The 56,332-nt window shown below is 72.7% G+C and carries 53 protein-coding genes and 1 tRNA gene (2 of these 54 only partly in view); 39 read left to right on the top strand and 15 right to left on the bottom strand.

Features of this window, described 5'->3' with window-relative positions:
* A protein-coding gene (locus ABZT03_RS12840; protein WP_356037565.1) for a pyridoxal phosphate-dependent aminotransferase crosses the window boundary here: on the bottom strand, positions 1 to 371 show its start. 820 nt of this gene lie to the left of the window's left edge; 371 of the gene's 1,191 nt are visible here — the first part of the coding sequence; it begins with the start codon at positions 369 to 371; the stop codon falls past the left edge of the window.
* 129 nt (positions 372 to 500) lie between these two features.
* Between ABZT03_RS12840 and ABZT03_RS12835 the strand changes: the two genes are divergently transcribed.
* The 8 genes from ABZT03_RS12835 to ABZT03_RS12800 all read left to right on the top strand — a co-directional run bounded on the left by ABZT03_RS12835 (position 501) and on the right by ABZT03_RS12800 (position 8,645).
* The gene (locus ABZT03_RS12835; protein WP_356037563.1) at positions 501 to 779 is read left to right on the top strand and encodes a hypothetical protein; all 279 of its coding nucleotides are present in this window, start codon (positions 501 to 503) and stop codon (positions 777 to 779) included.
* Positions 780 to 1,181: 402 nt separating this feature from the next.
* Positions 1,182 to 1,736 (top strand): DUF2617 family protein, encoded by a 555-nt coding sequence (locus tag ABZT03_RS12830; RefSeq protein WP_356037561.1) that lies wholly within the window; start codon positions 1,182 to 1,184, stop codon positions 1,734 to 1,736.
* Positions 1,737 to 1,836: 100 nt separating this feature from the next.
* On the top strand, positions 1,837 to 3,474 hold the full coding sequence (locus ABZT03_RS12825; RefSeq protein WP_356037558.1) for a polyamine aminopropyltransferase: 1,638 nt from the start codon (positions 1,837 to 1,839) through the stop codon (positions 3,472 to 3,474).
* A gap of 173 nt (positions 3,475 to 3,647) precedes the next feature.
* Entirely contained in the window at positions 3,648 to 4,472 is an 825-nt protein-coding gene (locus ABZT03_RS12820) for an SRPBCC domain-containing protein (RefSeq protein WP_356037555.1), read from the top strand.
* An 88-nt stretch (positions 4,473 to 4,560) separates the two neighbouring features.
* Complete coding sequence (locus ABZT03_RS12815; protein WP_356037552.1) at positions 4,561 to 5,352, top strand: aldose 1-epimerase; 792 nt, start codon at positions 4,561 to 4,563, stop codon at positions 5,350 to 5,352.
* Between the two features lie 10 nt (positions 5,353 to 5,362).
* The gene (gene pyrE, locus ABZT03_RS12810) at positions 5,363 to 5,911 is read left to right on the top strand and encodes an orotate phosphoribosyltransferase (protein ID WP_356037549.1); all 549 of its coding nucleotides are present in this window, start codon (positions 5,363 to 5,365) and stop codon (positions 5,909 to 5,911) included.
* A 165-nt stretch (positions 5,912 to 6,076) separates the two neighbouring features.
* Positions 6,077 to 7,108, top strand: coding sequence for a class II fructose-bisphosphate aldolase (gene fbaA, locus ABZT03_RS12805; protein ID WP_356037546.1), 1,032 nt, complete (start codon positions 6,077 to 6,079; stop codon positions 7,106 to 7,108).
* A gap of 70 nt (positions 7,109 to 7,178) precedes the next feature.
* Positions 7,179 to 8,645, top strand: coding sequence for an MFS transporter (locus ABZT03_RS12800; protein WP_356037543.1), 1,467 nt, complete (start codon positions 7,179 to 7,181; stop codon positions 8,643 to 8,645).
* Between the two features lie 96 nt (positions 8,646 to 8,741).
* On the opposite strand, the gene ABZT03_RS12795 is transcribed toward ABZT03_RS12800, so the two are convergent.
* Both ABZT03_RS12795 and ABZT03_RS12790 read right to left on the bottom strand, forming a co-directional pair.
* A complete protein-coding gene (locus ABZT03_RS12795) occupies positions 8,742 to 9,161 on the bottom strand; it encodes a DUF3151 domain-containing protein (protein ID WP_356037540.1) in 420 nt (139 codons plus the stop codon).
* A gap of 307 nt (positions 9,162 to 9,468) precedes the next feature.
* Entirely contained in the window at positions 9,469 to 10,551 is a 1,083-nt protein-coding gene (locus ABZT03_RS12790) for a M23 family metallopeptidase (RefSeq protein ID WP_356037537.1), read from the bottom strand.
* A gap of 487 nt (positions 10,552 to 11,038) precedes the next feature.
* On the opposite strand from ABZT03_RS12790, the gene ABZT03_RS12785 reads away from it, so the two are divergent.
* From ABZT03_RS12785 to ABZT03_RS12740, 10 genes are all read left to right on the top strand, one after another.
* A complete protein-coding gene (locus ABZT03_RS12785; protein WP_356037534.1) occupies positions 11,039 to 11,884 on the top strand; it encodes a tryptophan 2,3-dioxygenase family protein in 846 nt (281 codons plus the stop codon).
* Entirely contained in the window at positions 11,877 to 13,079 is a 1,203-nt protein-coding gene (gene kynU, locus ABZT03_RS12780) for a kynureninase (RefSeq protein WP_356037531.1), read from the top strand. Before ABZT03_RS12785 ends, kynU begins: the two co-directional genes overlap by 8 nt.
* A 157-nt stretch (positions 13,080 to 13,236) precedes the next feature.
* Positions 13,237 to 14,121 carry an alpha/beta hydrolase gene (locus ABZT03_RS12775; protein WP_356037529.1) on the top strand — a complete coding sequence of 295 codons (885 nt, stop codon included), beginning with the start codon at positions 13,237 to 13,239 and terminating at the stop codon, positions 14,119 to 14,121.
* Between the two features lie 152 nt (positions 14,122 to 14,273).
* Positions 14,274 to 15,413 carry an alpha/beta hydrolase gene (locus tag ABZT03_RS12770; protein WP_356037527.1) on the top strand — a complete coding sequence of 380 codons (1,140 nt, stop codon included), beginning with the start codon at positions 14,274 to 14,276 and terminating at the stop codon, positions 15,411 to 15,413.
* A 121-nt stretch (positions 15,414 to 15,534) separates the two neighbouring features.
* Positions 15,535 to 16,761, top strand: a complete 1,227-nt coding sequence (locus tag ABZT03_RS12765; protein ID WP_356037621.1) for an acyltransferase — start codon at positions 15,535 to 15,537, stop codon at positions 16,759 to 16,761.
* A 174-nt stretch (positions 16,762 to 16,935) separates the two neighbouring features.
* A complete protein-coding gene (locus tag ABZT03_RS12760; protein WP_356037524.1) occupies positions 16,936 to 18,408 on the top strand; it encodes a sensor histidine kinase in 1,473 nt (490 codons plus the stop codon).
* Positions 18,405 to 19,079 carry a response regulator transcription factor gene (locus ABZT03_RS12755; protein WP_356037520.1) on the top strand — a complete coding sequence of 225 codons (675 nt, stop codon included), beginning with the start codon at positions 18,405 to 18,407 and terminating at the stop codon, positions 19,077 to 19,079. The genes ABZT03_RS12760 and ABZT03_RS12755 overlap by 4 nt, the downstream gene beginning before the upstream one ends.
* A 129-nt stretch (positions 19,080 to 19,208) precedes the next feature.
* Positions 19,209 to 20,528, top strand: a complete 1,320-nt coding sequence (locus tag ABZT03_RS12750) for a histidine kinase (RefSeq protein ID WP_356037619.1) — start codon at positions 19,209 to 19,211, stop codon at positions 20,526 to 20,528.
* A complete protein-coding gene (locus ABZT03_RS12745) occupies positions 20,525 to 21,190 on the top strand; it encodes a response regulator transcription factor (RefSeq protein WP_356037517.1) in 666 nt (221 codons plus the stop codon). Before ABZT03_RS12750 ends, ABZT03_RS12745 begins: the two co-directional genes overlap by 4 nt.
* A gap of 48 nt (positions 21,191 to 21,238) precedes the next feature.
* The gene (locus ABZT03_RS12740; RefSeq protein ID WP_356037514.1) at positions 21,239 to 22,456 is read left to right on the top strand and encodes a cytochrome P450; all 1,218 of its coding nucleotides are present in this window, start codon (positions 21,239 to 21,241) and stop codon (positions 22,454 to 22,456) included.
* Between the two features lie 368 nt (positions 22,457 to 22,824).
* On the opposite strand, the gene ABZT03_RS12735 is transcribed toward ABZT03_RS12740, so the two are convergent.
* Positions 22,825 to 23,706 (bottom strand): diacylglycerol kinase family protein, encoded by an 882-nt coding sequence (locus tag ABZT03_RS12735; RefSeq protein WP_356037510.1) that lies wholly within the window; start codon positions 23,704 to 23,706, stop codon positions 22,825 to 22,827.
* A 187-nt stretch (positions 23,707 to 23,893) separates the two neighbouring features.
* Here ABZT03_RS12735 and ABZT03_RS12730 point away from each other — a divergent pair, with 187 nt between their 5' ends.
* From ABZT03_RS12730 to ABZT03_RS12720, 3 genes are all read left to right on the top strand, one after another.
* Positions 23,894 to 25,177, top strand: coding sequence for an adenylosuccinate synthase (locus ABZT03_RS12730; RefSeq protein ID WP_356037507.1), 1,284 nt, complete (start codon positions 23,894 to 23,896; stop codon positions 25,175 to 25,177).
* A 175-nt stretch (positions 25,178 to 25,352) separates the two neighbouring features.
* On the top strand, positions 25,353 to 27,170 hold the full coding sequence (locus ABZT03_RS12725; protein ID WP_356037504.1) for a 5'-nucleotidase C-terminal domain-containing protein: 1,818 nt from the start codon (positions 25,353 to 25,355) through the stop codon (positions 27,168 to 27,170).
* Between the two features lie 132 nt (positions 27,171 to 27,302).
* Complete coding sequence (locus tag ABZT03_RS12720) at positions 27,303 to 27,593, top strand: hypothetical protein (RefSeq protein WP_356037502.1); 291 nt, start codon at positions 27,303 to 27,305, stop codon at positions 27,591 to 27,593.
* A gap of 3 nt (positions 27,594 to 27,596) precedes the next feature.
* Here the strand turns inward: ABZT03_RS12720 and ABZT03_RS12715 are convergent, their stop codons facing one another.
* The 3 genes from ABZT03_RS12715 to ABZT03_RS12705 all read right to left on the bottom strand — a co-directional run bounded on the left by ABZT03_RS12715 (position 27,597) and on the right by ABZT03_RS12705 (position 30,527).
* A complete protein-coding gene (locus tag ABZT03_RS12715) occupies positions 27,597 to 28,247 on the bottom strand; it encodes a hypothetical protein (RefSeq protein WP_356037499.1) in 651 nt (216 codons plus the stop codon).
* 119 nt (positions 28,248 to 28,366) lie between these two features.
* A complete protein-coding gene (locus ABZT03_RS12710; RefSeq protein WP_356037496.1) occupies positions 28,367 to 29,068 on the bottom strand; it encodes a GntR family transcriptional regulator in 702 nt (233 codons plus the stop codon).
* A 103-nt stretch (positions 29,069 to 29,171) separates the two neighbouring features.
* A complete protein-coding gene (locus ABZT03_RS12705; RefSeq protein ID WP_356037493.1) occupies positions 29,172 to 30,527 on the bottom strand; it encodes an aspartate aminotransferase family protein in 1,356 nt (451 codons plus the stop codon).
* Between the two features lie 255 nt (positions 30,528 to 30,782).
* Here ABZT03_RS12705 and ABZT03_RS12700 point away from each other — a divergent pair, with 255 nt between their 5' ends.
* From ABZT03_RS12700 to ABZT03_RS12685, 4 genes are all read left to right on the top strand, one after another.
* Positions 30,783 to 31,406 carry a DJ-1/PfpI family protein gene (locus ABZT03_RS12700; RefSeq protein ID WP_356037490.1) on the top strand — a complete coding sequence of 208 codons (624 nt, stop codon included), beginning with the start codon at positions 30,783 to 30,785 and terminating at the stop codon, positions 31,404 to 31,406.
* Positions 31,403 to 31,882 (top strand): helix-turn-helix domain-containing protein, encoded by a 480-nt coding sequence (locus tag ABZT03_RS12695; RefSeq protein WP_356037488.1) that lies wholly within the window; start codon positions 31,403 to 31,405, stop codon positions 31,880 to 31,882. The genes ABZT03_RS12700 and ABZT03_RS12695 overlap by 4 nt, the downstream gene beginning before the upstream one ends.
* 79 nt (positions 31,883 to 31,961) lie before the next feature.
* Entirely contained in the window at positions 31,962 to 33,971 is a 2,010-nt protein-coding gene (locus ABZT03_RS12690; RefSeq protein WP_356037484.1) for a protein kinase, read from the top strand.
* A 127-nt stretch (positions 33,972 to 34,098) separates the two neighbouring features.
* On the top strand, positions 34,099 to 35,634 hold the full coding sequence (locus tag ABZT03_RS12685) for a substrate-binding domain-containing protein (RefSeq protein WP_356037481.1): 1,536 nt from the start codon (positions 34,099 to 34,101) through the stop codon (positions 35,632 to 35,634).
* A gap of 440 nt (positions 35,635 to 36,074) precedes the next feature.
* Here ABZT03_RS12685 and ABZT03_RS12680 read toward each other — a convergent pair whose 3' ends face one another.
* The gene (locus tag ABZT03_RS12680; protein ID WP_356037478.1) at positions 36,075 to 36,824 is read right to left on the bottom strand and encodes an SLATT domain-containing protein; all 750 of its coding nucleotides are present in this window, start codon (positions 36,822 to 36,824) and stop codon (positions 36,075 to 36,077) included.
* Positions 36,825 to 37,196: 372 nt separating this feature from the next.
* Between ABZT03_RS12680 and ABZT03_RS12675 the strand changes: the two genes are divergently transcribed.
* The 7 genes from ABZT03_RS12675 to ABZT03_RS12645 all read left to right on the top strand — a co-directional run bounded on the left by ABZT03_RS12675 (position 37,197) and on the right by ABZT03_RS12645 (position 43,789).
* Positions 37,197 to 37,538, top strand: a complete 342-nt coding sequence (locus ABZT03_RS12675; RefSeq protein ID WP_356037613.1) for a YbaB/EbfC family nucleoid-associated protein — start codon at positions 37,197 to 37,199, stop codon at positions 37,536 to 37,538.
* Positions 37,539 to 37,599: 61 nt separating this feature from the next.
* Positions 37,600 to 38,199, top strand: a complete 600-nt coding sequence (recR, locus tag ABZT03_RS12670; protein WP_356037476.1) for a recombination mediator RecR — start codon at positions 37,600 to 37,602, stop codon at positions 38,197 to 38,199.
* A complete protein-coding gene (locus ABZT03_RS12665) occupies positions 38,192 to 38,860 on the top strand; it encodes a DUF5063 domain-containing protein (protein ID WP_356037474.1) in 669 nt (222 codons plus the stop codon). The genes recR and ABZT03_RS12665 overlap by 8 nt, the downstream gene beginning before the upstream one ends.
* Before the next feature lie 257 nt (positions 38,861 to 39,117).
* Positions 39,118 to 40,392: an aspartate kinase gene (locus ABZT03_RS12660; protein WP_356037471.1), complete on the top strand. Its 1,275-nt coding sequence runs from the start codon at positions 39,118 to 39,120 to the stop codon at positions 40,390 to 40,392.
* Positions 40,392 to 41,462 carry an aspartate-semialdehyde dehydrogenase gene (locus ABZT03_RS12655; protein ID WP_356037469.1) on the top strand — a complete coding sequence of 357 codons (1,071 nt, stop codon included), beginning with the start codon at positions 40,392 to 40,394 and terminating at the stop codon, positions 41,460 to 41,462. Before ABZT03_RS12660 ends, ABZT03_RS12655 begins: the two co-directional genes overlap by 1 nt.
* Before the next feature lie 573 nt (positions 41,463 to 42,035).
* Positions 42,036 to 42,632, top strand: a complete 597-nt coding sequence (locus ABZT03_RS12650) for a SigE family RNA polymerase sigma factor (protein ID WP_356037466.1) — start codon at positions 42,036 to 42,038, stop codon at positions 42,630 to 42,632.
* Positions 42,629 to 43,789: a hypothetical protein gene (locus ABZT03_RS12645; protein WP_356037463.1), complete on the top strand. Its 1,161-nt coding sequence runs from the start codon at positions 42,629 to 42,631 to the stop codon at positions 43,787 to 43,789. Before ABZT03_RS12650 ends, ABZT03_RS12645 begins: the two co-directional genes overlap by 4 nt.
* A gap of 81 nt (positions 43,790 to 43,870) precedes the next feature.
* Here the strand turns inward: ABZT03_RS12645 and ABZT03_RS12640 are convergent, their stop codons facing one another.
* Entirely contained in the window at positions 43,871 to 44,680 is an 810-nt protein-coding gene (locus ABZT03_RS12640; protein WP_356037461.1) for an SURF1 family protein, read from the bottom strand.
* 154 nt (positions 44,681 to 44,834) lie between these two features.
* Between ABZT03_RS12640 and ABZT03_RS12635 the strand changes: the two genes are divergently transcribed.
* Complete coding sequence (locus tag ABZT03_RS12635) at positions 44,835 to 46,709, top strand: prolyl oligopeptidase family serine peptidase (RefSeq protein ID WP_356037458.1); 1,875 nt, start codon at positions 44,835 to 44,837, stop codon at positions 46,707 to 46,709.
* Positions 46,710 to 46,799: 90 nt separating this feature from the next.
* Here the strand turns inward: ABZT03_RS12635 and ABZT03_RS12630 are convergent, their stop codons facing one another.
* Complete coding sequence (locus ABZT03_RS12630; protein WP_356037455.1) at positions 46,800 to 48,920, bottom strand: NAD-binding protein; 2,121 nt, start codon at positions 48,918 to 48,920, stop codon at positions 46,800 to 46,802.
* A 396-nt stretch (positions 48,921 to 49,316) separates the two neighbouring features.
* Between ABZT03_RS12630 and ABZT03_RS12625 the strand changes: the two genes are divergently transcribed.
* On the top strand, positions 49,317 to 50,300 hold the full coding sequence (locus ABZT03_RS12625; protein WP_356037611.1) for a permease: 984 nt from the start codon (positions 49,317 to 49,319) through the stop codon (positions 50,298 to 50,300).
* Complete coding sequence (locus ABZT03_RS12620) at positions 50,297 to 51,124, top strand: TIGR03943 family protein (protein WP_356037453.1); 828 nt, start codon at positions 50,297 to 50,299, stop codon at positions 51,122 to 51,124. The genes ABZT03_RS12625 and ABZT03_RS12620 overlap by 4 nt, the downstream gene beginning before the upstream one ends.
* On the opposite strand, the gene ABZT03_RS12615 is transcribed toward ABZT03_RS12620, so the two are convergent.
* The gene (locus tag ABZT03_RS12615; RefSeq protein WP_356037450.1) at positions 51,100 to 51,417 is read right to left on the bottom strand and encodes a hypothetical protein; all 318 of its coding nucleotides are present in this window, start codon (positions 51,415 to 51,417) and stop codon (positions 51,100 to 51,102) included. The genes ABZT03_RS12620 and ABZT03_RS12615 overlap by 25 nt on opposite strands.
* A gap of 104 nt (positions 51,418 to 51,521) precedes the next feature.
* Here ABZT03_RS12615 and ABZT03_RS12610 point away from each other — a divergent pair, with 104 nt between their 5' ends.
* From ABZT03_RS12610 to ABZT03_RS12595, 4 genes are all read left to right on the top strand, one after another.
* The gene (locus tag ABZT03_RS12610) at positions 51,522 to 51,971 is read left to right on the top strand and encodes a hypothetical protein (protein ID WP_356037448.1); all 450 of its coding nucleotides are present in this window, start codon (positions 51,522 to 51,524) and stop codon (positions 51,969 to 51,971) included.
* Positions 51,972 to 52,163: 192 nt separating this feature from the next.
* Positions 52,164 to 52,604, top strand: coding sequence for an RHS repeat domain-containing protein (locus tag ABZT03_RS12605; RefSeq protein ID WP_356037445.1), 441 nt, complete (start codon positions 52,164 to 52,166; stop codon positions 52,602 to 52,604).
* Positions 52,499 to 52,879, top strand: coding sequence for a DNA/RNA non-specific endonuclease (locus tag ABZT03_RS12600; RefSeq protein WP_356037442.1), 381 nt, complete (start codon positions 52,499 to 52,501; stop codon positions 52,877 to 52,879). The genes ABZT03_RS12605 and ABZT03_RS12600 overlap by 106 nt, the downstream gene beginning before the upstream one ends.
* A gap of 460 nt (positions 52,880 to 53,339) precedes the next feature.
* The gene (locus tag ABZT03_RS12595; RefSeq protein WP_356037440.1) at positions 53,340 to 53,930 is read left to right on the top strand and encodes a hypothetical protein; all 591 of its coding nucleotides are present in this window, start codon (positions 53,340 to 53,342) and stop codon (positions 53,928 to 53,930) included.
* A gap of 147 nt (positions 53,931 to 54,077) precedes the next feature.
* Here ABZT03_RS12595 and ABZT03_RS12590 read toward each other — a convergent pair whose 3' ends face one another.
* The 4 genes from ABZT03_RS12590 to ABZT03_RS12575 form a co-directional block, all read right to left on the bottom strand.
* Positions 54,078 to 54,311 (bottom strand): helix-turn-helix transcriptional regulator, encoded by a 234-nt coding sequence (locus ABZT03_RS12590; protein ID WP_356037437.1) that lies wholly within the window; start codon positions 54,309 to 54,311, stop codon positions 54,078 to 54,080.
* Positions 54,312 to 54,554: 243 nt separating this feature from the next.
* Positions 54,555 to 54,628, bottom strand: a tRNA-Pro gene (locus tag ABZT03_RS12585).
* A 34-nt stretch (positions 54,629 to 54,662) separates the two neighbouring features.
* Positions 54,663 to 55,448: a Pr6Pr family membrane protein gene (locus tag ABZT03_RS12580; RefSeq protein ID WP_356037435.1), complete on the bottom strand. Its 786-nt coding sequence runs from the start codon at positions 55,446 to 55,448 to the stop codon at positions 54,663 to 54,665.
* A gap of 370 nt (positions 55,449 to 55,818) precedes the next feature.
* A protein-coding gene (locus ABZT03_RS12575) for a metallophosphoesterase (protein ID WP_356037432.1) crosses the window boundary here: on the bottom strand, positions 55,819 to 56,332 show its 3' portion. Its footprint extends 416 nt past the window's final position; only the last 514 of its 930 coding nucleotides appear in the window; its start codon lies beyond the right edge, outside the window — the gene reads right to left on this strand; the stop codon is at positions 55,819 to 55,821.

Raw genomic sequence — 56,332 nt, 5'->3', positions numbered from 1 at the left:
ACCACCTCGTCGCCGGGCTCCACCAGAGCCAGCAGGGCGGCGGCGACGGCCTCCGTGGCGCCCGCGGTGACCAGCACCTCGCTGTCCGGGTCGTAGGACAGCCCGTAGCGCCGCTCCTGGTGCGCGGTGATCGCCGCGCGCAGCTCGGGGACGCCCGGCCCCGGCGGGTACTGGTTGCCGCGCCCCTCGCGCAGCGCCCGCACCGCCGCCTCACGGATCTCCTCGGGACCGTCCGTGTCCGGGAAGCCCTGCCCGAGGTTGATCGCCCCGGTCCGCAGGGCGAGCGCGGACATCTCCGCGAAGATCGTGGTCCCGAACGCGGCGAGCCGGCGGTTGAGCAGGGGGCGTGCGCTGGAGGTCATGCCGGTCATCCTCCGCCCAAGCTCTGGAGTTCCTCAACTCTGCTTTGGCGCGCGGGGCGGGAGGGCATCTCCCCGGCACGCAGCAAGCGGGACGCCCACGGGGGGTCGTTCCGGGGACATCGGAAGGAGGGTGACGCCATGGTCTTCGGCATCATCCTGGCGGTGATCGCGGTTCTGTTCGTCGGGGTGCTCGTGGCCGCGGCACGCACCGGCCGGCGCAGGCGCGCCGGGTCGTACGGCGCGGCCGGCGGCGGCAGCTGGTGGGCGGGCGGGGGAGACGGAGGGGGCGGAGGGTCCTCCGGTCACCACGGGGGGCACTCCGGGCACTCCTGCGGCGGCGGGCACTCCTGCGGCGGTGGGTCGTCGTGCGGGGGCGGCTCGTCGTGCGGCGGCGGCGGATGCGGTGGAGGCAGCTGACACGGGGCAGCCGAGCTCCACGGGCCGCGTCGCGGCCGTGCGGCGGGGGCCGTTCGGGGGTGGTCCCCGCCGCGTCGTACCGGGCGTCCGCCGGGGTTCACACCCCGCGGGCGCCCGGTGTCATGGGGTACGAGCGGCCGTCCCGGCGCGCGTTGTGGTTGAACAGTTGAGCTGGGCAGCCCTCTGAGGGATGGAAACCGCACGAAGTTGGGTAAAAACGCTGTGACGGCACCACAGTTCATGATTCCCTCTAAACCACCGACGCGGCCCCTCGGACGTCCAGCGGACACCTTTCTCACCTCCTGACGTCCCGACTGGGCTGACCGGACCGATACCCCGATGTCGCCAGGGGTGCGCCGGACCCACATCTCCCCGTTCTTTGCGTGCTTGCGGAGCCGACCCATGCTCACGACCCTCACCACCTCCTACACCGACACGCGCGCGGCCGACCTCGCCTGGGCCCTGGGGCGCGAGCCGCTGCCCGCCCTCGCCTCGCTGGACCTCGAACTGGGCGGTTCGAAACTCCAGTTGAGGCTCCTCGGCGCGTCCCACCAGGTCCTACTCGAGGAGGCGCGAGGCAGCTGTTCGGAGACGGTGGCCTGCATCGCCGGCAGCATGCCCCTCCCGCTGGGCGTCGCCAAGCGCGTCGGCGACGACTGGGAGTACGAGTTCGCGGCCCGGGTGGAGCTGCTGTCCCCGGGCTCGTTCGCCGGCCGCGCCCAGGAGTTGCTCGCCCTGGTCTCCGACCACCCCAACGGCCTCGCCGGCGTCTTCCCGGGCAGCCCGCACGCCTTCACCGCGCTGCTCGCCCAGCGCCACGAGGGGCAGGTGCACTGGCGGACCTGGCACGCCTACCCGCAGGACGGGCAGTTGGTGGCGACCCGCACCCGCGTGGGCGTGCCGACCGTCCGGTCCGGCGGCCCGCGGCGGACACGTCTGAGCGTGTCCGGGGTCTGAGGGCACCACTCGTAAGGCTCAAACAGCGAAACCCGGGCGCCCGTCGTTTCCACACGTGTGGGTGACGAAGCGTACCGAGGGCGTGACGTAACGTCGCAACGTGATCGAACCGCACGCCCCCGCCCCGCCCGGCACCCCGCCGTCCTGGGCGGGACCCGTGCGGCTGCCCGTCCAGCCGGGCACGGGCCGGTTCCTCGTCCTCCTGTGCGTCTTCGTCTGTGCGGCCTGCGGACTGGTGTACGAACTCGAACTCGTCGCCCTGGCTTCCTACTTGATCGGCGACTCGGTCACCCAGACCTCCGTCGTCCTGTCCGTGATGGTCTTCGCGATGGGGATCGGCTCCCTCGTCGCCAAGCGGCTGCGCTGGCGGGCCGCGGCCGCCTTCGGCGCGATCGAGGCGGCCCTCGCCCTGGTCGGCGGGTGCAGCGCGATGGCGCTGTACGCAGTCTTCGCCTGGACCGGCGGCTGGGGCGGCCTGTGGGGGAGCGGCCCCCGCTGCCTGCTGGTCGCCTTCTCCCTCGCCATCGGCCTGCTCATCGGCGCCGAGGTCCCGCTGCTGATGGAACTCATCCAGCGCATCCGGCGCCAGGACGCGGGCGGCGCGGTGGCCGACCTGTTCGCGGCGGACTACGTCGGCGCCCTCGTCGGCGGCCTCGCCTTCCCCTTCCTGCTGCTGCCCCGGCTCGGCCAGCTGACCGGCACGCTGCTCACCGGCGCGGTCAACGTCGTCGCCGGCGGCGCCCTCGTCCTCGGCCTGTTCCGCCGCGACCTGAGCCACCGCGCCCGCTGGACGCTGCTGGCCGTCAACATCGCCGTGCTCGCCCTGCTGGCCACCGCCGCGGCTCTGGTCCACGACTTCGAACGGGCCGCGCGCCAGGCCGTCTACGGCCGTGACGTGCGCGTCGCCGTCCAGAGCGACGTCCAGGAGATCGTCCTCACCGGCGGCACCCACGGCCGGCCCCTCGGTCTCTTCCTCGACGGCCGGCTGCGGGTCAGCGGCCGTGACGAACAGCGCTACCACGAGGCACTGGTCGAGCCCGCCATGAACGGCCCCCACGCGCGCGTGCTCGTCCTCGGCGGCGGCGACGGCCTGGCCGCGCGCGAGGTGCTGCGCCATCCGGGCGTACGGCGGGTCGACATCGTCGAACTCGACGCGACGGTCGTCCGGCTGGCCCGCCGCGACCCCGCCCTGTCCGCACTCAACGGCCATGTCTACGGCGACCCGCGGGTGCGCGTCTTCACGGCGGACGCCTTCGGCTGGCTGCGCGGGGCGCCGCCGGCCACGTACGACGTGGTGATCGCGGACCTGCCCGATCCGGGCATCACGGCGAGCACCAAGCTGTACTCCCAGGAGTTCTACGGCCTGGCGCGGCGGACGCTCGCCGCCGGCGGCCGGCTCGTGGTGCACGCGGGCCCCGTCTCCTCCCGCGCCCGCGCCTTCTGGACGGTGGACGCGACGCTCCGGGCGGCCGGTCTGCGTACGGCGCCCTACCGCGTGGGCGGCCGCGACCCCGGCTTCGCCGACGGACCCGACCGCTCCGCGGGCGCGGGCCGCGCCCCGCACGACTGGGGGTTCGTCCTCGCCGCCCGCCACACCCGCCCACCCCTGCGCCTCGCGCCCCACGGCCCCCGCCCGGCGACCCTGACCCAGCCGTCGCTGACCGCGGCGGCCCGCACGGCGGCGCACCTGAGCATCACCGGCCTGCCGCCCTCGACGCTGGTGCATCCGCGTTTCTGAGGCGTTCTGAGGCGTACTGCCGCGTCTGCCGCGTCTGCCGCGCGTCTGACGCGCTTCCGACGGGAGCGGGGATCGCCGGGCGGGTGGCGGCGGCCGGGCATCTCCGGTCGGCGCGTGGGCTATTTCGGTCAACGCGGGTGCGGTACGGCGCCCACTGGGTAGGCTCGGCCGACATGGAGCATGAGGTGTTCGTTCCGGTTGTGGCCGAGCGGCTCAGGGAGGCGCTGGCCGATCCCGCGCGGGTCGCCCGGGCCGTCCCCGGCCTCCAGCAGGACGCCGGCGCCGAGCCCGTCAGCGGCCGGCTGAAGGTGCGGGTCGGCAGCCACTCCGTCACCTACCGCGGTACCGCGCGCGTGTCCGGCCTGGACGACGGTTCGTACGCCGTCGAGGGCGACGCCACCGAGACGCGCGGCAGCGGCTCGGTCAAGCTCACGCTGACGCTCCGCCTCCGGGACGCGGAAGGCGGCGCCATCCTGGCCTTCGAGGCGGTCGCCGCCGCGGACGGTCGGGTCACCGACCTGCCGGCCGACGCGGTCGGCTCGGCCGTCGTCCGGCTGCTGAACCGTTTCGCGGAGAACCTGGGTGCCGCCACGGCGGAGGAGGGGCGGCCGGAGCAGCCGAAACCCCCGCGGACCGAGCGGGCCGAAGCCGGTCAGGAGCCGGAAACGGGGGCCGACGAAGACCAGGCTCCGGAGCCGGAGCCGGGACCGCGGAAGGCGCCACGACCACTCGACGCACACGTCTCCGAGGACGCCGGACCGGGGCCGGGCGACGGCTTCGAGGAGCCGGCCGCGGCCGAGGCGGCCCACGCGCGCCGGACGATGATCGGGCGCAGCGCGGAGGAGGTCGACCACGCCCCGCCGCGCGGCCGCTACGCCCCCGTACCGGCCCCGCAGACCATCACCCCCGCCTCCGCCCTGCGCTGGGCGGCGCCCGCGGCGGCGGTGGTCCTCGCCTCGGCGATCGTGGCCGGACGGGTCCTGCGCAGACGCCACTGACGCCCGCCGGGCCGTCCGCCGCGCCTCGCGCCCGGCCGTCGCCCCCGCCCCCCTCATGCCCTCTTGATCGGCCCAGTAGGGTCGTCCCGTGAGTAACGAAGACATCACGCTGACCGCGGGTGACGCGGAAGTGACCGTGCAGCCGGGCAACGGCGGGCGGATCGGGGGGCTCCGCGTCGGCGGCGTCGAACTCCTGCGGCAGGGCGAGCGGTTCGGCTGCTTCCCGATGGTCCCCTGGTGCGGCCGGACCCGCGACGGACGGTTCCTGGACGGCGGGACCCTGCGTCAACTGCCGCTCAACTCCCCGCCGCACGCCATCCACGGCACCGCGCGCGACGGCGCCTGGCGCACCGCCCGCGTCTCGGCCGACGAGGCGGTCATCACGTACGACCTCGTCGACCCCTGGCCCCACCCGGGGCGCGTCACGCAGGTCGTCACGCTCACCCCGGACACCCTGACGCTCGGCATGGCCGTCGAGACGTACGAGACGTCCTTCCCGGCGCAGATCGGCTGGCACCCCTGGTTCAACCGCACCCTCGGCGACGGCGAGGGCGCCCGCCTCGACTTCACGCCCGCCTGGCAGGAGGAGCGCGGCGACGACCACCTCCCCACCGGCAAGCGCGTCGAGCCGAGGCCCGGCCCCTGGGACGACTGCTTCGGCATGCCCGACGGCGTCGACGTGACCGTCACCTGGCCCGGACGGCTGGAGCTGAGGGTGGCCAGCCGCGAGCAGTGGGTCGTGGTGTACGACGAGCAGGAGGCCGCCGTGTGCGTGGAGCCGCAGACCGGCCCGCCCAACGGCCTGAACACGCTCCCGCGCCTGGTCACCGCGATCGATCCGCTGGAAGCCGCCACCACGTGGAGCTGGCGCCGCCTCTAAGCTGACGGGCATGACTGACGCGCGTGGAAAGCTGCTGGAGCAGATCAAGGACAAGGCCGTGGTGCACGGCAGGGTGACCCTGTCGTCGGGTCTGGAGGCGGACTACTACGTCGACCTGCGCCGCGTCACGCTCGACGGCGAGGCCGCGCCGCTGGTCGGCCAGGTGCTCCTGGACCTGACCGCGGACCTGGACTTCGACGCGGTCGGCGGACTGACCATGGGCGCCGACCCCGTGGCCGCCGCCCTGCTGCACGCGGCCGCCGCCCGGGGGCGCCGGCTGGACGCCTTCGTCGTCCGCAAGGCCGCCAAGGCGCACGGACTGCAGCGGCGGGTCGAGGGTCCGGACATCAGCGGCCGCCGGGTGCTGGTGGTCGAGGACACCTCGACCACCGGCGGCTCCCCGCTGGCCGCCGTGGAGGCCGTGCGCGAGGCGGGCGCCGAGGTCGTGGCGGTGGCGACCATCGTCGACCGGGCGACCGGTGCCGCCGAGAAGATCCGGGAGGGCGCCGGGGTGCCGTACCTCTTCGCGTACTCCAAGGACGAGCTGGGCCTCGACTAGGAGCCGGACGGCTCCCGGCACTTTCGTTATCCACAGGGTGGACACCAGGACGGGACCATCCGGCCAGGTCTGGAAGGATGGGGCCGACGACGACGTCACCCCCGAGGTCTAGGTCAGGGCCGTAGGACAGAAGAACGCCGAACCGCACATCCAAGGAGCGGACAGATGCCCATCGCAACCCCCGAGGTCTACAACGAGATGCTCGACCGGGCGAAGGCAGGCAAGTTCGCCTACCCGGCCATCAACGTGACCTCGACCCAGACCCTGCACGCTGCGCTGCGCGGCTTCGCGGAGGCGGAGAGCGACGGCATCGTCCAGATCTCCACGGGTGGTGCCGAGTTCCTGGGCGGCCAGTACAGCAAGGACATGGTCACCGGCGCCGTGGCGCTGGCCGAGTTCGCGCACATCGTCGCCGAGAAGTACCCGGTCACGGTCGCCCTGCACACCGACCACTGCCCGAAGGACAAGCTCGACGGGTACGTGCGTCCGCTGCTCGCGGTCTCCGAGGAGCGCGTCAAGGCCGGCGGCAACCCGCTGTTCCAGTCCCACATGTGGGACGGCTCGGCCGAGACCCTCGCCGACAACCTCGCCATCGCGCAGGAACTGCTGGAGCGCGCCCGCGCCGCCAGGATCATCCTGGAGGTCGAGATCACCCCGACCGGCGGCGAGGAGGACGGCGTCACCCACGAGATCAACGACTCGCTGTACACCACGGTCGACGACGCCGTGCGCACGGTCGAGGCGCTCGGTCTCGGTGAGAAGGGCCGCTACCTGCTGGCTGCGTCCTTCGGCAACGTGCACGGCGTGTACAAGCCGGGCAACGTCGTGCTGCGCCCCGACCTCCTCAAGGACCTGAACGAGGGCGTGGCCGCCAAGTACGGCAAGCCCGCCGGCTCCCAGCCCTTCGACTTCGTCTTCCACGGCGGCTCCGGCTCCTCCGCGGAGGAGATCGCGACCGCCCTGGAGAACGGCGTGGTCAAGATGAACATCGACACGGACACGCAGTACGCCTTCACGCGTCCCGTCGCCGACCACGTCCTGCGCAACTACGACGGTGTCCTGAAGGTCGACGGCGAGGTCGGCTCGAAGAAGACCTACGACCCGCGGACCTGGGGCAAGCTGGCCGAGGCGGGCATGGCCGCGCGGGTCGTCGAGGCCACGCAGCACCTGCGCTCCGCCGGTACGAAGATCAAGTAGTCGGCCCCGGCGGCCGACCGCTTTCCCCGAGCCCGGTGCCACGGCACCGGGCTCGCTGTATACCTGGGGCATGCCCGACGTCCGGCTGGCCTCCTCGCAGGGCAAGTGGATCCTTCTGACCACCGTGCTCGGCTCCAGCATGGCCACGCTGGACTCGACCGTGGTCAACGTCGCCCTGCCCCGCATCGGCCGTGACCTCGACGCGAACCTGGCCGCCCTGCAGTGGACGGTCAACGCGTACATGCTCACGCTGGCCGGGCTGATCCTGCTCGGCGGCTCCCTCGGCGACCGTTACGGCCGCCGCAAGATCTTCGTGATCGGCGTCGTCTGGTTCGCCGCCGCCTCGCTGCTGTGCGGGCTCGCCCCGAGCGCCGGCGTCCTGATCGCCGCCCGTGCCCTGCAGGGCGTCGGTGGCGCGCTGCTCACCCCGGGCTCGCTCGCCCTCATCCAGGCGTCCTTCCATCCCGACGACCGCAGCCGGGCCGTCGGCATGTGGTCCGGGTTCGGCGGGATCGGCGCGGCCGTCGGCCCGTTCCTCGGCGGCTGGCTGGTGGACGGCCCCGGCTGGCGCTGGGTGTTCCTGCTCAACGTCCCGCTGGCCCTGGCCTGCGCCCCCATCGCGGTACGGCATGTGCCCGAGTCCGGGGACGGCCGCATTCACGGGCGCTTCGACGTGCTCGGCGCGGTCCTCGGCGCGCTTTCGCTCGCCCTGGTGACGTACGCGCTGATCGAGGCCCGCGGCGGTTCGCTCGTCGTGGTGCTCACCGCCGTGGCGGGGGTGGTCGCGGGCGTCGCCTTCGTCGCCGTCGAGAAACGCAGCGCCGACCCGATGATGCCGCTGGACGTGTTCGCCTCGCGCCAGTTCACGGCCGTCAACCTGGTGACGCTGTGCGTCTACGCGGCCTTCGGCGGCTTCTTCTTCCTCACCGCCCTCCAGCTCCAGGTCGTGGCCGGCTACTCGGCGCTCCAGGCCGGCACAGCCCTGCTGCCGACGACCGCGATGATGCTGCTGTTCTCCGCCCGCTCGGGCCAGCTCGCCCAGCGGATCGGCCCGCGCGTCCCGCTCACCGTCGGGCCGCTGTTGTGCGCCACCGCCATGCTGCTGATGCGGCGGGTGGGGCCGGACGCCTCCTACCTCACCGACGTCCTGCCGGCCCTGCTGGTGATGGGGGCCGGCCTGGTCGCCCTGGTGGCGCCGCTGACCGCCACCGTGCTCGCCTCCGTGGACACCGCCCGGGCCGGTCTGGCCAGCGGCATCAACAACGCGGCGGCCCGCGCGGCCGGCCTGATCGCGGTGGCGGCGCTGCCGCTGGTCGCCGGGATGGGCGAGGACGCCTACCGGTCGGCGACCGCGTTCGACGCCGCGTTCGGCCGGGCGATGCTGGTGTGCGCGGGGGTGCTGGTGGTGGCGTCGGCGCTCGCCTTCGCGACCGTCCGCCGGCCGGACCCGGACTGCCGGCTGCCGGAATGCCGCACCCACGGCTGGGTCACCGCACCACCCCTGGAGGGAGCGCGGGCCCGCAAACGCATCGGCTGAGACGCGGGCCTGCCGCCGCCCGGTGCGCCACGGCCACGCGACCGTGCCGCCGCTCCTCGAGGAGCGGCGGCACGTTTCTTCGAACCGCTGCGACCGCTACCGCTTCAGCTCGGCGTACGCCTCGGCGCTGCTGTCCTGAAGGAACTGGCCGCAACGCTCCGCCTCGTCCTTCTCGTTGATCGTCCTGGCGGCCCGGGCGAGGGCAGCGAGGCAGCGCAGGAACCCGCGATTGGCCTGGTGGTCCCAGGGAATGGGTCCATGCCCCTTCCAGCCGGCCCGGCGGAGCTGGTCCAGTCCGCGGTGGTAGCCGGTGCGCGCGTACGCGTACGACTCGACCACTCGCCCCGCCTCGAAGGCGTCATCGGCGAGCATGGCCCAGGCGAGCGAGAACGTGGGGTGCTTCGCCGCGACCTCGACCGGGGGCTGGGATTCCTCACCCAGCAGGCGGTACGCCTCTTCGTTCTCCGGCAGGTACGTCGGCTCCGGGCCGCCGAGCAGGTTCTTGTGAGTCGTCATGGATGCAGTCTGCCACCTGCGGCCGGGGGGCTCCGGGGCCGTACAGGTAGGCATCCACACCCGGATCAGTCAGGACGACGAGGCCGGCCGAGTGCAAGCAGGCATGGCAGGGGAAGCTCTGTCGGCCGCGCGCCACATCGCGCTCACCGAGGACCTGGAGCTGCGGATCGCGGGTCTGCGCGCGCCGGGAGCATGCCCTGCACCGGGCAGGGGCCGCTTCATTCGTGGCCGGGCCCGTCCTCGACCTCCCGCGCAGTGCCACCCGAGGGTGAGGTGCCCTCCCGTGGTGTCTCGGGCTCGTGGTGCGTCAGGTGCGGATCGCCCGCCCCCGATACAGCCGTTGGGGGATGCCGGTGAACTCCAGGTCCAGGCCGATTCCGTCGCGTTCGGCGTGGATGTGCAGGTGGGGTTCGGTGGTGTTGCCGGAGTTCCCGACCTCGCCGAGGAGTTGTCCTGCGTGGACGGTGTCGCCCCGCGTCACGGTCACCGAGCCGTGGCGCAGGTGTGCGAGTTTGATGATCTCGCGGCCGGTGTCGAGGAACACGTGGTTTCCGTAGGGCGGTTGGTAGCGGATCTCGCCGGGTTTCTGGTCCTGGACCGTGTTGGCGGCGGAGACGACGCGGCCGTCGCAGGGGGAGTGGACGGGGCAGCCGTAGGCGGCGTATGCGCCCAGGTCACGGCCTTGTCGTATGCGGGAGCCGAGGGTGCCGAGGGCGACCAGGTCGAGGGCGCCGCGCTGTTCCGGTACCTGGGCGTGGTGGTTGAGCATGCGGCCGCCGCCCTGGACGACGTACCACGTGCCCACCAGCGGGAATCGCAGGGGTCGAGACAGAGGTGCGCGCCAGCGATGACGGCGCGCGGCGACGACCAGCCACAGGGATCCGGCGAGGAGTGCGGGGCCACCGGCGAGGTGCAGCGCACCGTGGCCGTTCGGCAGGCCGGGGAGCCGCCACGCCGAGGCGAGGGCCGCGCCGGCACCGGCCTCAACCGTACGGCGCAACAGGCGGGGCTGTCGCGCAGGTGCGCCGCAGCCTTCGACGATCACGTAGAAGGCTGCGAGGGTGGCCATGTCGCCGAGCCAGGCGGCGCGGTCGGCGGCTGTCCATACGGTCAGGATGTTCCAGACGGTGACCAGAATCAGACACGTCGCCCACGTCACCGGCGCGGGCAGGCGCAGGCGGCGCCGGGGCGGCGTGTAGCGAGCGCCTTCGATGCGCAGGGCACTGAGTTCGCCGCCGGGAGCCACCTGGGCCCAGGCGCGCACCTTGCCCTGGCTGCCGGACACGATCAGCCCGTCGGGGCTGTCCGTGACCGTGTCGAGTTCCCCGATGCGGGTGAGCGTGGCACGGACGATCCGCTGAAGAGTGTCCGTGCCGACCTCCTTCGTCACCCTCGGCGCAAGGCGAGGCCAGTCATCCGGATCCGCCGTGAGGAAGCCTCGCAGGGCGCGTGCCTCGGCCGGCTGCGGGGCATGCTGCGACTCAGGCGTCAGAATGCGTCCCTTCCTGGGCCGCGAGGGTGTCAAGCCAGTCCTGCTCGGTCATACCGTGATCCCCTCCCGCTGTCGGGTACATCTTTCACCGATCCCCGGCAAGCACGAGCCGAACCGTCGGTTTCCTGCGCGCCCTGTCCCGCCCCGCAGCCCACCGAGCAGGAGGCGTACGAGCGCTGCGCGGATCAGCCCGGGCTCGTGGGCCCCGGCGCCGCGCCTCGCCGCGGCGTCGTCGGTCGAGAGGGCCCGCCCGGTGCGAGTGTGACCGGGCGGGCCTTGCGTTTTCGGGGGACGATTGCGCAGGATGCCCGTGGGGACCGGGGCCCCCGTGTCGATGACGGCAGGGGCGGACCGCTACCCGGAGTACAGGTACAGGGAGACAGCGATGTCCCACCAGGCTCAGCCCCACGAGGCTTCGGAGCCCGAGACCCCGCATCTCGACTTCGCCGGCACGACGCCGTACGAGGACTACGTCAAGGCGGACGTGCTCACCCACCTCCAGCACACCCTCTCCGACGATCCCGGAGAGATGGTCTTCCTGGTCACGACCCAGGTCATGGAGCTGTGGTTCACCGTGATCGTGCACGAGTGGGAGACCGCGGCGCAGGCGCTGCGGGAGGACCGGGTGCCGGTCGCGATCGACGCGCTGAAGCGGTCCGTTCGGGAGCTGGAGGCGCTGACCGCCTCCTGGAAGCCGCTCGGACAGCTCACGCCGGCCCAGTTCAACTCCTACCGGTCCGCGCTCGGCGAGGGCTCCGGCTTCCAGTCGGCGATGTACCGCCGGATGGAGTTCCTGCTCGGCGACAAGTCCGCGTCCATGCTGGTCCCGCACCGCGGCGCGCCCCGCGTGCACGCCGAGCTGGAGAAGGCCCTGCACGAGCCGAGCCTCTACGACGAGGTGCTGGCGCTGCTGGCCCGGCGCGGCCACGCCGTCCCGCAGGAGGTCCTCACGCGTGACGTCGCGGGGCGCTACGAGCCCTCGGAAGAGGTCGAGGCGGTCTGGACGGCCGTGTACTCGGGTGACGAGGGCGACGAGATCGCCCGCCTCGGCGAGGCGCTGACCGACGTGGCCGAGCTGGTGTGGCGCTGGCGCAACGACCACCTGGTCGCCACCCGCCGCGCGATGGGCGCGAAGGCCGGCACGGGCGGCTCGGCCGGCGTGGCCTGGCTGGAGAAGCGGGCGCGGAAGAACGTCTTCCCGGAGCTGTGGACGGCGAGGTCCCATGTCTGAGACGGCCGACCTCGCCCGCAGCGCGGAGAAGCTGGACGCGGGGGACGAACTGGCCGCCCTGCGCGCCCGGTTCGTTCTCGACGACACCGTCTACCTGGACGGCAACTCGCTGGGCGCGCTGCCCGCCTCCGTCCCCGGGCACCTGGACGACGTCGTCCGCCGGCAGTGGGGTTCGCTCCGCATCCGGTCCTGGGACGAGAGCGGCTGGTGGACGGCGCCCGAGCGGATCGGCGACCGGATCGCGCCGCTGGTCGGCGCGGCGCCCGGGCAGATCGTCGTGGGCGACTCGACAAGTGTCAACGTCTTCAAGGCACTTGTCGGCGCCGTCCGGCTCGCGCGGCTCACGGACGCCGCCCGGGACGAGATCGTGGTCGACGCGACGACGTTCCCCACGGACGGCTACATGGCCGAGTCGGCGGCCCTGATGACCGGCTGCACCCTGCGTCCGGTGACACCGGCGCAGGTGCCGGCGGTGCTGGGCGAGCGGACGGCCGCGGTCCTGCTGAACCACGTCGACTACCGCTCGGGCCGGCTCCACGACCTGCCCTCGCTGACCGCCGCCGTGCACGCGGTGGGCGCCGTCGCCGTCTGGGACCTGTGCCACAGCGCGGGCGCCCTGCCGGTGGGACTCGACGAACACGGGGTCGACCTGGCCGTCGGCTGCACCTACAAGTACCTGAACGGCGGCCCGGGTTCACCCGCGTACCTGTACGTCCGGCGTGAACTGCAGGACCGCTTCGACTCGCCGCTGCCCGGCTGGAACTCCCACGCCGAGCCCTTCGGCATGCGGTCCGACTACGAACCGGCGGCGGGCGCGGTGCGCGGCCGGGTGGGCACCCCGGACATCCTGTCGATGCTCGCCCTGGAGGCCGCCCTCGACGTGTGGGACGGCGTCACGATCGAGGCCGTACGCGCCAAGTCGCTCGCCCTGACGGACTTCTTCCTCGAATGTGTCGGGCGCCACGTCCCCGAGGGGCGGGTGGAGTCACTGACACCGCCGGCCCACGAGGAGCGCGGCAGCCAGGTCGCGCTGCGGTGCGCGGACGCGGGCGACGTCATGCGGCACCTCGTCGAACAGGGCGTGGTCGGCGACTACCGCCGCCCCGACGTCCTGCGCTTCGGCTTCACCCCGCTGTACGTCGGCTTCCGCGACGTGGAGCGGGCGGCCCGGGTGCTGGGCGGGGTGCTGGCCTAGGCCCTGGGGCTTGCCGTGGGCGGGGATGGGGCCGGTCGGTCCTCACCGTGCGTGACATCCGCGTGTCGGCGCACGTCACGGGGCTGATACCGTCCCCGCCAACGGCCGATCTCCCTCCTGGTCCGCCAATTCCGTTACGCCCCTGAGAGGTTGGAGCATGTCGGACGACGACGCCCGTGCCGCCGCGGCAGCCGCAGAGGAGGAGTCGGCCTTCTCGCATCCCGCCGTCGAGCCCGACGTCAGCGCCGCGTACGGCGACCATCCTGATCAGGTGATCGACTTCTACGCCCCGCGTGGCACGGCGGGGCCGGGTGCCCTCGCCACCCCGGTGGTGGTGCTGCTGCACGGCGGCGCCTGGCGCGCCCCCTACGACCGCCTGCACATCACGCCGTTCGCCGGTTTCCTGGCCCGCCGGGGCTTCGCCGTCGCCAACGTCGAGTACCGGCGCGGCGGCGACGGCCCGGCGCGGGACGCCCCGGTCGCGGGCCGCTGGCCGGACACCTTCGACGACGTGGCCGCCGCGCTGGACGCGCTGCCCGCGCTGGTACGGCAGCACCTCCCGCAGGCCGACCCGCGCCGCATGGTGGTCGTGGGCCACTCGGCGGGCGGTCACCTGGCCCTGTGGGCGGCGGCCCGGCATGTGCTCCCACCGGACGCGCCCTGGCGCACCGACCGCCCGGCCCCGCTGCGCGCGGTGGTCGCCCTCGCCCCCATCGCCGACTTCGAGGTCGCCGGCAAACTGGACGTCTGCGGTGGCGCCGCCCACCAACTCCTCGGTGGTCAGGAAGAGTTCGCCGTACGGCGGCCGTACGCGGACCCCTCGCTGCTGCTCCCCACGGGCATCGCGACCACCCTCGTCCAGGGACGCGCGGACGTGGTCGTCCCGGAGGCGGTCGCCGAGGCGTACGCGGACGCGGCGGCGAAGGCCGGCGAGGTGGTCGGCCTGACCCTGCTGGCGGACGTCGGCCACTTCCCGCTGATCGACCCGGCCGCGGACGCCTGCGCGGTGGTGGTGGAGGAGATCGCCCAACTTGCTTGGTGAGCAAGGCCGTTGAGTTGCCCCCGTCATACCCGTAGTACCTGAGAGCTACCGCGCGGGTGAGCTCCCTGGCGGGACGCGGGTGACGGCCTGCGATCCGTAACTTCCCCACCGTGGAAGCCCGATGACCGGGCGGACGGGGAGGGAGGACAACCATGGGGTTCGCAGCGGGGGAGACGGCGCGGGCCGCGCGAGCAGGCCGGGGTGCGGGGGACGGGACGGCGGCGAGCGCGGTCACCGGGACACGCGGGGGCCGTACGGCGGTCGGTGCGGGCGCGAGCGCGGGGGACGGCGGCCCGGGGGCGGGGAGGCGGCCGGGGGGACGGTCGCCCCGGCGTCGCGCGGGCCGCCGGCGCCGGGCGCTCCTCGCCGCCCTCGTCACCGGCGCCGTCGTGGCCCCGCTGTCCGCCGCCGCCCGGCCGGAGATCCCCGCGCCCGCTCCCGCCCTCCTCGCACCGCTCACGGCGGCCACACTGGACGCCGCCTACGCCGCCAACCGGGCCGACGCCGCCTCGGCGTCCCGGATGGCCGCCGCGCACGGCGACACCGGCCGCGCCGCGGTGGAGCGGTCCATGGCCGGCCCGGCACGCCGCCTCCTCGCCTTCGACGGGCGGGGCCCCGGCCGGGCGACCGAGGTCTTCGGCGACCTGGCCCGCGCGGACCGTGTCGCCGTCCTGGTCCCGGGCTCCGACACGAGCCTCGACACCTACGGCCGCTTCCGCGCCGGAGCCGTCGCCCTGCGGCGGCAGCTCACCGGCCGGGCCCCGGCCGGCACCCGCACCGCTGTCGTGGCCTGGCTCGGCTACCGGACGCCCGGCACGATCAGCGCCACGGTCCTCACGACGGGTCGCGCGGAGCAGGCCGCTCCTCAACTGCGTTCTCTCGTACGAGAGTTGGATGCCGTCACCGGCCGGAGGGCCCATGTCTCGCTGCTGTGCCACTCCTACGGCTCGGTCGTCTGCGGCCGCGCCGCCCCGGGCCTGGCCGTCGACGACATCGCCCTCATCGGCAGCCCGGGCACCGGAGTCGACTCCGCGGCGGCCCTGCACAGCCCCGCCCGGATCTGGGCCGCCCGCGGCGCCGACGACTGGGTGTCCGGCGTACCGCACGTCAGGACCGACCTCTTCGGAACCACCGTCGGCTTCGGCAGGGACCCGCTGTCACGGGCCTTCGGCGCCCGGGTCTTCGCGGCAGGGGACGGCGGCCACAGCGACTACTTCGCCCCCGGCTCGCTCTCCCTGGCCAACCTGACCCGGATCGTCCTCGGCGAGACCCCGGAGGCGGACCGTGCGTGAGACCGACCGGCACCCCGCACGAGCAGCCACCCCGCCCACCACCCCCACCCTGACCTCGGCCCCCGCCCCGCGGGACACCCCGCGCGGCACCGTGCGGGGCCTGCGCCAGGCCGGGCGGGCCCTGCGCCAGGCCGTGCGGCAGCAGGCCGGCCGGATCGACGCGGCCACCCCCGTGGAGCGGGACCGTGCCGTCGACGCCCTGCGCGCGTTCGCGATCCTCGGTGTGATCCTCGGGCACTGGCTGGTGACCGCGCTGGTCGCGGACGGCGGGACACTGCGCACGGCGAGCCCCCTGCAGCACATGCCCTGGCTGGCGCCCGTCTCCTGGGTCTTCCAGCCGCTCGCCGTGTTCTTCCTGGTCGGCGGCCATGTGGCGACCCGTGGTCTGGCCTCGGCGCGCAGCCGCAGCCGCAGCCGCGGCACGGCGTACCGGCACTGGCTCGCGGCCCGGCTGTCCAGGCTGTTCAGGCCGGTGGCGGCCGTCCTGACGCTGTGGACGGTGACCGCGGGGGCCCTGCTGCTCGCGGGCGCGGACTTCGGAACGGTCCGCACGCTGGTGAAGCTCGCCCTGTCCCCCCTGTGGTTCCTCGTCGTCTTCGCCGCGCTGACGGCCGCCACTCCGCTGCTGTCCCGGCTCAACCCGCTGTGGCCGCTGGCCGTCGTCCTCCATGTGGACCTACTGCGTTTCGGCCTCGGCGGCCCGGCCTGGCTCGGCTGGGTCAATGTGGCGGCGGGCTGGACGGTGCCCTACACCCTCGGCGCGGCCTGGACCCGCGGTGAGCTGGACCGCCGCCGCGCGGCCTGGACCCTGCTGACCGGCGGTACGGCGGCGACGGCGGCACTGGTCGCCCTGGCCGGCTATCCGGCGTCCATGGTCGGCGTCCCGGGCGCCGCGGTCTCCAACCTCGACCCGCCGACGCTGGCCGCCGTCACCTTCGGTCTGGCCCAGTGCGGCCTGGCCCTGCTGCTCCGCGACCGGCTGCGTCACGCGCTGCGCCGGCCGTCGGCCTGGGCGGCGGTGGCGCTGGTCAACCTCTCCGCGATGACGCTCTTCCTCTGGCACCAGACGGCCCTGATGGCGACCACGGCCACAGGTCTCCTCGCCGGTCGTCTCCCGGGCCTGCACACCCGCCCCGACGACCTCGGCTGGGTCGCCGCCCGGCTGGCCTGGCTCCCGGTCTTCGCCCTGGCCCTCGCGGTGTGCCGGGCGGCCTTCCGCCATCACGAGCAGGGCGGGCGCGGGCGCTGGGCCCGCGCGAACCCCCGCGCGGGGCAGGGCGGTTCGCGGGTGGTCCGGGTACGGCGTGATCCCGACGGCGCGAGGTCGCGGGGGGCACGTCGTGTCTAGTGCCGTGACCGGAAGGGTTCACCGGCTCGCGACGCCCGGCACGGCACTTCGCCGCGTTGTCGCATCACCCGAGTACATCCAGTACGCGGGCGATGCTCCGCCTCGCGATGCACCGCACCGGACGCCGCGAGCTTCCCGGCAAACCCTTCCAGCCACGGCACTAGGGTGGGCCGTGTGACGCAACCGGGGGGCCATCGTCCAGCACCGACAGCCGGTGCGGCGCACCGGCTGTCGGTGCTGCGCGAGGACCTGTGGACCGTGCGGGCGGATCCGCTGCCCGCGTCCCTGTGGCTGCGCTGGCTGCCGCACGGGCTGCTGTGCCTGACCGCGTTCGGGGTCGCGCTCGGCGGCGTGGCGGAGCTGGGCGACGGCGGGGCGCTCGACTTCCGGGCGGCGTTGCTGATCGCCGGCGCCCAGGCCGGCTCCGTGGTGCTCGCCCTGCGGCGGCCGATCCCGGCCTGGTGGCTGTCGACGACGGCCGCGGTGGTGGGCGCCCTCGCGGTGCACGGCCGGCTGGGCGCGGTGCGGGCGGAGGCGTTCACCTGGCCGTGGACCGTGTCCGGCATCGTCGCGCACCTGCTCGTGCTGCTGCTGGTCGCCCTGCGGGTGCGCCCCCGGGTCGCCGTCGAGGTGCTGGCCCTGACGGCGCTGGTCACCTACCTCCTCGAAGGCGTGTGGGGCGCGGAGCACTACGAGCCCACCGGGGTGCTCACGGTCTGCCTGTCGGCGGTGGCCGTGGTGCTCGGCACCGCCCTGCACGGCCGCCGCGAGGCCCGTACCCGGCTGGTCGAGCAGGAGACGATCACGGCGGAGGAGCGGGCCCGGCGCACCCTGCTGGAGGAGCGCAGCCGGATCGCGCGCGAACTGCACGACGTGGTCGCGCACCACATGTCGGTGATCTCCATCCAGGCCCAGGTCGCCGTCCATCTCGCCGAGAGCCCCTCCGAGGAGCTGAGGGAGAACCTCGCCGGCATCCGGCACAACGCCGTCGAGGCGCTCGCCGAACTGCGCCGCGTCCTCGGGGTCCTGCGCTCCGAGAACCCCGACGACCCGTACGGGCTCGGCGGACCCGGCGGCGGAGCGGCCCCGGACGCCCCGCAGCCCACCCTCGACCGTCTCGACGCCCTGATCGAGAACACCCGTGCCGCCGGACTGACGGTCACCGCGGGCGTCGAGGGGGAGGCGCCGCCGTACCCGCCGGGCGTCGAGCTGTCGGCGTACCGGATCATCCAGGAGGCGCTGAGCAACGCGCTGCGGCACGCGCCGGGTTCCAGCGTGCGCGTCGACATCCACCACTTCCCTCGCGGGCTGTACCTCGACGTCGTCAACTCCCGCCCGCGGCACCCCGTTCCGCCCTCTCCGGGCGCCGGGCACGGCCTGCTGGGCATGCGGGAGCGGGCGGCGATGCTCGGCGGTCACGTCACCGCGAGCAGGACCGCGCACGGAGGCTTCGCGATCTCGGCGTACCTGCCCAGGGACGGCGAAGCCGGCACCGCGCCCGGCACACCGGGCGAAGCCGGCACCGCGCCCGGCACACCGGGCGAAGCCGGCAGCGCGCCCGGCACACCGGGCGGGACCGGCACCCCGGCCCGCGCCTCCGACCCGTCCGCCGCCCCCTCCGGATCCCCGACAGGAGAGACCCCATGACGAGCGGCACCATCCGCGTACTCATCGCCGACGACCAGCAGATGGTCCGGCAGGGCTTCACCGTGCTGCTCAACACCAAGCCGGACATCGAGGTGATCGGTCAGGCGGTCGACGGGATGGACGCCGTCGTCCAGGTCGCCGAACTCACCCCGGACGTCGTCCTCATGGACATCCGCATGCCCGAACTCGGCGGCATCGAGGCCACCCGCCGCATCACCGGCGAGCGGCCCGGCATCAAGGTGCTGGTGCTCACCACCTTCGACCTCGACGAGTACGTGTACGAGGCGTTGCGCGCCGGTGCGTCCGGGTTTCTGCTGAAGGACGCCTCCGCGGACCAACTGGCCGAGGCGGTACGGGTGGTGGCGGCCGGCGACGCCCTGCTCGCGCCGGGCATCACCCGCCGCCTGATCGCCGAGTTCTCCCGGCTGGACGGTCGGCCGCGCTCCCCGCTCAGGGAACGCGCGGGGGACCTGACCGAACGCGAGACGGAGGTCCTCACCCTCATCGCGCAGGGGCTGTCGAACGCGGAGATCGCCGGTCGCCTCGTCGTGGCCGAGCAGACCGTGAAGACCCATGTGGGCCGCATCCTGGTGAAACTCGGCCTGCGCGACCGTACGCAGGCGGCGGTGTTCGCGTACGAGTCGGGTCTGGTGCGGCCCGCCGGGTACTGAGCCCGCCGCCCGGCAGATCGTTCGTACCGCCCCGTAGTACCTGAGGCGGACCCCGAAGGACCCTTCTCACTGGTGACGACCACTGGCCCGGCCGCGCCTACCGTTTGCTACGTGACCGAGACGACCCAGATGCCCACCCCGCGGCCGGGGGACAGCGGCAGACCGCGCAGTCCGGAGTTCCGGATGGCGGCGGACGCCCTGCGCGGACTGCGGCAGGACCTGTTCCACCACGCCTTCGCCTACGACCCGCTGCCACCCCTGCGCGGGGACGGGCCGCTCACCCGGCGGCTGTCCCCGCGAGCACGCCAGTACGCCGTGTGGTTCCCGCACGGCGTGGTGGCCGCGGCGGGACTGATCTCGGCGGCCATCGCCGACACGGCCGTCCACGACCTCGGCCTCCTGAGCGCCCTGTTCGCGCTGGGGCCGGTCCTGCTGACGCTGCTGCGTCCCGTCGGCGCCTTCTGGCTCTCGCTGGCCGCCGCCCCGGTCATCGCCCTGTTCGGCGACAGCTGGGGCGAGTGGCCCTGGCCGGCCGGCGCCTTCGTCTGCCACCTGGTGGTGCTCACCGTCGTGGCGCTGCGGACACGGCCCCGTGCGGCGGCCTGGATGTGGGCCCTGACCGCCGGCTACGGCATCACCAGCGAGCTCGTCTTCGGCGCGGACCGCTACTTCTCCAACACCGCGCCGATGCTGGTGGTCTCCGCGTTCCTGCTGCTCGCGGTCACGCTCCGGCACATCCGCCGGGACGCCGCGCAGGAGGTGACCGCCCAGCAGACGGTGACCGAGCACGAGCGGTCCCGGCGCACCCTCCTGGAGGAGCGCACCACCATCGCCCGCGAGCTGCACGACGTGGTGGCCCACCACATGTCCGTCGTCGCCATCCAGGCGGAGGCCGCCCCCTACCGGGTGGAGAACCCGCCGCCGGAGCTGGAACGGGCCTTCGTCACCATCCGGGAGAACGCGGTGGCGGCCCTGACCGAGCTGCGCCGGGTCCTGGGGGTCGTCCGCGCCGAGGACTACGAGGCACCGGACGCCCCGCAGCCCACCCTCGCCGACCTGGACGCGCTGCTCGCCAACGTGCGCGACGCGGGGCTCGACGTGGAGAAGACGGTCACCGGCGCGGTGCGCGAACTGCCGCAGGGCGTCGAGCTGTCGGCCTACCGCATCGTGCAGGAGGCCCTCAGCAACGCGCTGCGGCACGCGCCCGGGGCCGGCGCCCGGGTCGAGATCGGGTACGTCCTCGGCGGCCTAGGCCTGCGCATAGTCAACGGGCCGATGCCCGAGCCGACGCTGGTGAAGCCCTCCCCCGGGGCCGGGCACGGCATCACCGGCATGCGGGAGCGGGTCTCCATGCTGAACGGCGAGATGACGGCGGGCCCGGCGCCCGACGGAGGCTACGAGGTGACGGTGTTCCTGCCGGTCGCGACGGTGAACGAGGGCGACGCATGACGATCCGCGTGCTGATCGCGGACGACCAGATGATGGTGCGCGAGGGATTCTCGGTCCTGCTGAACGCGATGCCGGACATCGAGGTCGTCGGCGAGGCCGTCAACGGGCGGGAGGCGGTCCAGCGGGTCCGTGAACTGGCCCCGGACGTGGTGCTGATGGACATCCGGATGCCGGAGCTGAACGGCATCGAGGCGACCCGGGAGATCGTCGCCGCGGACGGCTCCGCGAAGGTGCTGGTGCTCACCACCTTCGACCTCGACGAGTACGTGTACCAGGCACTGCGGGCGGGAGCCTCCGGCTTCCTCCTCAAGGACGCCTCCGCGCGCCAGCTCGCCGACGGGGTGCGGGTGGTGGCGTCCGGCGAGGCGCTCCTCGCGCCGTCGGTGACCAGGCGGCTGATCACGGAGTTCTCGAAGCTGTCCGGCACCCCGCGCCTGATGCCGTCCGCGCAGGCCGCGTACGGCGATCTGACCGACCGGGAGACGGAGGTGCTGGTCCTGATCGCGCAGGGCCTGTCGAACGCGGAGATCGCCGGGCGGCTGGTCGTCGCCGAGTCGACGATCAAGACGCACGTCAGCCGCGTCCTGGTGAAGTTGGGGCTGCGGGACCGCACGCAGGCGGCGGTGTTCGCGTACGAGGCGCGGCTCGTGACGCCCGGCTGAGCGGGACGTTGCTGGTCACGAAGGTGGACCGCCGGGTAGCGTCCGTGCATGGCAGCCGTATCCGACCTCGCGTTCGACCCGTGGGACCCGGCGTTCCTCGCCGACCCGTACCCCGCCTACGCCGCCCTGCGCGCCCGGGGCCGTGTCCAGTACTACGAGCCCACGCGTCAGTGGCTGGTGCCGCACCACGCGGACGTCTCGGCGCTGCTGCGCGACCGGCGCCTGGGCCGCGCCTACCGGCACCGCTTCTCGCACGAGGAGTTCGGGCGTACGGCGCCGCCACCGGAGCACGAGCCGTTCCACGTCCTCAACGACCACGGGATGCTCGACCTGGAGCCGCCGGACCACACCCGTATCCGGCGGCTGGTGTCGAAGGCGTTCACCCCGCGCACGGTGGAGCGGCTGCGGCCGTACGTGCACGGACTGGCGGGGGAGCTGGTGGACGCGCTCGTCGAGGCCGGCGGCGGCGATCTACTGACGGACGTCGCCGAACCGCTGCCGGTGGCGGTGATCGCCGAGATGCTCGGCATCCCGGAGTCCGACCGGGCCCCGCTGCGCCCCTGGTCGGCGGACATCTGCGGGATGTACGAGCTGAACCCGTCCGGGGAGGCGGCCGACCGTGCGGTGCGCGCGTCGGTCGAGTTCTCGGACTACCTGCGGGAGCTGATCGCCGCGCGCCGCGAGGCACCCGGCGACGACCTGATCTCGGGCCTGATCGCCGCGCACGACGAGGGTGAGCGGCTGACCGAGCAGGAGATGATCTCGACCTGCGTGCTGCTGCTGAACGCCGGCCACGAGGCCACGGTGAACGCCACGGTCAACGGCTGGTGGGCGCTGTTCCGCAACCCGGACCAGCTGGCGGCCCTGCGCGCCGACCACTCCCTGGTCCCGTCCGCCGTCGAGGAGCTGATGCGCTACGACACCCCGCTCCAGCTCTTCGAGCGCTGGGTCCTGGACGAGATCGAGGTCGACGGCACGGTGATCCCCCGGGGGGCGGAGATCGCGATGCTCTTCGGCTCCGCCAACCACGACCCGGAGGTCTTCGCGGACCCCGGGCGGCTGGACCTGGCCCGCGCCGAGAACCCGCACATCTCCTTCAGCGCGGGCATCCACTACTGCATCGGGGCGCCCCTGGCCCGGATCGAACTGGCCGCCTCCATGCGGGCGTTGCTGGAGAAGGCCCCGACCCTCGCCCCGACGGCGGAACCGAAGCGGAAGCCGAACTTCGTGATCAGGGGACTGGAGGGACTCGCCGTGGAGCTCTGACCCCGTCCCGCTGGCGGCCGGGGCGACGGCGCCCCGGAGCCGTCGGGACGACAGCCCTCCCGCCCGGCGCACGACACGCCCGCCCCGGCACCCGGGCAGGGCGAGCTCCCCGGCATACCGGCGAGCTGAGCCCTCCGGCACCCCGGCGAGGTGAGCCCTCCGGCAGGGTGACCGCTCGGCCCCCGGCACCCGGGCGAGGTGAGCCCTCCGGCAGGGTGACCGCCCGGCCCTCCGGCACCCCGGCGAGCTGAGCCCTCCGGCACCCGGGCGAGGTGAGCCCTCCGGCACCCCGTCACCCCGGCACCATCAGCCCCCTCCGTCACCCCGACAGCGTCAGCCTTCCGGCCCCCCGGCAACGTCAGCCTTCCTCACCCCGGCAACGTGAGCCCCCACGCTCCCTCTCGGACCACCCACGTCCGGGTGCGGACCGGGCCCGCCACCAACGCGTCGGCGCGGTAGCGGAAGTCCGCTCCCGACACCGTCACGCGCCGGCCGCTCGCCAGCAGCGGGGTGGCCTCCGCGCCGACCGACAGCGGGTGGACCTCGACGTCCGCGAGGCCGGGGCCGCCCGGGACGACCGACAGGCCCTCGACCGGCTGGTCGAGGTCGACCAGGGTGACGCCGTCGACCTCCACGCGCAGCCGGGCGGGCCCGGGCGGCTGCGGCGGCGCGGGGGAGCGCACGGGCCGGGCCGCCACCAGGGTCCGTACGAGCGACTGGCAGGTGCGCATCCAGGCCGGGTGACCGTGGCCGAGGTCCGCGTTCGACAGCGCGCCGGACGGGTCGGCCGCCACGGGTTCCTCCACCGTCGCCACCAGGGGCGGGATCCGCAGCGCCCCCAGCACCACCCCGTCGCTGTCGTCGACCAGCAGGTCCAGGCGCCGTTCGGACCCCTCCAGGACCGCCCGGGCCGCCGCCACCGCGCCGGTGGGCACGCCGAGGGCGCGGGCCAGCGACAGCATCCCGCCGACCGGCACCAGGGACAGGGCACATCCGGCCAGCTCCCGCTGCCGGTGCAGCACGGACACCGCCCGCACCAGGGCCCGGTCGTCGCCGATCACCACGGGCCTGCGCGACCCTCTTCGCTGGAGTGCCCGGGCGAATTCCTCGGGCCCCTCCGGCAGGCACACTTTCGTCGCCGCACCCGCGCTGAGCACGTCTTTCGCGATCCGTACAGACTCGCCGTCCGTCCTTCGGGCGACCGGGTCGATGACCACCAGCAGCTGGTCGGAAGTCGCCACCTCGGTCATGCCTCGCTTCCTCGGGTAGCATCTTTGTGCAAGAGCCCCTTGCGCTATTGCGCCAGGGGCTTCGTCTATTCCGGGGCATCCGGTCCGACGGGTCGCGACCAACGAAGGTCGCCGGTGTACGAGGCACGTGTCGTGTCGTGTACGCCCCTGGCCTTGGACATGCCCCGCCCGGAAGGGGTGTACGCGCGTGCCCGCACTTGTGCTGCTCGGTGCTCAGTGGGGTGACGAAGGCAAGGGAAAGGCGACCGACCTGCTCGGTGGGTCGGTCGACTACGTGGTGCGTTATCAGGGCGGTAACAACGCCGGCCACACAGTAGTCGTGGGCGACCAGAAGTATGCCCTCCACCTTCTCCCTTCCGGAATCCTGTCCCCGGGGTGCACCCCGGTCATCGGCAACGGAGTCGTCGTCGACCCGTCGGTCCTGTTCTCCGAGCTGAACGGGCTGAACGAGCGTGGCGTCGACACGTCCAAGCTCCTGATCAGCGGAAACGCTCACATCATCACGCCGTACAACGTCACCGTCGACAAGGTGACGGAGCGCTTCCTCGGAAAGCGCAAGATCGGCACCACCGGGCGCGGCATCGGCCCGACCTACGCGGACAAGATCAACCGCGTCGGCATCCGCGTGCAGGACCTCTACGACGAGTCGATCCTGACCCAGAAGGTCGAGGCGGCCCTCGATGTCAAGAACCAGATGCTCACCAAGCTCTACAACCGCCGCGCGATCGCCGTCGAGCAGGTCGTCGAGGAGCTGCTGTCCTACGCGGACCGCCTCAAGCCGTACGTCGCGGACACGGTCCTCCTCCTCAACCAGGCGCTGGACGACGACAAGGTGGTCCTCTTCGAGGGCGGCCAGGGCACGCTGCTCGACATCGACCACGGCACGTATCCCTTCGTGACCTCGTCGAACCCCACCGCGGGCGGTGCCTGCACCGGCGCCGGTGTCGGTCCGACGAAGATCAGCCGGGTCATCGGCATCCTGAAGGCGTACACGACCCGGGTCGGCTCCGGGCCCTTCCCGACGGAGCTGTTCGACGCGGACGGCGACGCGCTGCGCCGCATCGGCGGCGAGCGGGGCGTGACCACCGGCCGTGACCGCCGCTGCGGCTGGTTCGACGCGGTGATCGCGCGGTACGCGACCCGGGTCAACGGCCTGACGGACTTCTTCCTCACCAAGCTGGACGTCCTGACCGGCTGGGAGCAGATCCCGGTCTGCGTGGCCTACGAGATCGACGGCCGGCGGGTGGAGGAACTCCCGTACTCGCAGTCGGACTTCCACCACGCGAAGCCCGTCTACGAGAACCTGCCGGGCTGGTCGGAGGACATCACGAAGGCCAAGACCTTCGCCGACCTCCCGAAGAACGCGCAGGACTACGTGAAGGCGCTGGAGGAGATGTCGGGCGCGCCGATCTCCGCGATCGGCGTGGGCCCGGGCCGGACCGAGACCATCCAGGTCAACTCCTTCCTGTAGACGACGAGACGGCGAGGCCGCCAAGCCCCGCACATCCCAGCCCGTGGGCCGGTCATGGACATCCTTGACCGGCCCATGGGCTGCTCCTTGTTCCGGGAGGAACCGGGGTGCCGCGAGCATCTACGCGTGTAGTCCCGCACGGCACCCCAGACGACCTCTCGTTCAGGAGTCCCCCATGCCCGTCCCTCCGCTCAACCGCCGGGAGTTCGTGAAGAAGTCGGCCGTCACCGGCGCGGCCGTGGCCGTCGCGGGAACGGCCGCCGCGCCCGCCGCCGAGGCCGCCGGGCGGAAGCCGGACAAGGCCCCGAGGACCTGGTCGTTCTCCGTCCTCGGCACCACCGACCTGCACAGCCACGTCTTCGACTGGGACTACTACCGGGACGCGGCCTACTCCGACGGCAAGGGCAACTCCGTCGGCGTCGCGCGGGTCGCCACCCTCGTCGAGCAGCAGCGGGCGGCGAAGGGCGAGGACCGGGTGCTGCTGGTCGACGCCGGCGACATCATCCAGGGCACCTCGCTCGCCTACTACTTCGCGCGTGTGGACCCCATCACCGGCGCCGACGGCGAGAAGGGGCCCAGGCACCCGATGGCCGTCGCCATGAACCACATGCGCTACGACGCCGCCGCCCTCGGCAACCACGAGTTCAACTACGGCATCGAGGTGCTGCGGAGGTTCGAGCGGCAGTGCCACTTCCCGCTGCTCGGCGCCAACGCGCTGGACGCCACGACCCTCCGGCCCGCCTTCCCGCCGTACACCGTCAAGAAGATCCGTGTCCCCGGTGCCCCGGACATCAAGGTCGGCATCCTCGGCCTGACCAACCCCGGCATCGCGCTGTGGGACAAGGACAACGTCAGCGGGCGGATGGTGTTCCCGGGACTGGTGGAGCAGGCCAGGAAGTACGTGCCGCGGCTGCGCGCGCTGGGCTGTGACGTCGTCTTCCTGACCGACCACTCGGGGCTCGACGGATCCACGTCCTACGGCGACGCGCTGCCCTACGTCGAGAACGCCTCCAACCTCGTCGCCGAGCAGGTGCCCGGCATCGACGCCATCCTGGTCGGCCACACCCACGTCGAGGTCCCCTCGTACACCGTGCGCAACGAGCAGACCGGCGAGGACGTCCTGCTGTCCGAGCCGTACTGCTGGGGCTACCGCCTGACCGTCTTCGACTTCGAGCTCGAACTGCGCCACGGGCAGTGGAAGGTGACCGGCAAGAAGGCGCAGACGCTCGATCCCGCGAAGGTCGAGGAGGACCCCGAGATCGTGCGGCTCCTGACCGCCGACCACGAACTCGTCGTGAAGTACGTCAACACGGCCGTGGGCACCTGCACGCAGGACCTGTCGGCCGCGGACTCCTGCTGGAAGGACGTCCCGATCATGGACTTCATCCACGAGGTCCAGACGAAGGCGGTCGCCGCGGGCCTGTCCGCGGCCGACGCGGCACTCCCGCTGATCTCCGTCGCCGCGCCCTTCAGCCGCACGGCCGACATCCCCGAGGGCAGCGTCACGATCAAGGACATCGCCGGCCTCTACATCTACGACAACACGCTGTACGGCAAGAAGCTGACCGGCGCCCAGCTCCGGGACTACCTGGAGTACGCGGCGAGGTACTACCACCAGGTGCCGTCCGGCACCGCCGTGGACACCGCCACCCTCACCAACGCCAACAGCTTCTGGGACTACATGTACGACACGGCGGCCGGTGTCTCCTACGACATCGACATCGCGCGGCCCGAGGGGTCGAGGATCAGGAACCTCACCTACGGCGGCGCGGCGGTGAGCGACGACCAGGTCTTCGTCGTCGCCGTCAACAACTACCGCGCCAACGGCGGTTCGGGCTACCCGCACATCGCCTCCGCGGACATCGCCTACAGCTCGACGAACGAGATCCGCCAGCTGATGATCGACTACGTGACGGCGAAGGGCGAACTGAACCCGGCGGACTTCGCGGCCGCCAACTGGAAGCTGACCCAGGACGGGACGGCGGTGTTCTAGGCCGGGTTCGGGCAGGCGGTCGGCCGGTCGGGCGCGGGTCCGGTCCGACCGGCCTGGCCGGGAGAAATGCCGCATCTACCCCTATTCTGAGAGCACACACCCACGTGTGTCGGCCAGAAGAAGGTGATTGCGATGCGCGTACTGCTCAAGGCATCCATGGACACGGAGAAGGCGAACGAGGCCATCCGCAACGGCACCCTGGGGAAGCTGATCGAGGAGACGGTGGAGCAGGTCAAGCCCGAAGCGGCCTACTTCACCACCGACGACGGCCACCGCGCCGCCTTCCTGGTGTTCGACATGCAGGACAGCTCCCAGCTGCCGTCGATCAGCGAGCCGCTCTTCCAGCACCTCGGCGCCAAGATCACCTACGCCCCGGTGATGAACATGGAGGACGTGCAGAAGGGCCTGTCCCAGCTGCGCTGACGCTCAACTGAAGATGATCATCGAGCCCTGGGCCAGGCTTCGCGTCGCCGCCGCGTGCAGACCCAGCCAGACGTGCCGCTCCCGGGCGAAGGGACTGGGGTCGTAGGGGGCGGCGACGGCCGGTTCCTCCAGCTCCGTCGGGCCCGGCGGCGGCTGCGGGGCGGCCGGGGGGTTGGCCGGGTCGATGCCGATGACCGGGGCGACGACCTCCAGCTCCCGCAGCAGGGTCTGGGAGGAGCCGAGCGGTCCGCCGCCGGCCAGCAGGTCGTCGTCGGACAGCGGGTGCGGGAAGTCGACCGGGACGTACGCGCCCGCGTGGTCGTAGTGCCAGACCAGGTGCGACTGCTGGGCCGTCGTCTCGAACATCTCCAGCAACTGCTCGTAGTCGCCGCCGAGTTCGTCCACCGGTGTCACGGGCAGCCCGCACACCTGGAGCAGGTAGGCGCGGCGCAGGAAATGCAGCGCGTCGTAGTCGAAGCCGGCCACCGGGGCGACCTCGCCGGACAGTCCCGGCATGTACTGGTACACGGGCACCGGCGGGAGCCCGGCTTCGGCGAGCACCTTGTTGTACTGCGCGAGTTCGTCGGCGAAGGGGTTGTCGGGGGTGTGGCACAACACGTCCACGAGCGGCACCAGCCACAGGTCACAGGCCAAAGAGAGCTCCTCGGATACTCGCAGCGCACGGTGGTCGTCACATGGTGGTCAGGGAAGGGTAGTCGGTGCGGCCCGCGTCGGCTGCCCCCGTGCAGGTCCCATACCCGAGCCCGCCGCGGTCATCCGGCGGCGAGGCGTTCGATCAGGGCGAGGGAGTAGGCGTTGTACGCGGTGAGGATCGAGCGGGCGGCGGTGAGATCCCGCACCGCGAGCGCGTCGACCAGCTCGGTGTGGCCGGACCACAGCTCCCCGCGCAGGTCGGTCAGCCGGCGCAGGTGCTGCACCGTGCACACCCAGCCCTGCACCCGCAGCCGGTGCAGGAAGTCGACGAGGTAGGGGTTGCCGAACAGGCTGCTCAGCTCGCGCCAGAAGCGCAGGTCGTAGCCGATCAGGACGGTGAGGTCGCCGGCCGCGGCGGCCCGCTGCGACTCCTCGCCCCGCCGGCGCACCCCGGCGACGGCGGCGGCGGTGCGGGGGTCGTCCTGCCACTGGAAGGCGCCGTTGCCGCCGGCCAGGGCGGCGAACATGCCGTCGGTGACCAGGCTGCGGGCCTCCAGCATGCCCCGGAAGTCCGCCACGGAGTACTCCCGGACGCGGAACCCGCGGTGCTGGTCGGCGTCCAGCAGCCCTTGCGCGGACAGGTCGACGAGCGCCTCGCGCACCGGGGTCGCGGACACCCCGTACTGCTCGGCGATCTCCTTGACGGTGAACTCCTGGCCCGGCTGCAGCCGTCCCGACAACACCTCGTCGCGGAGCGCGTCGGCGATCTGCTGTCGCAGGGTGCTGCGCGTCACGGCGCCGTTGCCGCTGCTGGCGGGCATGGTCGGGGAGTCACCTCGTCGCGTCGGGATGGCGTGCACGTACATGTCTACGAGCACGCCACCTTACGCGTTCGATTTCACCGGCGACGGTGTGGCGGCGGACCTACCGGGTGTACTCGTCCGCGACGGAAAGCGCCACGTCGAGCGCGGCCAGGCCCTCCTTCAGCTCGGCCTCGCTCACATTGCACGGCGGCACGACATGCGTCCGGTTCATGTTCACGAACGGCCACACCCCCTGCTTCTTCGCGGCGGCCGCGAAGGCGGCCATCGGCGCGTTCGCCTCGCCCGCCGCGTTGTAGGCGACCAGTGGCTCCCGCGTCTCCCCGTCCTTCACCAGCTCCAGCGCCCAGAACATGCCGACGCCCCGCACCTCGCCGACGCTCGGGTGCCGCTCGGCCAGCGCCCGCAGCTCCGGCTCCAGGACCTGCGCGCCGAGCCGTGCCGCGTTCTCCACGACCCCCTCCTCGGCCATCACGTTGATCGTCGCGACGGCCGCCGCGCAGGCCAGCGGGTGCCCGGAGTAGGTCAGTCCGCCCGGGTACGGCCGCTTACCGAAGGTCTCCGCGATCGCCCCGGAGATGGCGACCCCGCCCAGCGGGACGTACCCGGAGTTGACGCCCTTCGCGAACGTCATCAGGTCGGGTACGACGTCGAACAGGTCCGCCGCGAACCACTCGCCGGTCCGCCCGAACCCGGCCATGACCTCGTCCAGGACGAAGACGATGCCGTACTTGTCGCAGATCTCGCGGACCCCGGCGAGATAGCCGGGCGGCGGCACCATGATCCCGGCGGTGCCGGGGATGGTCTCCAGGACGATCGCCGCGATGGTGGCCGGCCCCTCGAAGGCGATCGTCGTCTCCAGGTGCTCCAGCGCCCGCGCGCACTCCTGCTCCTCGGTCTCCGCGTAGAAGCGGGAGCGGTACAGGAAGGGCGCCCAGAAGTGCACCACGCCGGCCGCGGCGCCGTCGGAGGCCCAGCGCCGCGGGTCCCCGGTGAGGTTGACCGCCTGCTGCGTGCCGCCGTGGTACGAGCGGTACGCCGAGAGGGCCTTCGGCCGCCCGGTGTGCAGCCGGGCCATCCGCAGCGCGTGCTCCACCGCGTCCGCGCCGCCGTTGGTGAAGAAGATCTTGTCCAGGTCGCCGGGGGTCCGCTCGGCGATCAGCCGGGCCGCCTCCGAGCGTGCCTCGACGGCGAACGCGGGCGCGAAGGTGGTCAGCTTCGCGGCCTGTTCCTGGATCGCGGCGACCACCTTGGGGTGCTGGTAGCCGATGTTCGTGTAGACGAGCCCGCTGGTGAAGTCGAGGTAGCGCTTGCCGTCGTAGTCCCAGAAGCGGGACCCCTCCGCGCCGGCCACGGCGAGCGGGTCGATGAGGTCCTGCGCGGACCAGGAGTGGAAGACGTGCGCGCGGTCCGCGGCCTTCACGGCCGCTCCGGCCTGGGGGTTGGGCTGAGGGGTCATGCGGCGAGCGTAGATGTCCGCGATGCGGAAGCGGTATCGGCGTCCTGTCTGCGGACCGCGGCTTTCCGCGACAGGTTGTCGCGTCACCGCGTGCCGGGAGGGCGCGGCACACCGCCCTCCTGATTGACAGCATGCTGTCGAAGTGACAACGTGTTGTCATCTGATGCGTTGTCGTCGCCCGGTGTCGTGACCCGCCGGGTGTCGTCGTCCGCGTCGGTCTGCGGACCGTCGCTCCACGCAGTCCGAGGAGGAACCGTGAACAGCAGCAGCCGTCCTGACCGCAAACCCGTCCACCTCGCCGTCTACGACACGTTCGCCGACTGGGAGACGGGGCACGCCACGGCTTACCTCGCCCGGGCCGGCTTCCCGGTGCGGACGGTGGGGGCGTCGACCGACCCGGTGTCCAGCATCGGCGGACTGAGCGTCCGGCCCGACCTGGCCCTGTCCGGCGTACGGCCAGAGGACTCGTCCCTGCTGATCCTGCCGGGCGCGGACCTGTGGGACACCTCCGACGACCTCGCCCCCTTCGCCCGGGCGGCCCGCGCCTTCCTGGACGCCGGGGTCCCCGTCGCCGCGATCTGCGGGGCCACCGCCGGACTGGCCCGCGAGGGCCTCCTCGACGACCGCGACCACACCGGCGCGGTGTCCTTCTACCTGGCGGCGACCGGCTACGCGGGCGGCGGCCGGTACGTCGAGGCGGACGCCGTCACCGACCGGGGCCTGGTCACCGCCGGTCCCACCGAACCCGTCGCCTTCGCCCGCGAGGTCTTCCGCCTGCTCGGGGTGTACGAGGGGGAGCTCCTCGACGCCTGGTACCGGCTGTTCCACGATTCCGACCCGCAGGCGTACGCCGTGCTGGAGGAGGCGGGTGCCGCGTGAGCCGTGAGCGGCAGGAGCTGCTCAGCCGTGCCGCGCTCGGTGTCTTCGGGCTCAACGGCCGGTTCCTCGCCGTGGCTGAGGAACTGGCCGGGCCCGCGGGACTGACCGCCGCCCGGTGGCAGGTGCTCGGCGCGGTCCTCGGCGCACCGCTGACCGTGTCCGGGATCGCCCGCGTCATGGGCATGACCCGGCAGGGCGTGCAGCGGATCGCCGACCTCCTGGTGGAGCGCGGTCTGGCCGAGTACCGGCCCAACCCCGCCCACCGCCGCGCCAAGCTCCTCGCCCCCACCGCGCGGGGCCGGGCGGCCGTCGACCGGATCGGCCCGGGCCACGCCGCGTTCGCCGACCGGCTGGCCGAGGCGTTCGGGGACACCGACCTCGCCGAGGCCGTGGCCGTACTGGAACGGCTGTCGAAGGTGCTCGACGACACCTCGGCCGGCGCGGGCCGGACGGCGGCGGCTGTTACGGAACCGTAGACACAGGGCCGCCGGACCCGCCGTAAGGCCGCACTATCGTGGGGCTGTTCCACGGGCATGAGTGCGGGGAGGGCCTGCGATGGAGAAGCTGGGGGCCGGGGACCCGCCGCGGATCGGGGGATACCGGCTGCTGGCCCGGCTGGGCGCGGGCGGCATGGGACAGGTCTACCTCGCGCGCTCCGACCGGGGCCGCACGGTCGCCGTCAAGCTGGTGCGGCGGGAACTGGCCGCGCAGGAGGAGTTCCGGGCCCGGTTCCGGCAGGAGGTCGAGGCGGCACGGCAGGTCGGCGGCCACTGGACCGCGCCGGTGCTGGACGCGGACACCGAGGCCGCCGTGCCCTGGGTCGCCACCGGGTACGTCGCCGGGCCGAGCCTCCAGCAGGTCGTCGGGCGCGACCACGGGGCACTGCCCGAGCGGTCGGTGCGCATTCTCGCGGCCGGGCTCGCGCACGCCCTGGGGGACATCCACGCCGCCGGGATCGTGCACCGCGACCTGAAGCCGTCCAACGTGCTCCTCACCATCGACGGCCCGCGCGTCATCGACTTCGGCATCGCGCGGGCACTGGAGACCGTGACGGAGGCCGGGCTGACCCGCACCGGCGCGCTCGTCGGCTCGCCCGGCTTCATGGCACCCGAGCAGGTGCGCGGTGACCGGATCACCCCCGCGTGCGACGTCTTCTGCCTCGGCTCCGTCCTCGCCTACGCCGCCACCGGCCGGCTTCCCTTCGGTGCCACCCACAGCGGGGTGCACGCCCTGATGTTCCGCATAGCCCAGGAGGAGCCCGACCTCACCGGCGTTCCCGAGGGCATCGCCGACCTGGTCCGCGCCTGTCTGCGCAAGGACCCCGCCGCCCGGCCGACGCCGGCCCGCGTCCTGGAGCGCACGGGCGCCGGGGACACCGTCTCCGGCGGCCGCTCGCGGGACCCGTGGCTACCGGGCGCGCTGGTCGCCCAACTCGGCCGCCACGCGGTGCGGTTGCTGGACACGGAGAACCCGGAGGGAGCGGAGGGCGGCCCGGGACCGGAGGGGTCCGCGCGGGCCGCCGGGTCCGTGGGATCCGCGTGGTCCGTCGGTCCTGCCCGCTCCCCCCGGCCCACCCGCCCCGCCCTTGCGCCCGCTCCCGAGGCGTCCCCCGAGCACGCTCCGGCGGCGGACGGCTCCGCCGGCGACGACGCGCCCACCGAGCCCGACCCCGTCACCCCTCCCGGACCGACCCCTTCGGCGCCGACGCCTCCCGCGCCGGGGCACCGGCCCGCGCCGCACGCCGGCCGGCCGTCGTCCGCCGGTCCCGCCGCCGGGACCGGCGGCGCCCCGCCCCACCCGGCATACGGCTCCGCGCAGCAGCATCCGGGGCCGCACCCCTCCGCCTACGGCTATCCGCAGGCAGGCCAGGCGTACGGCGGTGGCCTGGGTTCGACCCCGCCGTACGGCCCGCCCCTCACCGCGGCGCAGGGCCCGGTCTCCGGTCCGCCGTCCTTCGGGCCCCCGCCGGGCCCGACGCCCGAACCGCCGCGGCGCAGCGGCCGTTCCACGGTGGCGCTCGTCGCGGTCGCGCTGGTCGTGGCGCTGGGTGCGGGCGGTTCGGTCTACGCCCTGATGAAAGGCGGTGGCGACGGGGGAGTGTCGGCCCTCGGCCCGTCCCCGAGCACGGGCGCGTCCGTGACGAGCCCCGGCCCGCGCCCGTCCGAACCCTCCCCGACGGCCTCGGAGGCGACCGGTACGGCCACCGCCGAGGGCGCGATACCGGACTCCTTCCTGGGCACCTGGACGGCGTCGATCGACAACGCCACCGGGCACAACACCCGCCAACTGACCATCCGGCAGGGCGAGGTGGGCGACAGCGTCCTGTCCCTCGTGGCCGACGGACCCGTGGGCGGCGGCACCTACCACTGCGAGTTCCGGGCCACCCTCTCCGAACGACCTTCGGCGGAGGGCTCGTTGACGATCGGGCCGTCCAGCGTGACGGCCGGCGAGCCGCGTTCGTCCTGCTCCCCCGGTGCGGCCAGCGAGATCACCCTGCTGTCCGACGGCAGGCTGGAGCGCGTCAACACCGACAGCGGGGACAAGCTGACCTACCTCAGGCGGTGACCCGGCGCCGTCCGGCCACCGGAGGTTGAACGTCGGGCGAACTTCCGCCGACCGGACCGGAATCGGCCCTCGCACAGCCGTACGGTGAGCCCACGATCCGGGCTCGGGCAGTGGCGGGGGCACCACGGTGGAGTGGCTGAGCGCAGAGAACGTCGTCGCCGTGGGCACCGCTGTCCTCGGCATCGTCGCGTCCGGTGTCATGGTCTGGTACGAGCGCCGCACCCCGCGCCGCAAGCGGATCGGTTACCGCGTCCAGATGGACAACCCGATCGGTGACGACGTCCGGCTCGGCCGGGCCAACGTCCGCGTGGGCCTCTTCGACGAGGTGCCGGGCATGTCCGACGCCACCCTCGTCCTGGTGCGGGTGGAGAACGACGGCTCGCAGGGCATCGACCGCGACGACTACACCAGCCCCGAAGTGCACGGCCTGACCGCGGTGTTCACCGGCCGTACCGTCCGGGGCGTCTCGGTCACCCAGCCGTCCGACACCGGCCACCTCATGGACCACTTCACGGCGGCCCGCGGCTTCGGCTACGAGGGCAACGCGCTGCGCATCCCCCGCGTCCCGCTCAACCGGGGCGACCACTTCAAGCTGCTCGTGCTGCTGTCGGGCGGCGACGTGGGCGGCGAGATACGGCTGATCGGCGGCATCCGGGACGGCGAGGTCCACCCCAACCGCAGCGCGACCCCCGACGAGAAGCCGCCCCTGTTCAGCCGGGCCGCCCGGCTGATCACCATCATGCTGACGGTCAGCGTGCTCACCCTGGCCACGATCGTCGTGACCCGCGACGGCACCCCACCGCCGATCGGCTGCGAGCAGGGCACGCTCACCCTCACCGGCTCCACGGCCTTCGCGCCCGTCCTGGTGGAGGTGGCGAGGAAGTACGAGCGGGACTGCGCGGGGGCGTCCGTCACCGTGGACCCGCACGGGTCGACGGCGGGGGTGCGGGAGCTGGCGGCGGCCGGCGCGGCCCTGCGGAAGGGCTCCCCGCCGGTGGTGGCCCTCTCCGACGGCCCCCGGCCGAGCGGGCTGACCCGGCTGAGCGAGAACCGGGTGGCGCTGTCGGTGTTCGCGCTCGTCATCAACGACGACGTCCGCCTGACGAACCTGTCCACGAAGGACGTACGGCGCCTGTACCGGGGCGAGATCGGGAACTGGCGGCAGCTGGGCGGCCCGGACCTGCCGGTGAAACTGGTCAGCCGGGACGCCAACTCGGGCACGAGACAGGTGTTCCAGCGCCGGGTGCTGGGACGCGGCGAGATCGCGAACTCCTCCGTCGACTGCGAGCACAAGGACGACGCGACGGCGCCCGTCATCCGCTGCGAACTCGACTCGACGGACCAGGTGCTGAGCACGGTCGCGGCCCTCCCCGGCGCGGTCGGCTACAGCGAACTCAACGCGGCCGAGCGGGCCGGGGGCCTCAGGACGGTGAAGCTCGACGGCGACGCGCCCTCCGTGGACGCCATCGAGCACGGCGCGAACGCCTACCCGTACCGCGAGATCGAGTACGCCTACACCTACGGCCGGCCCCCCGCCGACTCCCTGGCCTCCAGCTTCCTCACCTATCTCAGCCGCGGCAACGGCCAGGACGTGATCCGCACCCACGGTCACATACCGTGCTGGACTCCGGAGGGCCTGAAACTCTGCGCGGACGACACGTAGAGGGCGTACGGCCCAGCCGGCCACCCCGGCGGCTCGGGTCCACGGCGGTCCACGGCGGCACCGGTTCACGGCGATACCGGCGGTGCGCGGTGCCTCAGGGCGACTCCGCCTCAGAGCGACTCCGCCTCAGGGCGACTCCGCCTCATGGCGACTCCGGTTCGCGGCGATTGCGCCTTACGGCGACACCGGTTCGCGGCGGCATCGGCGTGCGGCGCCCTCACCGCGACTCTGGTTCGCGGCGGTACCGGCGGGCGGCGCCGTCGCACCGCGACTCTGGTTCGCGGCGGCATCGGCGGGCGGCGCCGTCGCACCGCGACTCTGGTTCGCGGCGGCATCGGCGTGCGGCGCCGTCACCGCGACTCTGGTTCGCGGCGGCACCGGCGGGCGGCGCCGTCTCACCGCGGCTCCTGTTCACCGCGACTCCGGCGGGCGGCGCCGTCTCACCGCGGCTCCGGCGGTCGCTGCCTCGGCATGTTCGGCCGGGCGGGCGCCGTGCCCGGCAAGGGGAACCGCCCGTTGACGTGCCCCGGGTCCTGCCGCCCGCCGGAGGCCACCGCGGACTGGATGCCCATCGGCGCCGCGCCCGTCCGGAACTCGACCATCCAGTCCGCGGTCTCCGCCCGCACCAGCTCGGTCACGTCCTCGGAGAACCTCCGCAGCACGGCCAGGCAGCGTTCGGCGGCGTCGCCCGCCGTGCCGTCCGTGGGCCCCAGCACCTCCCGCACGCTCTCCGACGCCCAGTCGAACTGGAGCACCTGCAGCCTGCGCTGCACCGCCTGCGCCGTGGCCACGTCCCTTATCCAGCCGGACGTCACCCCGAAGAACCGGTCCCCGGCCACGCACGCCACGCCGAGCAGCAGTGCCAGATACCCCCAGGCCGAGGCCCCGCCGACGACCCCGGTCAGGTCCAGCAGGGGCAGCGCCGCCCCGGCCACCGCCCCGCCCGCGGCACCCGCCCGCAGGATCCGGGCGCCCCGCCGCTTGCCCACCCGGTCCGCGAGATACCAGGCGGCCGTCTCCAGCGCCCCGCACTCCACCCAGCGGTACAGCTCGTCCAGCCGCTCGGCCGGCTCGCCCCAGTCGCCGAGCGGGAACGCCCGCCCCATCAGGTCGCCCGGCCGCGGCCCGGCCCCGCCCTCGCCCCGCCCGTCCTGCGGCGGACCCTCGGGCCGCATCTCCGGCTGACCCACCCGGCACTCCCTACTGATCACCGATCACGACCGAAAACCGCTCACCGGTCACGACCGACACCGGTCACGACCGACCACTGATCACCGGTCAGGACCGATCACCGATCACGACCGCCACCGACCACCACACTGAGCGCAACCGATCACGTTGCGTGACGCATGATGCTGATGCGCCGGATCCTTCCTACCGCCCAATGGGTGGCGAAGGCGTCGGTTTCACCGCTTTTCCGCCCGGAAGTGGGCCTTGATCAGGTATAGGGCGCGAGATCGGCTCACTCGAAAGAGTGCTGGGGCGACGGCTGCTTGGACCACGTAGGCTCGATCCAGGCGGGAAAAACCCCGCCGGACAGCCGTACGAGACAGGAGCTGATCGTGATCGCCGGTGGTGGCCAGCCCAATATGCAGCAGCTGCTCCAGCAGGCCCAGAAGATGCAGCAGGACCTGGCGAACGCCCAGGAGGAACTGGCGCGGACCGAGGTCGAGGGGCAGGCGGGAGGCGGTCTGGTGCGGGCCACCGTGACCGGCGCCGGTGAGCTGCGGGCCCTGAAGATCGACCCGAAGGCGGTGGACCCCGAGGACACCGAGACCCTCGCAGACCTGGTCGTCGCGGCCGTGCAGGCGGCCAACGAGAACGCCCAGACCCTCCAGCAGCAGAAGCTCGGCCCGCTCGCCCAGGGGCTCGGTGGCGGCGGCATCCCGGGACTGCCCTTCTAAGAGGGCCGTCGGCCAACTACCGTACGTACTGCAAGGAACCCCCAGGAAGGACGGCAGTCCGTTGTACGAAGGCGTGGTCCAGGACCTCATCGACGAACTGGGGCGGCTGCCCGGCGTCGGTCCCAAGAGCGCGCAGCGGATCGCCTTCCACATCCTGCAGGCGGAGCCGACGGACGTCCGCCGGCTGGCGCAGACCCTGCTCGAGGTGAAGGCGAAGGTCCGCTTCTGCGCGACCTGCGGCAACGTCGCGCAGGAGGAGCTGTGCGGCATCTGCCGCGACAGCCGCCGCGACCCCTCGGTCATCTGTGTCGTGGAGGAGCCGAAGGACGTGGTCGCCGTCGAGCGCACCCGTGAGTTCCGCGGCCGCTACCACGTCCTCGGCGGGGCGATCAGCCCGATCGAGGGCGTCGGCCCCGACGACCTCCGCATCCGGGAACTGCTGGCCCGTCTCGCCGACGGCGTGGTCACGGAGCTGATCCTCGCCACCGACCCGAATCTCGAGGGCGAGGCGACGGCCACGTACCTCGCCCGCATGATCAAGCCCATGGGCCTCAAGGTCACCCGCCTGGCCAGCGGCCTCCCGGTGGGCGGAGACCTGGAATACGCGGACGAGGTGACCCTCGGGCGCGCCTTCGAGGGGAGACGACTCCTAGATGTCTGACGCCACGCTGCATGTGACCAGCCAGAACCCCGACGACTTCGCGGTGCAGATCGCGGACCAGATCGAGAGCTTCCTGGTGGCCGTCTCGGAGGTCGCGAGGGGCGACGAGCCGGACTCGGCGGTGCCCTTCCTCCTCCTGGAGGTCTCCCAGCTCCTCCTGGCCGGCGGCCGCCTCGGCGCGCACGAGGACATCGTGCCGGACGAGCGCTACGAGCCCGACCTGGGCCCCGAGGGCGACGTGGACGAGATCCGCGAGAACCTCGCCCGTCTGCTGGAGCCGATCGACGTCTACTCCGAGGTCTTCGACCCGTACGAGCCCCGCAAGGCCCCCGTGCCGGCCCGGATCTCCGACGACCTCGCGGACGTCATGGCCGACCTGCGCCACGGCATGGCCCACTACCGTTCGGGCCGCACCGTCGAGGGGCTGTGGTGGTGGCAGTTCTCCTACTTCTCCAACTGGGGTTCGACGGCCTCGGCGGCCCTGCGGGCCCTGCAGTCCGTGGTCGCCCACGTCCGCCTGAACCAGCCCCTGGCGGAGCTGGACGGCCTGGACACCGACCAGGACCTCGGCGACGACGCGCTGGAGGCGGAGGCCGGCCGGGTGATGGCGGAGGAGATCGCGGGCCCGCTCGGCCTGCCGACGGTCCGCCAGCCCACGTGACCCGCAGGCACCGCTCCCCGGCCGCACGTCCGTGACGTGGGGTGACGGCCCGGGGTCCGGGCGTCGGCCCCGGCCTGTGACGCGTGGCACGTTCCGAGTGGCCCACCCCCTCCCGGGCATGTTCCGTCCTGGTCGTTCGGGTGCCGGAGTCTCACCATGCGATATCGCGAAGGTGAAATCAGGACGCTCGATAGACTGAGCCGACCGCAGTACATATGCGTATGTGCGGGAAGAGACGGACTGAGCGAGGAGCGCACGTGGGCCTTGTCGTGCAGAAGTACGGAGGCTCCTCCGTAGCCGATGCCGAGGGCATCAAGCGCGTCGCCAAGCGGATCGTGGAAGCGAAGAAGAACGGCCACCAGGTGGTCGTCGTCGTTTCCGCGATGGGCGACACGACGGACGAGCTGATCGATCTCGCCGAGCAGGTGTCGCCGATGCCCAGCGGCCGGGAGTTCGACATGCTGCTGACCGCCGGCGAGCGGATCTCCATGGCCCTGCTGGCGATGGCGATCAAGAACCTGGGCCACAGCGCCCAGTCGTTCACCGGCAGCCAGGCAGGCGTCATCACCGACTCCGTCCACAACAAAGCCCGGATCATCGACGTCACCCCGGGCCGGATCCGCACGGCGCTGGACGAGGGCAACATCGCCATCGTCGCCGGGTTCCAGGGTGTCAGCCAGGACAAGAAGGACATCACCACGCTCGGCCGCGGCGGCTCCGACACCACGGCCGTCGCCCTCGCCGCCGCCCTCGACGCCGAGGTCTGCGAGATCTACACCGACGTCGACGGCGTGTTCACCGCCGACCCGCGCGTGGTGAAGAAGGCGAAGAAGATCGAGTGGATCGCCTTCGAGGACATGCTGGAGCTCGCCGCATCCGGCTCCAAGGTGCTGCTCCACCGCTGCGTGGAGTACGCCCGCCGCTACAACATCCCGATCCACGTGCGCTCGTCCTTCAGCGGACTCCAGGGCACCTGGGTCAGCAACGAGCCGAAGCAAGGGGACCAGAAGGTGGAGCAGGCCATCATCTCGGGTGTCGCGCACGACACCTCCGAGGCCAAGGTCACGGTCGTCGGTGTCCCGGACAAGCCGGGTGAGGCCGCCGTCATCTTCCGGGCCATCGCCGACGCCGAGATCAACATCGACATGGTCGTGCAGAACGTGTCCGCGGCCTCCACCGGCCTGACGGACATCTCGTTCACCCTCCCCAAGACCGAGGGCCGCAAGGCCATCGACGCCCTGGAGAAGGCCAAGACGAAGATCGGCTTCGACTCCCTGCGCTACGACGACCAGATCGGCAAGATCTCCCTGGTCGGCGCCGGCATGAAGACCAACCCGGGCGTCACGGCCGGCTTCTTCGAGGCGCTCAGCGAGGCCGGGGTCAACATCGAGCTGATCTCGACGTCCGAGATCCGCATCTCCGTGGTCACCCGCGCCGACGACGTGAACGAGGCCGTGCGCGCCGTGCACACCGCCTTCGGACTCGACTCCGACAGCGACGAGGCAGTCGTCTACGGGGGCACGGGCCGCTGATGTCCCCGTCAGGACCGCGAAGCGGGCGACCGACGCTCGCGGTCGTGGGAGCGACCGGAGCCGTCGGCACGGTCATGCGCCAGATCCTGTCCCAGCACGCGGACATCTGGGGCGAGATCAGACTGATCGCCTCACCGCGCTCGGCCGGCCGCAAGCTGGCCGTGCGCGGTGAACAGGTCGAGGTCGTGGCGCTCACCGAGGAGGCGTTCGACGGCGTCGACGTCGCCATGTTCGACGTACCCGACGAGGTCGCCGTGCGGTGGGCGCCCCTCGCCGCCGCCAAGGGCGCGGTGGTCGTGGACAACTCGGGCGCCTTCCGGATGGACCCGGACGTGCCCCTGGTCGTCCCCGAGGTCAACCCGCACACGGTCCGGCAGCGCCCGCGGGGGATCATCGCCAACCCCAACTGCACGACCCTGTCCATGATCGTGGCCATCGGCGCGCTGCACGCCGAGTTCGGGCTGCGTGAACTGGTCGTCTCCTCCTACCAGGCGGTCAGCGGCGCGGGCCGGTCCGGCGTCGAGACGCTGCGGCAGCAACTCGCCCTGGTGGCGGGCACCGAGCTCGGGACCCACCCCGGTGACGTGCGCCGGGCGGTGGGGGACAACACCGGGCCGTTCCCGGAACCGGTCGCCCTCAACGTCGTACCGTGGGCCGGATCGCTGCGCGAGGACGGCTGGTCGTCGGAGGAGATGAAGGTCCGGGACGAGTCGCGCAAGATCCTCGGACTGCCCAGGCTGCCGGTCGCGGTGACCTGCGTGCGGGTGCCGGTGATCACCACGCACTCGCTGACGGTGCACGCCCGCTTCGAGGGCGAGGTCACCGTCGGGAAGGCGCGCGAGATCCTGGACACGGCCCCCGGTGTCGTCCTGTTCGACGACCCGGCGGCGGGGGAGTTCCCCACGCCCGCCGACGTGGTGGGCACCGACCCCACCTGGGTGGGCCGGGTGCGCCGCGCCCTCGACGACCCCACCGCCCTGGAACTCTTCGTCTGCGGCGACAACCTGCGCAAGGGGGCCGCCCTCAACACCGCCCAGATCGCCGAGCTGGTGGCCGCCGAACTGTCGTGACGAGCAGCGCGCTTGCGGCGGGTGACGGTCCGTGACGTGGCCCGGCGCACTTGTTGTGGAAACGTGTTACCGCCGGAAATCTCCTGGCCGGGAGCCGGTCCGTTTGTAGGATCCATGTGAAGCTGTGATCCGGTCTGGTACGGACCACTTGCTCCCGGCCGCCTTGACGTCAGAGGATTTGCCTCCCCGCTCTCCGCAACCGTGCGAAGGGCGGGGAGCGTCTTTGCGGACGTCCTTTCGTGGGCGCGGGGATGCTTCACGGAGCGTGGGGACGCTCCGGCCATTCAGGACACAGGGGAAGAGCGGGTAGGGCATGAGGGCGTTCGACGCACTGTCAGTTGTGCTGCCTGAGCCGAGACGAGCGGCCAGGGCGTCCACCGGACGACCGGCCGTGCGGTGGAACGCTCGGCGGCCGGGGCGGTCCGGTGAACCGTTCGGCGCAAAAGTGACGCGCGGCACGTACAACCCTGACGGGGGGAAACGTGTCCAACTGGCGTGGCAGAGGTTCTCGATTTCAGTGCGGCGACGCGCGGCACGGCCCTACGGCCGCCCCGCCCCTCCCTCCGACCCCGGATGCCCGGCGCGCCCGGCGGCATGCCGGTGATCGCGCCGATGCCCGCAGCACGACCCACCCGCATACCGAGCCAGCGCGACGGCGCCGAGGACGTCGCGGCGGCAGGCACCACCGTCGACCACCTCACCGAGACCTACCGCGCCCACTACCGCTCGCTGCTCGGGCTCGCCGCCCTCCTGCTCGACGACACCGCCTCCTGCGAGGACGTCGTCCAGGAGGCGTTCATCAGGGTCCACTCGGCCCGCAAGCGTGTCCGTGACCCCGAGAAGACGCTCGCCTATCTGCGTCAGACCGTCGTCAACCTCTCCCGCTCCGCCCTGCGCCGCCGCATCCTCGGTCTGAAGCTGCTCTCCAAGCCGATGCCCGACATGGCCAGCGCCGAGGAGGGCGCCTACGACCAGCTGGAGCGCGACTCCCTGATCAAGGCGATGAAGGGCCTCCAGCGCCGCCAGCGCGAGGTCCTGGTCCTGCGCTACTTCGCCGACATGACCGAGGCGCAGGTCGCCGAGACGCTCGGGATATCGCTCGGCTCCGTCAAGGCGTACGGCTCCCGCGGCATCGCGGCCCTGCGGGTCGCCATGGAGGCGTCGGCATGAGCGAGCACGACGACGCACAGCGCCGCCGGCACGATCCCCACGAGCCCTACGAGTGGCGCGAGCCGGGGACGGCGGACGACGAACCACAGCCGAAGCAACCGCACGCTGGGAACGAAACCGTGAACCACAGCCTGGACGACCAGGGCCTCGAAGGGCTCGACTCGGACGAGCTGGTACTGCGCCGCATGCTGCACCAGGCGGTCCTGGAGGTCGAGCCGCGCGACGGCACGCTGGACCACCTGCGGCGGGCCGTCCCCGCCCGGCGGGCCCGCAAGCGGCAGGCCCTCGTCGGCATGGCGGCCGCCGCCCTGTTCGTCGGCACCGCCGTCCCGGCCCTCGTGCACGTCTCGAACTCCACCGGCGCCGACGTCAACCCCTCCGTCGCCGGCCAGGCGTCCCAGGCCCAGGGCGGCGCCGGCCAGGACAAGGACCCGGACGGCGGCGAGAGCACCGCCGGCGGTTCCTCCGGCAAGCCCGAGGACAGGACCCCCGACAGCAAGAAGAACGAGGACCACGGCAAGGGCGCCGGTACCGGCACGGGCACGAGCAGCGGCGCGGGCACCCCGGCGACCGCCGCGGCGAACACCCCGGCGTGCACGTCCCTCCAGCTCGGCTCCGCCACCGCGACCACGGCCGTCGCCGACTCCGCGGGTGCGGTCTACGGCACCTTCCGCGTCCTGAACGTCTCCACCACCGCCTGCACGGTCGCCGGCCCCGGCACCCTGGGCACCACCCCGCAGGGCGCGGCGGACGCCGCCAGGATCAGTGCGGTCCGGCACGTCTCCGGGGACGCGGCGGCAGCCCTGCCCGACCCGTCCGCCGAGGTCTCCGGTCTCCTCCTCCAGCCCGGCTCCGCCTACGAGGTGAAGTTCGCCTTCGTCCCCTCGGAGACCTGCCCCACCAGCACCGGCAGCACGGGCGGAGAGACCGGCGCGTCACCCGACCCATCGCCCACCGGCGACACCGGTGACACCGGCGGAACCACCACCGGCACCGACAGCGGTGTCACCAGCCAGCTCCTCACCGAGGACGGCACGGCCGACGGCAGCATCATGGTGACGAACACCGCGGACGGCGGCGGTCCCACGGTGTCGACGACGGTGTCGAACGCGTGCGCGGGGACGGTCTACTGGACGGGCGTGCTGACGGCTTCCTGACCGTCCCGGAGGTGTGCCGGCTCCGGTGGCCTGTGCGGGAGCTCTCCGCGAAGGGGTTCCCGCCGGAGCCGGAGCCCGGCCTCACACCCCGGACCGGCTGCTCTCGCGTTCCCCGTCGCCCTCGGTGGCCTCTTCCGGCACCAGCCCCAGCTCCGCGTCCCGCGCGAACTCCGCCTCGCGCCGCAGCAGCCGGAACCACATGAACACCACGAACCCGGCGAAGACGAACCACTCCCCGGTGTACCCGAGGTTCTGGAACGCCTTCAGGTCCAGCCCGGAGCCCTCGGGCGCCGTCGCCGGCACCGCCTTCATCCCGGAGTCCGCGCGCTCCAGCGTGATCCAGGCGTCGTACACGTCGTACGGCACGAGGTTGACCAGCGACGCCGCGCTGATGACCCCGGTCTGGCCGGCCGGCAGTCCGCCCTGGGCGCTGACCCCGTTGTCCCCCGGCGTCTCGGACGACTGGAGCACACCGGTGACGGTGACCTCGCCGCGCGGCGCGGCAGGGGCCTTCGCCGAGTCGGCCGGGCCGGGCAGCCAGCCCCGGACGACCGGCAGCGCCTTGCCGTCGTCGGTGCGCAGCAGGGTCAGGACGTAGAAGCCGCGCCTGTCGTCGAGCTCGCGGCCGGGGACGAGCAGCTGCTTGTCGTAGCGTCCGGTCGCGGTGACCGGCTTGCCGGAGGTCGCCTGGTCGACGGGCAGCAGTTCCCTCAGCGGGCGGGCGGCCTCCCGGCCGGCGGACGCGGCCTGCGCGTCGGCGCTGCGGTGGTCCTGCACCCGTGCCTCGAACCGGCTCAGCTGCCAGGACCCCATGAAGACGCAGAAGGGGATGGCGAGCAGCACGAAGACGTTGATTCCCCACCAGCGAGGCGTCAGCAGAAACCGGTACACGTCGTCCACGGTACGGGGCTCGCGCGCCGAGCCGGGCCGCGGGGTACCGGTGCGGGCGGCCGGGGGGTGACGAGGTTTTCCACAGGACGGTGTGTTTTCCACAGGGTGGGGACCTGGCCGCCTCATTGCCCGCCGGGGCGGGCAGTATGGGGCCATGACTGAGAGCAACGGGTCCGGTGTGCGGGTCGGGCGGGCGGAACAGGCCGGGCGAGGCGGGGGCGGGGAGACACCCGACTGGGAGAAGCGCTTCCGGGCGCCCCGGGTGTCCCTGCCCGACTGGGCGGAGGACGCGCCGGACCGCGCCCTGTTCGTGTCGAACGCGACAGGGACCTACGAGCTGTACGCCTGGGACCGCGCCACAGGCGCACAACGCCAGGTCACCGACCGTCCGAACGGCACGACGGACGGCGTGCTGTCCCCGGACGGCGAGTGGATCTGGTGGTTCGACGACAAGGACGGCGACGAGTACGGCGTCTGGCGCCGCCAGCCCTTCGCCGGGGGACCGGACGAACTCGCGACGCCGGGCCTGGAGGCTTCCTACCCGGCCGGCCTGGCCCTCGCCCGGGACGGTGTCACGGCGGTCGTGGGCCGCTCCACCGACGAGGACGGTACGACGATCTACCGCGCCCGCACCGGCGAGGACCCGGTGGAGATCTACCGCCACCGGGAGTCGGCGGGCGTCGGCGACATCTCCCACGACGGCTCGCTGATCGCGATCGAGCACACCGAGCACGGTGACGCGATGCACTCCGCGCTGCGGGTCCTGCGGCCCGACGGCACACCGGTCGCCGAACTCGACGACACCAGGGGCGGCACCGAGGAACTGGGCCTGGAAGTACTCGGGTTCGCTCCCGTGGAGGGGGACCACCGGCTGCTGATCGGTCATCAGCGGCGCGGCCGCTGGGAGCCCCTGGTGTGGGACGTCGTCACGGGCGAGGAGACGGACCTCGGCCTGGACCTGCCCGGTGACGTCGGCGCCGAGTGGTACCCGGACGGCACCGGTCTGCTGGTCGTGCACAGCTTCGAGGCCCGCAGCGAACTCTTCCGCTTCGACCTGGCGACCGGCGCGCGGGAGCGGGTCCCCACCCCGGCCGGCTCGGTGTCCGGGGCGACGGCACGCCCCGACGGCAGCGTGGAGTACCTGTGGTCCTCCGCCGCCGAGCCCTCGGCGGTCCGCTCGACGACGGGCGGGGTCGTCCTGGACCCGCCCGGCCTGAGGTCACCGGGCTCGGTCCCCGTGGAGGACGTGTGGGTTCAGGGCCCCGGCGGCCGTATCCACGCCCTGGTCCAGAAGCCGGCCGGCGCGACCGGCCCGCTGCCCACCGTCTTCGAGATCCACGGCGGGCCCACCTGGCACGACAGCGACTCCTTCGCGGCGGGCCCGGCGGCCTGGGTCGACCACGGGTACGCGGTGGTGCGGGTCAACTACCGCGGTTCCACGGGCTACGGCCGCGCCTGGACGGACGCGCTGAAGTACCGGGTGGGACTGATCGAACTGGAGGACATCGCGGCGGTGCGGGAGTGGGCGATCGGCTCCGGCCTCGCCGACCCCTCCCGTCTGGTCCTCACCGGCGGTTCCTGGGGCGGCTACCTCACCCTGCTCGGCCTGGGCACCCAGCCGGACGCGTGGACCCTGGGCATCGCGGCGGTCCCGGTCGCCGACTACGTCACGGCGTACCACGACGAGATGGAAGCCCTGAAGGCCATGGACCGCACCCTGCTCGGCGGCACCCCGGAGGAGGTCCCCGACCGCTTCGAGGTCTCCTCCCCGCTGACCTACGTCGACCAGGTCAAGGCCCCGGTCTACATCTCGGCGGGCGTCAACGACCCCCGCTGCCCGATCCGCCAGGTCGACAACTACGTCAAACGCCTGGAGGCCAGGGGAGCGACCCACGAGGTCTACCGATACGACGCCGGCCACGGTTCCCTGGTGGTGGACGAAAGAATCAAACAGGTGAAACTGGAACTGGCCTTCGCGGCGAAGCACTTGCAGTTCAGCGAGGCCGAATCCAGCCCCTCCGGCGTTTGAGGAGCGGGCTCCGGGGCGGAGCCCCAGGACGGGACGGGACGGGACGGGAAGGGGCGGCGGGGGGCGAGAATCCCCCACCCCCCGTCGCCGTCACCCCCCACCCACCCGCCGCCCCCGCCGCCCCAGCAACTCCGCGAGCCCGCGCCGGGTGGCGGCCAACACCACCCGATCCTCCCCCCGAAGGACATACGTGTCGGGCAGATCCCACACCAGCCCGGAACTCCCGGAGTTCCTGGCACCCCCGTGGCTCCTGGAGCCCCCGGCGCCCGGGTGACCCCCCGCTCCGGCGGCCCCGCCCCGCAGGTCGTCGTACGCCTCCTCCGTGACCGGCTCCTCCCGCCGCCGCCCACCGGACACGGCCGTGTCCAGCGCCAGCACCCGATAGGCCCCCGCCCGGAACGCCTCCCCGACCGTCTTCCCCTCCAGCTGCGGATGCCCGGCCACGTCGATCGCCGCGAACAGCAGCACCCGCCGCTCCACCGGGATCGCCCCCAGGATCTGCCGCCCCATCATCGCTCCGGCGAACGCGGGCGCGGCCAGGTGGGAGACGCTGCGGCTGCGCGTGGAAGCGGTCGGGTGCGCGGCCCGCAGGGTGCGGTACACGGCGGTCGCGAAGTCGTCGTCGTACAGCCGCAGCACCACCCGCAGGTCGGGCTGCACGGACCGCGCGTACAGGACGGCCTCCAGGTTCGTCGTGTCCGCGCTGGTCACGGCGAGCAGCGCGTCCGCCCGATGGATCTTGGCGGCTTCCAGGACCCCTTCCTGGGTGACGTCCCCGAGCACCACCGGCACCCGCAGCCGACGGGCCGTCGCGAGCCCGCGCGCCTCGGGATCGGACTCGACGCACACCACCGGAATGTGCAGTTCCCGCAGCCGGGTCAGCACGCGTGTGCCGATCTTGCCGAGCCCGAGCAGCACGACGTGCCCGCCGAGCCCGCGCGGTGGTTTCCGTAAGCCGGACGCGGTCCGGAAGGTGCCGAGCGCCTCCAGCACGGCGGCCAGCAGGACCGGCAGCATCAGCAACCCGACGAGCCCGGACAGCAGTTGGAGGATCTGCCGGCCGAGCGACGCGCCGAGGGCGGGGTCGTCGATGGCGAACAGGTCGAGCAGGGTCAGATAGAAGGCGCCGAGCGGATGGATGCCGGTGACCACCCACAGCGCGACGGCGAGCGCGAGCACGCATGCCACCAGCCCCGCCAGTGACCAGCGCAGCCGCCGTGAGAACAGCGAGGCGAAGGCCGGTACGACCCCGCTTCCCGAGGGCAGCGAGGGCCCCGAGTAGGAGACCTGTTCCAGGACCACGCTCCCGCGCCCGACGGCGTTCCGCACGGTCGCCGCGTCGGGCAGCAGCAGCGGTTCCTGTTCCTCGCGGCTGCGGGAGCGGTGGGCGCCGGGCGGTTCGTCGGCCGATGTGGACAGCAGGGCGAGCGTGCCGAGTCCGGGATCGGCGACCTCGCCGGGCGCCGGAGCCGGCCGCTCCACGGCTCGCAGCAGCAGGCCGTCCGTCTGTACGACCTTGCTCGTACCGGCGAGCGCGGTGGCGGCCAGCGCGGGTGCCGCGGTGTCGGCGTCGGACAGGACGGTCGTCGACGGATCGCCGCTCTCGAATCCGGAGCCGGGTCCCGACGGCTGGTCCCCTTCGTCGCCGGTGGCGGCCAACGTGGCGGCCTGGTCGAGGAGTTCCTCGATGTGCTGCCCCAGCCGGCGGTTGTAGAGCCGGAGCACGAGCCGCAGCCGGGGGTTGAGCCGGCGGGCGGTGAGGGCGGCGCGGATGTTGGTCTCGTCGTCGTCGTACACGAGCGCGAGCGCGGCGGCGCTCTCGACACCGGCCTCGGCGAGCACGGCCTCGGCCGGCTCGACGGCCTCCACGACCCGCTGCTCCCCGGCGCGTTCCCCACCGGTCCGCCCGGCCCCGCCGCCACCACTGTTGCCGGAACCGCCCGCGCTCCCGCTCCCGTTGGAATGTCCGGTGCCGCCGGAACCCCCCGAGTTCCCCGAACCCCCGTTGCCGCCGGTGCCGTTGGTCGTCCGGTTGACGGCGGCGTTCACCACCCGGTCGAGCAGCGTCGAGGCGGTCCGTGCCCGGCCGACCACGGGTGGCCGCACACCGCGCTCGGTGGGCGGTACGACGAGCGTGACCTGTTCGCCGTAGACCCCGCGCAGTTCGGCGGCGAGCCGGTGCGCGAGCCCGTCGTCGCCGCAGACCACCATGTGCGCCGGCGCATCACCGGGCTGACTCTGATTCGGAACGCTGCCCACGAGGAATGAGACTGCCCTACCGGGACGGGTGGTTCCAGGAGCAGGATGCGTGAGCCTGGTGCAAAGCCTGGTCAAAGCCGGGCGTTCCGCTGAACGTGCGGGCTCGGGCCGCCGTACGCCAGAGCAGGGAAACCAGCGCCCTTCCGCTCCACCGGAGGTACCTCACCCGTGGCCATGACCAGACCGTCTCCGACGAGTCCGGAAAAAGCGGACGAAAAGGACGCCCTTTCGGAGCCGCCGGAAGCGGCCCAACCGGAAGCGGCGAAACCGGAGGCGCAGAAGCCGCGGGTGCCGAAGCCGACCGCGGACTCGCTCCGGCGCGAGCCGAAGGCGACCGTGCCCGCGGCGATGGCGACCGTGCCCGAGGGGCCGGCGAAGGCGGCGCCGGACTCGAAGTCCCCCCTCCTCCTGGTCATGTTCCTGCTCGGGGCGGTGCTCCTGCAGGGGCCGGTCAGGCGGGCGCTCGGCGCGCCGGTGATGCAGAGCTGGATGACGGTGTTCGTGGCGGTGCTCGTCCAGGCGCTGCCGTTCCTGGTGCTGGGGGTGCTGCTGTCGGCGGCGATCGCGGTGTTCGTGCCGCCGTCGTTCTTCGCGCGCGCCCTGCCCAGCCGTCCCGCGCTGGCCGTCCCGGTCGCGGGACTCGCGGGCGTGGTGCTGCCCGGCTGCGAGTGCGCGTCGGTGCCCGTGGCCGGGGCGCTGGTCCGGCGGGGGGTCACGCCGGCGGCGGCGCTCTCGTTCCTGCTGTCGGCGCCCGCGATCAACCCGATCGTGCTGACCGCGACGGCCGTGGCGTTCCCGCGCGACCCGGAGATGGTCGTCGCCCGGCTGGTCGCGAGCCTGCTGGTGGCGTGCGCGATGGGCTGGCTGTGGCTGCGGATCGGCCGCCCCGACTGGTTGCGGCCGCCGGCCCGGTCGTCGTACGAGGGGCAGGGCAAGGGCGCGGCGTTCTGGGGTTCGGTACGCCACGACGTGATGCACGCGGGCGGCTTCCTGGTGGTCGGCGCGATGGCGGCGGCGACCCTCAAGGCCGTGGTGCCCGCGGAGTGGCTGCGCATGGCGGCGGGCAACCCGGTCGTGTCGGTACTGGCCCTCGCGATCCTCGCCGTACTGCTGTCGATCTGCTCGGAGGCGGACGCGTTCGTGGCGGCGTCGCTGTCGCAGTTCTCGCTCACCGCACGGCTGACGTTCCTGGTCGTCGGCCCGATGATCGACCTCAAGCTGTTCGCGATGCAGGCGGGCACGTTCGGCCGCGGTTTCGCCCTCCGCTTCGCGCCCGCCACCTTCGGCCTCGCCATCCTGGTGTCGGTCCTGACCGGGGCGGTGCTGCTGTGAACCGGCAGGCACAGGCGGCGGTCCTGTTCCTGCTCGGCGCGGCGATGCTGCACGCCGCTGTCACCGATCTGTTCCTGCGCTACGTCAAGGCCGGCCTGCGCCCGATGCTGCTGGCGTCCGGCGTGGTCCTGATCGTGGCGGCGCTGGCGACGGCGTACTACGAATGGCGGCAGGGAAGAGCGGCACGCAAGGCGGACACCGAGCAGCCGACCGAGAACGGAGCCGACGGAGCCGACGGTGCCGACGAAGACCACGAGGTCTACGAAGACGATGGCCACGGCCACGGCCACGGTCACGGGGAGGGCGGTCATCGCGAACCCCGGATCTCCTGGCTCCTGGTGCTCCCCCTCTTCGCGCTCATCCTGGTGGCCCCGCCGGCGCTCGGTTCGTACAGCGCGATGCGCACCGGTACGGCCCTGCAGCAGTCGTACGGCTACGCGCCCCTGCCCGCCGTCACCGCCGAGCCCCTCCGCATGGGCCTCGTCGACTACGCGAGCCGCGCGGCCTACGGCCACGGCAGCACCCTGCGCGGCCGCCGGCTCAGCATCACGGGCTTCGTCGCCCTGGACAGGAGCGGCGCCCCCTACCTGGTCCGCATGGCCCTCAACTGCTGCGCGGCGGACGCCCAGCCGGTGAAGATCGCCCTGACCGGCAGCATCCCCCCGGTCATCCAGCCGGACACGTGGCTCCAGGTGACCGGCACGTACACCCCGCGTCAGACGAAGGACCCGGTCAACAACGGCCGCATCCCGTACCTGAAGGTCACCAAGGCCACCCCCATCCCCACCCCGAAGGATCCCTACGACGAGTCGTGGAACACCTGACCCGAGGCGACGGGGGTTTCCCTGAGCCGGTAGACGAGGATGCTCGCCGGGCGCGTCCGGAACTGGTCCGGGACCCTGGCGGTGAGGTGCTCGGTGGTCCGCGCCGGCGGCAGCCCCGACGCGAGCCACTCCACGTCGAACGGGGCGAGCCGGGCGCTGTCGGCCCCCGCCATGAGCAGCCGGGGATCGACCCGACGCAGCGAGCCGAGCGCGGCGACGGCGCGGGGACCGGCGTCGGCGAGCACCGATGGGAGCGCCGCGGCCGGCGCGGCGGGGTCGGCCTTCTCCGTCACGGCGACGCGTTCGCGGGAGGGGGAGCCCGGCGCCCCCCACCCCCACGCGAACGGGGGGGAGGACCGGGGACGGGCTGTCAGTGGGGAGTGTCAGTATCTCCGGCATGGGAGTCCTGTTCGGCTACTTCGCAGCCGCTGACGATGACGACGCCGCCCGAGCCGTCCTGCGCGAGGACGGCGAGCCGACGGCGACGGGCTACGACGGATTCGACGTCAACGCCATGGACCCGACCGCCGACCTGCTGCCGGCCGAAGCCCTCATAACAGGCCGCTCGGAAGACGGAGTTCGCGCCGACCCCCGGCACGGCCACCTGATCGCGATGACCGAGGACGGCGACCTGGTGTGCCTGTCCCTGACCGACGCTCTACGCAACGCACTGGCCACAACGGACCGGGCGTCCCTGCAAGCCGTGGCCGAGGAATGGGCGACATCCCCCACCTTCCCCACCCCGCCGAACCCGACATCCCTGGCTGAATTCCTGCACCGGACAGCCGACTTGGCCACCAGAGCGACCAGCCGGGGCCACCATCTGTACTGCTGGATCTGCGTCTAGGCTCAGGACGTGCCGCCGGCGGTCGTGGTACAGGCGAAGAAGGGCTGATTCGGGCGTGGTCGACCGCAACCCCTTCCATTACGTCGACAAGTTCAACCACATGTTCGGCAACTCCCTGGAAAGTGGTCTGGAGTTCCTGGGGCTCTCGGATCCAGCAGTGGATCCGGACGGTGTGCGGGAGATCGCGAAGATGTGGCGCCACCTGGCCACGGGCCTCGACGACGCGGCGGAGGCGGCCCGCACCTCGCTCGCGGAGGTGCGGTGGGAGGGCAAGGCGTCCAAGGCGTTCAGCACACGGTCCAAAGCAGCGCGCAAGCAGGCCACGGAGATGGCTCACTCGCTGCGGGAGGGCGCGAAGTCACAGCCCGCACGACACCGGACGGCGCCCGCCACACCTTCGCCCATGACACGGAACTACGCCTCGTCGGAGTCACCAACCCGACGGGTCTCAGCTGGAGTTACGAGTACGACGCCGCAGGGCGCCTGAGCGCCGAGACAGACTTCGACGACCGCACGTTCACCGGGAGATGCTGCGCACGGGAAGTGAGGCGGGCTCGACACGGACGCCCGGCTGGCGAGGCGACGGAACGGCCTACAACGAAGCACGCGGTCATCTGCTCGCCAACCTCCTGAGCGGCCCCGGCAAGGGCCCTTTGGCGCGCCACAACCTCGTCACGCTGACCCAGAACCCGGTGAACACGCCGGTGACGAAGCAGATCGAGGCCAGGGTCTTCGAGGCCGTCAACAAGGGTGAGAACGTCCAGTACTCGGTGACGCCGGTCTATGGAGGAACCAACCCGGTCCCGCTCAGGCTGGAGATATCCGCGTACGGAAACCGGGGATTCTCATTGAACGAGGTGCTGGAGAACCCTGCCTCGGGGGTTCGGACAGCGATTCCTAGACTGTGACGCAGCCACCGCAACGTCAAGGATGGTCATGACGCGTACCACGCCCCCGCGCCCCGTGGACATCGAGGCGGAATTCCCGGAACTGTCCAGGTACCGCAAGGTATGCACGAGGCTCCACCCGAGGCCAGGGGCGCCGAAGCCACAGGAGAGCTCGGTCGGTGGCCCGTTCCTGTGGCCTCGGGACGAAGCCTGGCCGACCTGCCGGATGCCCCATGCCAGGAACCGTGGAAGGCGCGTCGAGGACATCCACGCGTGGCGCCGGATCCTCGCGGAGGCGTGGCGTCGAGACCCCGCCGTGGGCCCGTCGGAAGAGGAACGGGAGCTTCTGTCGGCTCTTGAGCGGGAGCATCACGTTCCGGGGCTCGGTGACACCGACCCCGTCCCCCTTCTGCCGGTGGTTCAGGTGTTCGTGAGGGATGTCCCGGGCCTCCTGGCGCCGGCGGGATGCGACCTCCTTTAGGTGCTGTGGTGCCCGTTCGACGCCCACGGCGCGCAATCCGGCCCCGATGTGCAGGTGCGCTGGCGCGATTCGGCCGGGGTCGGCGAGGCGCTCACCGAGCCGTCTCTCCCCCAGGTGGTCGGCGATTCCGGATACGTCCCAGAACCGTGCGTGCTCGACCCCGAACAGGTGGTGGAACACGAATACCGGGAACTCCTGGACGAGGATCTGCAACAGCGAATCGAGGCTTGGGACGCTGCGGCCGAAGAGCAGGCCGAGGAATCCCATGACGACGAAGCCGATATCGTCACGTACGACCACGATCTGTCCATCGCGCCCGGTTGGAAGATCGGCGGCTATGCGTCGTGGAGCGTGACCGGGCCGACGAATACGACGTGTTCCTGCGGGGAACCGATGCACCTTCTGCTGAGAGTCGACAGCAGGGAATGGGACAGCGGAACCCCCAGCTGGATTCCGCTGGAGGACCGTGACCTCACGAACGAGCCCGAGGCGAACGCCCCCACGCGGGTGACCGTCGGCCGAGGAGGCTCCCTCAACGTCTTCGCCTGCTCCTCAGACCCCACCCACGAGCACCGGACCAGCATCCAGTGAGGCACCCGCAACTCGCGGCGACCTGCCGACGAATCGCTTCGAAGGTGCCGTCCGTGGGGTGATCGAGGCTGCTCTCGTAGTAGTCGGCTGTCGCCTGACGGCCTTCCCACCAGGCGTGGCCTTCGTAGACGACGGGGCGCGGCAGGGTCATTTCCCCCGCAGGCCGTGGGAGACCGCGAGAGCCCCGGCCACCGCGCCGACAGTGAAGAAACCTGGCTGGACCGCTCCCTCGCTCTCCAGACGGCCCAGCGTCCCGACGGCGATGCCTGCCTCCTTGGCCAGCCGTTCCCGCGTCCACCCGCGGCCCTCCCGCAGCGCCCGTACCCGCTGGGCGAGTGCACGGGCGTGGTCGTGGGGAGACGCTGAGCGATGACCCGCCATGTGCGGTGTTCCTAACGACCGTTGGGGCGGCCCGCCGCGGTGTTCCTGATCAGCTACAAGCCCTGGATTCGCGAACGCGCAGGTCCGAGGGCGCGTGAGCGCCGCTCTTCCTGCGGCACTGGAGACTGCTCCTGGGAGAAGCCGACCAAGCTCTTCTCTCAGATCTCTGCCAAGCGATCTCCAGGAACCACTCAGGGGCCCGACCCGCACTGCGGATCAGGCCCCTGACCTGGTACTTCACTGTCGGGGTGGCGGGATTTGAACCCACGACCTCTTCGTCCCGAACGAAGCGCGCTGCCAAGCTGCGCTACACCCCGATTGTCGCTGCTCGTCGCGGCGACGTCGTTTACTTTAGCCCACGGGTGGCTGGAGACGAAATCCGGTTTTGCCGCGGTGGCGGGTGGGGTTCGGGCGGGCGTGGTCGAGCGCCACGATGAGGACGGCGAGGGCGTAGAAGGAGAGGCCGAGGAGGAGCGCGTTGGCCAGGACGCTCTTGTAGCCGTGGTGGTCGACGTCCAGGAAGGGGTAGAGGTAGCGGCCCCTGGTGCCGGGCAGGATCAGCTCGCCGCGGGCGAAGGAGAACGCCAGGTAGGCGATGGGGTACAGCAGCCACGTCGACGCCTGGCGCAGGTGCAGGCGGCCCGGCGCGGTCAGGAGCAGCCAGTCCGCCACCGCCGCGATCGGGATCACCGTATGGACGATGTGGTGGGCGACCGCCTGCCAGCCCGCGGGCTGTGTGGTGCCGCCCGTCAGGGAGAACGGGCTCGCCGCGTCCGCCAGCAACAGGTGGTACACCAGCCCGGTGATGCCGGCGTAGAGCAGCACGGCGCCCGTCACGAGTGACGGCAGGGGGCGGCGGGCCGTCCAGGCCCGGCGGGCCGACACGGCGAAGACGACGGCGAGCAGAACGGTGCTCTGGATCGCGAAGTGGCTCAGCACCCGGACCGGGCTGCCCAGGAGCAGGTCGATCGTCACGGCGGCGGCCGCCGTCAGGGCGACGAGCAGGCGGTAGACGCCGACCAGCGGACGGCGCACCGGCGCCACCACGGCCGAGGCGGGGACGGACGAGGGCAGCAGCGCGGGAATGCCCGGGAGCGCGGGGAGATCCGGGATGTCCCTGGGTATCGGGGCGGTCATGCCCCTCACGCTAAGCAGAATAGACAAATCGGGCGATACGGGCGGGCCGTGCGGGTTAACCGGGTGACCGCCCCGACGGACCCCCGACGGATCCCGTCAGACCCGGTCCGGCCCCGTGACCCGTCCGACTCCGACCGACCCGGCCGACCAGACCGACCAGACCGACCGCGGCCAGGTGACCTCCGCGGTCAGCCACCACCCCGATCGATCACCGCTCACCGCTCACCGGTCCCCGGTCACGGGTCACCAGCCACCGCCGCCGGGCGTCGGCCGCGAATGCCCCCCCGGGAGTCACCATCGCCCCGCCGCCACCGAAGCCCGCACCCCTCCGAAACCCTCACTCCTCCGAAACCCTCCCCCTCCGAAACCCTCACCCCTCCCCGCTGACCAGCGTCAGCAGCGTCGCCTCGGGTGGGCAGGCGAAGCGGACCGGGGTGTAGCGGTTGGTGCCGCAGCCCGCCGAGACGTGGAGGTACGACGTGCGGTCCTCCGCCGTGTGGGTGGAGAGGCCCTTGACGCGGTCCGCGTCCAGGTCGCAGTTGGTGACCAGGGCGCCGTAGAAGGGGATGCACAGCTGGCCGCCGTGGGTGTGGCCGGCGAGGACCAGGGGGTAGGCGTCCGCCGTGAAGGCGTCGAGCACCCGCAGGTAGGGGGCGTGCACCACGCCCATGGAGAAGTCGGCCGCGTCGGACGGGCCGCCGGCGACCCGCTGGTAGCGGTCCCGCTTGATGTGCGGGTCGTCGAGGCCGGTCAGCTCCAGCGACATGCCCTCGATCTTGAGGGTGCCCCGTGTGTTGGTGAGGTTCAGCCAGCCCGCGCCGTCGAAGCCGTCACGCAGGTCCTCCCACGGGTTGTGGAGGACGTTGACCGCGGGCGGGTTGCCG

This window comes from Streptomyces sp. NPDC005574, from assembly GCF_040605435.1.
Lineage (GTDB): Bacteria > Actinomycetota > Actinomycetes > Streptomycetales > Streptomycetaceae > Streptomyces.
Note: the sequence above shows the minus strand (reverse complement) of the source record. Positions and strands in the feature narration are given on the sequence as shown.

What these genes read in the sequence shown, in the direction of transcription:
- ABZT03_RS12795 (WP_356037540.1), bottom strand. Translation starts at nt 9,161, where the DNA reads ATGACGACTCACAAGAACCTGCTCGGCGGCCCGGAGCCGACGTACCTG.
- fbaA (WP_356037546.1), top strand. Translation starts at nt 6,077, where the DNA reads ATGCCCATCGCAACCCCCGAGGTCTACAACGAGATGCTCGACCGGGCG.
- ABZT03_RS12835 (WP_356037563.1), top strand. Translation starts at nt 501, where the DNA reads ATGGTCTTCGGCATCATCCTGGCGGTGATCGCGGTTCTGTTCGTCGGG.
- ABZT03_RS12740 (WP_356037514.1), top strand. Translation starts at nt 21,239, where the DNA reads ATGGCAGCCGTATCCGACCTCGCGTTCGACCCGTGGGACCCGGCGTTC.
- ABZT03_RS12830 (WP_356037561.1), top strand. Translation starts at nt 1,182, where the DNA reads ATGCTCACGACCCTCACCACCTCCTACACCGACACGCGCGCGGCCGAC.
- ABZT03_RS12650 (WP_356037466.1), top strand. Translation starts at nt 42,036, where the DNA reads ATGCCCGGCGCGCCCGGCGGCATGCCGGTGATCGCGCCGATGCCCGCA.
- ABZT03_RS12645 (WP_356037463.1), top strand. Translation starts at nt 42,629, where the DNA reads ATGAGCGAGCACGACGACGCACAGCGCCGCCGGCACGATCCCCACGAG.
- ABZT03_RS12630 (WP_356037455.1), bottom strand. Translation starts at nt 48,920, where the DNA reads ATGGTGGTCTGCGGCGACGACGGGCTCGCGCACCGGCTCGCCGCCGAA.
- ABZT03_RS12720 (WP_356037502.1), top strand. Translation starts at nt 27,303, where the DNA reads ATGCGCGTACTGCTCAAGGCATCCATGGACACGGAGAAGGCGAACGAG.
- ABZT03_RS12635 (WP_356037458.1), top strand. Translation starts at nt 44,835, where the DNA reads ATGACTGAGAGCAACGGGTCCGGTGTGCGGGTCGGGCGGGCGGAACAG.
- ABZT03_RS12735 (WP_356037510.1), bottom strand. Translation starts at nt 23,706, where the DNA reads ATGACCGAGGTGGCGACTTCCGACCAGCTGCTGGTGGTCATCGACCCG.
- ABZT03_RS12610 (WP_356037448.1), top strand. Translation starts at nt 51,522, where the DNA reads ATGGGAGTCCTGTTCGGCTACTTCGCAGCCGCTGACGATGACGACGCC.
- ABZT03_RS12755 (WP_356037520.1), top strand. Translation starts at nt 18,405, where the DNA reads ATGACGAGCGGCACCATCCGCGTACTCATCGCCGACGACCAGCAGATG.
- ABZT03_RS12710 (WP_356037496.1), bottom strand. Translation starts at nt 29,068, where the DNA reads ATGCCCGCCAGCAGCGGCAACGGCGCCGTGACGCGCAGCACCCTGCGA.
- ABZT03_RS12785 (WP_356037534.1), top strand. Translation starts at nt 11,039, where the DNA reads ATGTCCCACCAGGCTCAGCCCCACGAGGCTTCGGAGCCCGAGACCCCG.
- ABZT03_RS12745 (WP_356037517.1), top strand. Translation starts at nt 20,525, where the DNA reads ATGACGATCCGCGTGCTGATCGCGGACGACCAGATGATGGTGCGCGAG.
- ABZT03_RS12580 (WP_356037435.1), bottom strand. Translation starts at nt 55,448, where the DNA reads ATGACCGCCCCGATACCCAGGGACATCCCGGATCTCCCCGCGCTCCCG.
- ABZT03_RS12625 (WP_356037611.1), top strand. Translation starts at nt 49,317, where the DNA reads ATGGCGACCGTGCCCGAGGGGCCGGCGAAGGCGGCGCCGGACTCGAAG.
- ABZT03_RS12705 (WP_356037493.1), bottom strand. Translation starts at nt 30,527, where the DNA reads ATGACCCCTCAGCCCAACCCCCAGGCCGGAGCGGCCGTGAAGGCCGCG.
- ABZT03_RS12770 (WP_356037527.1), top strand. Translation starts at nt 14,274, where the DNA reads ATGGGGTTCGCAGCGGGGGAGACGGCGCGGGCCGCGCGAGCAGGCCGG.
- ABZT03_RS12750 (WP_356037619.1), top strand. Translation starts at nt 19,209, where the DNA reads ATGCCCACCCCGCGGCCGGGGGACAGCGGCAGACCGCGCAGTCCGGAG.
- ABZT03_RS12725 (WP_356037504.1), top strand. Translation starts at nt 25,353, where the DNA reads ATGCCCGTCCCTCCGCTCAACCGCCGGGAGTTCGTGAAGAAGTCGGCC.
- kynU (WP_356037531.1), top strand. Translation starts at nt 11,877, where the DNA reads ATGTCTGAGACGGCCGACCTCGCCCGCAGCGCGGAGAAGCTGGACGCG.
- ABZT03_RS12775 (WP_356037529.1), top strand. Translation starts at nt 13,237, where the DNA reads ATGTCGGACGACGACGCCCGTGCCGCCGCGGCAGCCGCAGAGGAGGAG.
- pyrE (WP_356037549.1), top strand. Translation starts at nt 5,363, where the DNA reads ATGACTGACGCGCGTGGAAAGCTGCTGGAGCAGATCAAGGACAAGGCC.
- ABZT03_RS12590 (WP_356037437.1), bottom strand. Translation starts at nt 54,311, where the DNA reads ATGGCGGGTCATCGCTCAGCGTCTCCCCACGACCACGCCCGTGCACTC.
- ABZT03_RS12655 (WP_356037469.1), top strand. Translation starts at nt 40,392, where the DNA reads ATGTCCCCGTCAGGACCGCGAAGCGGGCGACCGACGCTCGCGGTCGTG.
- ABZT03_RS12665 (WP_356037474.1), top strand. Translation starts at nt 38,192, where the DNA reads ATGTCTGACGCCACGCTGCATGTGACCAGCCAGAACCCCGACGACTTC.
- ABZT03_RS12800 (WP_356037543.1), top strand. Translation starts at nt 7,179, where the DNA reads ATGCCCGACGTCCGGCTGGCCTCCTCGCAGGGCAAGTGGATCCTTCTG.
- ABZT03_RS12690 (WP_356037484.1), top strand. Translation starts at nt 31,962, where the DNA reads ATGGAGAAGCTGGGGGCCGGGGACCCGCCGCGGATCGGGGGATACCGG.
- ABZT03_RS12820 (WP_356037555.1), top strand. Translation starts at nt 3,648, where the DNA reads ATGGAGCATGAGGTGTTCGTTCCGGTTGTGGCCGAGCGGCTCAGGGAG.
- ABZT03_RS12600 (WP_356037442.1), top strand. Translation starts at nt 52,499, where the DNA reads ATGCTGCGCACGGGAAGTGAGGCGGGCTCGACACGGACGCCCGGCTGG.